We start from the raw sequence: 53882 nt of genomic DNA on the forward strand, positions 1-53882 counted from the left end.
GTCGCTGCTTGTCGGCGGGCAGGTTGCGGCGCGGCCCAAGCCTGTGGCGATTCTGGCCAAAGCCGACACCAGCCTTGCTGCGCGGGATGCCGACAAGGCCGAGTGCCGCCGCATCGTCGACAAGGCCCCCGGTCGCGACATGCCGGCGGTAGAACGTACCAATGTCGGTGCGCCGATGGACGGTTCGGGCGGGGCACCGGCCGTGGCAGGCGCGGCCATCGTCATGCTGATCTTCGATATGATCGAGAACGGGCGCGCGGCGGATCGCGGCGAGAGCCTGTGCATGCAGAATCGGGGCTATGCGCCGCTGCAACTCACGCCCGAGGAAGCCACGGCCTATCGTGCGCTGGCTCCCGAAAAGCGTAGCGCTTGGGAAAGCACGTTCCTCTCGCAGGATCTGACGCAGCGCATTGCGGCTGCCACGGCACGGAAAGTTCCGCCGCTGCCGGACTATGCCGACGAACCGGGGACGATCGGCGGACTGCGCTTTCTGGTCGACGGGTTCACCGCCGCCGACAAGCCGGTCGGGGCAGGCGACGCGGTGCTGACGGGCAAGGTCGAGCGCTCGCGCACGGCGGTGCTGGCCAATGATTTCAAGAGCGAAGGTGGACCGATCACCATCGCCGGGAAAGCGGGCGCGGTGTTCCATCAGGTGGACTATCGGCCGCAGCGCGATCCCGCACTGCGTGAACCGGGCGCAACATGGTGCGGTCCGGTCGAACAGGTCTCGAGTGCCAGTGCCGCGCCGAGCGTATACTGCCTGACCACGCGGCAGTCAGGCTACGAAGCCTATCGGCCGACCGGCTTCGGCTGGCTCGCGGGTCCGCCCGGTGACGGCTTTGCGCTGCCCATGATTACCGGCGCGATTGCGCTGGAAGAGCGCGATGCGGACGACCTCGGCCCGCTCGACTTTGCCATCGTGGTCGACAAGGTCACCGCATCGGCAGTGGAGCTGACCGGCGTGGTCACGCGCAAGGGGCAGCGGGTGAAGATCTGGAACCGGCGGCTGAAGGCGGGCGACGACAAGACCGTGGCCGTGCCGCTGTGGCAGAGGAAGCTGGTGCTGGGCATCAGCCCGACGTTCAAGATCAGCGCCAAGCTTGAGGATTCCGCCGAGGGCAAGAGCCTGCGCGACGCTTGGTAGGCCCGCGCAGGCTGCCCGTTCTTACCAGGCCTGATCGGGATCGTAGTGGCAATAAGCAGCGGGCGCTGCCGGTGCTTCGCCGCCTTCGAAGTGGGTGAAGTGCCAGATGCGGTAGCCGCCACCGCCCCACATGCTCTTGCCCGGGCTGCCGACGAGATCGACCGCGTACCATGCCACGCGGTCGGGCTGTTCGGCCCAGGTTGCTTTCCAGATCCCGCGTGCCGAAGTGCCGTCGCCAGCGACGACGAAGGCGGTGCGTTCAAGCTTCGGCTTGGGTCCTTCAAGGCGTGCGGAGACTTGCGTCAGTGGGACCTTGGTTCCGTCCGGGCCTTTCCAGCTGGCATCCTCGCGCTTGAGGGCGAAGACCTTGCCTAGCGCGGACGGCTTGGAGGTGGGGCCGAGCTGGAGATAGGCGGCCATTGCCTCCTCGCTGCTCGACAGGGCCCAGGCCTGCGTCTTGTCGGAAGCAGGCGTGCCTTGACGGCAGGCTGCCTCCTGCGCCGCTGCGGCCTGCTGCGCGGCCATCTGCCCGACGACTTGCCCGATCCATGCCTGACCGAAGGCCGGCGCGGAACTTGCGGCAAGGAGCGCCGCGCACGCTGCCAGACCTGACTTCTGTTTGAACATGTTGCCCCACTTCCCCTGCGAATGGCTGGCAGGGTGCATGAGCGTTACGCCGTGATCAAGAGGACGCGGCGCGCAAAATGTCAGAGTGCGTGCCATGTCCCCGGCGCGATGCCGTCGAGCGTCCAGTCGCCGATCTGCCAGCGGACGAGGCGCAGGGTGGGGTGGCCGACGGCGGCGGTCATGCGGCGGACCTGGCGGTTGCGGCCTTCGCGGATGGTGAGGCGCAACCAGCTGTCGGGAATGGATTTTCTGACGCGGATCGGTGGATCGCGGGGCCACAGTTGCGGGTCGTCGATGCGCTCTGCGCTGGCGGGCAAAGTGGGACCGTCCTTGAGGGTGACGCCCCTGCGCAACGCCGCCAACGCGGCCTCGTCGGGCTCGCCATCCACTTGAACGAGATAGGTTTTTGGCAGCTTGTGGCGCGGGTCGGCGATGCGGGACTGGAGGCGGCCATCGTCGGTGAGGAGGAGCAGGCCCTCGCTGTCGTGATCGAGCCGGCCGGCGGGGTAGATGCCTGGAAAGTCGATGTAATCTGCCAGAGTCGGGCGCGGCGGGCCGGTGCGTTCGGGGCTGAACTGGCAGAGCACGCCGAAGGGCTTGTTGAACGCGATAAGGGCCATTGGCGGGGCTTAGGCGCTTGATTCCTGTGCGGCAATCGCGCGTTTCCAACTCTCGCGGGCAGAGAGCGAACTCCAGCGGGCGCGGAGCGAACTCGGTACGAACTCTTCGAGGCCGACCGACAGCGCGAGCATGATCGCGTAGCCGACCGAGATATCGGCCATGGTGAAGCGCCCCGCAGCGACGAATTCTTCCCCCATCATGCCTTCCGCATTGCGCAGTCTCGAGCCAAACCACTCAGCGTAATCGCGAGCGATTTCCGGGCGGCGGTCCTCCGGCTTGGCGAAGACCTGATAGCGCAGGTGGATGGTCTGCGGGAACGTGAGCGTCGCCTCGCCCATGACGAGGAAGTTGAGGTAGGCAGCGTAGCCCTCTTCGTGCGGCGCGACGGCGAGGGGCGTGGGGCCGTACCTGGTGGCGAGGTAGTGCGGGATCGCGACGCTTTCGGTCATCCGCACGTCGCCATCAATCAGGACCGGAATCGTGCCCAAGGGGTTGATGTCGTGCATGCCCTCGTGCCGGTGACGCGGGGGGAAGGGGAGGGTGTGCAGCTTGTAGGGCAGGCCCATTTCCTCGAGCGCCCAGAGCGCGCGGAAGGAGCGGGCGTTCTTGCAGTGATAGAGCGTGAGCATGGCGCGAGGATTGCTGGCTTGCGCCCGCAGCACAAGGGCAAGTTTTCGACACATTGCCGCAAAGCGCCGGTCTTGGTGGCAGTCCATATGGCCAGCGGGTCGTTACTTGCACCAAGGAGAATAAGGATGCGGTTGGAGCGCGCAATGCTGGCCTTGGGCCTAGGACTTTGCCTTTCGCATCCGGTGCTTGCGCAGACGGCTCCCGCAGCGAATGCTCCCGCTCGGCCCGCCGGACCGCCGCCTGCGCCGCAGGGGTGGACGATGACCGTGGGCGTGGCGCCGGTGTTCGGAATGGCCTGGGCCGGATCGAAGGATACTGCGCTGTCGATCTTCCCGGGCCTGCGGGTAAACTACAAGGACACGCTGTTCCTGTCGGTGCAGGATGGCCTCGGCTGGAACGCGGTCAACCGCGATGGCTGGAAGGCGGGGCCGATCGTGCGTTCACGCTTCGGGCGGAACGAGGATGATGGCGGCTCGCCCTTCCTCGTTGCGGGCGGGAGCGACGCGCTGCGCGGCATGGGCGACATCGGCATTGCCGGGGAGGGCGGCGGCTTTGTCGAGAAGCGGCTGGGCGCAAAGCGGCAATGGCGCCTGCGGGCCGAAGTGCGGCAAGGCTTCGGGGCGCACGAGGGCGTCGTCGGCGACGTGCTGGCGCAGTATTCCGGGCGTTCGGGCAGGCTGATGTATGCGGTTGGACCGCGCGCGACCTTTGCCAGCGGGGATTTCATGCGGACCTATTATGGCGTCGATGCGGGGCAGTCGGCGCGGACCGGGCTCGCGGTTTCGCGGCCCGATGGCGGACTCGCGTCCTATGGCCTGGGCGCGAACCTGATCCGGCCGCTGGACCGGAAGCGCGCCGTGGCCGTGTTTGCCGGCGTGGACCGGCTGGGCGGCGAGCCTGCCGGGAGTTCGCTGATCCGCGAGCGGGGGCAGCGGACGCAGTTTTCGATCGGTCTGGGGTATTCCTACCGGTTCGGGCTTTGATTCTTTCGGGCTTTGCGAGTTTGCCCACCCCCGACCCCTCCCGCCTGCGGGAGGGGGGAAGAAAAGGGCCTTTCCGACCTCGGGCGGCTTCAGTTGATCGAGATCACGCCGTCGACGGCGCGCCATTCCTGCGGGCCGATAAGGTGGTTGTGGGCGATGCGGACCGAGTGGAGGGCGGCTTCGATCTCGCGCCGCCAGTGATCGAGGAAGCCGTGGAGGCGGGGGAAGCGCGGGGCAAGATCGTATTGCTGAAAGGCGAACATCTGCAGCAGGCTGGGGTGATCCGGCAGGTAATAGTGGATCTGGATGGTGGTGAGGCCGTAGCCTTCCATCTGCAGCCGGATGTCCTCGCCAAAGGTACTGGTGGCAGTCACACGTCCCATGCTCTTCCTTCCTTCGGTTCGGAAGGAGCACCGGCCTGAAAGGAGCGCGATGCTCCGACCCATGCAAAGTCGCAAAGACAGTTTCGAGTGTGACGAAATTTCCTGAAAACGCACCGAACGGTCAAGTGGGGCGTTTGGCGTATCCCCCGGTCAGGATGCGGTAATGGGCGCGACCTGTTCGCACTTGGCCTTGGTGTCCGAGGTGCCGCCGCCGCCGCCGAGCATGGTGGCGGCGATGAAGCCGCCGACGACGAGCAGGACGAAGCCGACGGTGACGAGGCCGAGGTACTTGTCGATGAAGCGCTTGATCGGGGCACCGAACAGGCGGAACAGCACGCCGACGATCATGAAGCTGATCGAGCGGCTGACAATGCTGGCCAGGATGAACGGCACCAGCGGCATGGCGATGAAGCCGGCAGTGATCGTCAGCAGCTTGAACGGGATGGGCGTGGCGCCCTTGATCATGATGATTTCGACCCCGTATTCGCGCAGGTAGCAAGCCGCCTTGGGGAAGCTTTCGGTGAGATGCAGCGCGGCGAGCAACTGGGTGCCTACGGTGTCGTACAGGCCGTAGCCGATCGCGTAGCCGAGCAAGCCGCCGAGGACCGAGGCGATGGTGGCCACGGCGGCAAAGCGCACCGCCTTTCTGGGTTCAGCGAGGCACATCAGGCCGAGCAGCGGATGCGGCGGGATCGGGAAGAAGCTTGCCTCCATGAACGCGAAGAGCGCGAGCCACCATTCGGCATGGGGGTGCGCGGCCTTGGCCATGGTCCAATCGTAGAGGCGGCGAAGCATCTGACATCCGTTCGTTGTTGCGACCGTGCGGATAGGGGAGGCGGGGGCGTAGTGCCAGAGCTTCTTGCGGTTTGGTTAGCTTGAAGCCTGCGGATAACCTGATTGGCACTTTTCTATTGACTTCTTCGCGCAATTGAGTACATATCAAGAACATCGCGAGGCCGAATCGTTGCAGTGGCAGCAACGGCGGGGGCGGTGGTGTCAGACAAGCTCAATTCCGAGAGGGATGGACCGCATGGCCAAGCCGACAGTGCAGCCGGGTGCCGAAGAGTCATGCGCGGAAACGCCCTGCGTGGATGTTCCCGAGGTGGAACAGGAACCCGCGCAGCCGAAGAAGACCAGGAAGAGCAACAGGCCGTGGCGGCCGGTGTTCCTTGCCGTGCTGGCCGAAACGTCGAACGTGACGGCGGCGGCGGCGGCGGCGGAAATTCCGGCCTCGCGCGCCTACAAGGACAAGCGCGACGACAGCGAGTTTGCCGCACGGTGGCGCGAGGCGCTGTGCGAGGGATACGACCTGCTGGAGATCGAGGTGCTGTATCGCCTGCGCTTCGGCGAGCCGAAGGACGGGGCGAAGTTCGACAACGCCACGGCGCTCCGGCTGCTTTCGCAGCATCGCGAGACCGTGGCGCGCGAACGGGCGATCCGCGACAATGCCGACGTGGAGACGGTGCGCCAGTCTATCCATGCCAAGCTGCTGCAGATCCGCGAGGAAGTGCATCGGCAGCGGCAAAGTGCGGCCATAGACGTAAGCGTGCATGGCTGAGCTGGCGCTGCTGGACTGGCTGTCCGATGCAAGCCCCGAGCGCATTGCCGCTTTCGTCAACGGACTGGACGAGAAGGAGATTACCGAGTGGCCGTTTGATTGGCAAAGCTGGGCGCGGACCAATCAGCTTGCCCCGGCGAGCGACTGGCGAGTGTGGCTGGTCATGGCCGGGCGCGGCTTCGGCAAGACGCGGCTGGGCGCGGAATGGGTGCGCGGCGTGGCCGAGGCCGATCCTGAAGCGCGGATCGCGCTGGTCGGCTCTTCGCTCCACGAGGCACGCAGCGTGATGGTGGAAGGCGAGAGCGGCCTGCTTTCGATCGGGGCGCCGTGGCGGCGGCCGAGTTATGAAAGCTCGGTCCGGCGGCTTACCTGGCCGAACGGGGCACAGGCCTTCCTATATTCGGCAGGTGAACCTGAAGCCCTGCGCGGACCGCAGCACAGCCATGCCTGGTGCGACGAGATCGCCAAGTGGGACAACATGTCGAACCGGGCGCTTTCGACCTGGGACAACCTGCTGATGGGCCTGCGGCTGGGGAGTGATCCCAGGCTGGTGGCGACGACCACACCGCGACCGGTGCCGCTGGTGGCAAGGATTGTCGGGCGCCAAAGCCTGGACATGGGCGAAGACGTTGTCGTCACGCGGGGCACGACGTTCGACAACGCCGCGAACCTGCCCGCCCGCTTCATCGAGGCGATGCGCAAGACTTTTGGCGGGACCATGCTGGGCAGGCAGGAACTGCTGGGCGAGATGATCGAGGATCTGGCGGGCGCGCTGTGGAGCCGTCGCCTGATCGAAGGGGGCCGCGAGGACGTGGCGCCGCCGTGCACGCGGATCGTGATCGGGGTGGACCCTCCGGCGAGCGCGCATGGCGATGCCTGCGGGATCGTGGTCTGCGGCATCGGGGATGACCGGATCGCCCGGGTGCTGGCTGACTGTTCGGTGGAACAGGCCAGCCCCGAGCGTTGGGCCCGCGCCGTCGTCAATGCCGCGCAGGCCTGGTCGGCTGACCGGGTGGTGGCCGAGGCGAACCAGGGGGGCGAAATGGTGAGCGCGGTGCTGCGTGCGGCACAGGCAAACCTCCCCTTGCGCCTTGTCCATGCCAGCCGGGGCAAGGCGGCGCGGGCCGAGCCGGTGGCGGCGCTCTACGAAGCGGGGCGGGTGCGCCACGCCGGGATGTTCGCAAGGCTGGAGGACGAGTTGTGCGGAATGATGCCGGGCGGCGAATACCAGGGGCCGGGGCGATCTCCCGACCGGGCGGATGCCTGTGTCTGGGCGCTGACCGAGCTGATGCTGGGGCAACAGGCGGAGCCGCGCATCTGGTTTGATTGAGGGCGAATTGTCTTCCGTAACGGGCGGTACACCCACCCCCAACCCCTCCCTCAAGGGAGGGGAGCGAGACTTGCGCTTGCGCAGCAAGCGTTAGTCGTAGCGGGGAGGGTGTGCATCCCTGAAATCGAAAACTTCATCATGAAAGGCAGACTATGTCGTTCTTTCAATCGCTTGCTGCTGCCTTCAAGGGCGAGGCGGTGACGCCGCGCGCGCCGCTCGGGCGCAGTTTCGTCTCGCCGTGGATTGCCGCTGCGGACTGGCGCGGGGATGCTGCTCGCGGGCCGATCAACTATCCCGTGGCCATTCGGGAAGCCTACCTGCGCAATCCCGTGGCGCAGCGCGCGGTGCGGCTGGTGGCCGAAGGGATCGGTGGGGCGCCGGTCAAGGCTTCGCAGCCGGAACTGCTGGCACTGATCGGCGAGACCAGCGCGGGCCAGCCGCTGATCGAGACGCTGGCGGCGCATCTGCTGCTGCACGGCAATGCCTATGTGCAGGTGCTGCGCGACGCCGATGGCGTGCCGGTGGAGCTGTTCGCGCTGCGCCCAGAGCGGGTGACGGTGATTCCCGATGCAGCCGGATGGCCTGCCGCCTTTGCCTACAAGGTCGGCGAGAAGGCGCTGCGGATCGAGGCGGAGGACGACTTTGGCCGGCCCAACCTGATCCATGTGAAATACTTCCATCCTCTGGACGATCACTATGGCGCGGGCTGCCTGGAGGCGGCAGAGGAGGCCGTGGCGATCCACAATGCGGCGGCGGGCTGGAACCGAAGCCTGCTGGAGAACGCGGCGCGGCCATCGGGGGCGCTGGTCTATGATCCGGGCGAGCCGGGGGCGGCGCTCTCTGCCGACCAGTTCGAGCGGATCAAGGGCGAGCTGACGGCGGCCTATTCGGGCATGGGCAATGCCGGACGGCCGATGCTGCTGGAGGGCGGCCTGAAGTGGCAGGCGCTGGCGCTGACGCCGGCGGACATGGACTTTGCCACGCTGAAAGCCGCGGCGGCGCGCGACATCGCGCTGGCCTTCGGGGTGCCGCCGATGCTGCTGGGGATTCCGGGCGACAACACTTACGCCAACTATCGCGAGGCGAACCGGGCGCTGTGGCGGCTGACGCTGCTGCCGCTGGCGGGGAAGGTGCTTTCCGCACTGGCCGAGGGGCTGGCGGGGTCGTTTGCCGGGGCGGCGCTGAGCGTCGATCTCGATGCGGTGCCGGCGCTGGCCGAGGATCGCGAGCGGTTGTGGGCGCAAGTTGCGGGCGCGGACTTCCTTTCGGCTGACGAGAAGCGGGCGCTGCTCGGGATCGGTGAGGTGGCGGCATGACCCGCGAGGACATGCTGGCGCGGCTGGTGGCGCAGGCCGAGGACGAGGGCGGCGATCTCGTCACGCTGCGGGCGATCGTCGAGGAGGCTTCGGACCTTGGCGCGGCACGGGTGCTGAGCCGGATGGGCCTCGCCGATGACAGCGCGCATGTCGACCTGATGGAACTGCGCCAGCTGCTGGGCGCCTGGCGCGATGCCAAGGCGAGCGCGTGGCGGGCGGTGGTGACCTGGGTGGTGCGCGGCCTGCTGGCGCTGCTCCTGCTGGGCATCGCCGTGCGCATGGGCCTGATGGAGCTGGTGCGATGAGCGCGCTGCGGTTTGCGGGCTATGCCGCGATCTTCCGCAAGCGCGACAGCGGCGGGGACACGATCCTGCCGGGCGCATTCAAGGGCTCGCTCGAGCGCAGGCTCGCCGAGGGGCTGAAGCTGCCGTTGCTGTGGCAGCACCGACCGGACCAGCGCATCGGCTGGATCGAGAGCGCGGGCGAGGACGAACGGGGCCTGCGCGTCGTGGCGAAGCTGGATGTGGCCAATTCGGCGGCGGCGCGGGCGCTGAAGGATGGCGCGGTGGACGGGCTTTCGTTCGGCTACCGCGTGCTCAAGGGCCGGGCGCTGCCGGGCGGGCGCGAGCTGCAGGATCTCGACCTGTTCGAGGTCAGCCTGGTGACGCGACCGATGCAGCCGCTGGCGCGGGTCCACTACGTCGAGCCCGAGGCCGTCTGATTTTCCGAAACCGAAGTCCCCGACGGGCCGCGCGTGGCGCGACCTGTTTCATGCAGAAAGGACGTTGAGCCACATGGATAATCTCGAGATCGAAACCAAGGCGGATGCCATCGCTGAATCGTTCGACATCGTCGAGCGCCAGGATGCGCACGATGCCGCCATCGCCGCGCTGCGCAGCGAGGTGGAGGAAGTGAAGGGCCGGATCGAGCGCGCGGGCCGCATGGCGGTGCGTCCGATGCTGGCCGGTGGTGCCGAGGGCGGGCAGGAGCTCAAGGGCTTCATCGATGGCTACGTTCGCCATGGCCGCGAGACCGAACTCAAGGCGCTTTCGGGCACGGTAGCGGCCGATGGCGGCTTTGCCGTGCCGCAGCAGATCGATGAAATGATCGCGCGCCGACTGGTCGAGATCAGCCCGATCCGTTCGGTGGCCAACGTGGTGCAGACCGGCACTTCGGGCTTCCGCCGCCTGATTTCGATCGGCGGTGCGGCTTCGGGCTGGGTGAGCGAGACGGGTGCGCGTCCGGAAACGGCGAGCCCCAAGCTGGCCGAGATCCTGCCGCCGACCGGCGAGCTCTATGCCAACCCCTCGGCCACCCAGGCGATGCTCGACGATGCGGCCTTCGACGTGGAGACCTGGCTCGCGAACGAGATCGCGACCGAGTTCGCGCGCGCTGAAGGTGCGGCGTTCATCAGCGGCACCGGCACGAACCAGCCCAAGGGCTTCCTTGGCGCGACGATGAGCGCGGCAGGGGACAACACCCGCGCGTTCGGTTCGCTTCAGTTTGTGGGTTCGGGCAATGCCTCGGGCTTTGACAGCGCGCCGGAGGCCAAGCTGATCGATCTGGTGTTCCAGATGAAGGCGCCGCTGCGACAGGGCGCGGTGTGGGTGATGAACTCGACCACGCTGGCGGCGATCCGCAAGCTCAAGACCGCGGACGGCGCGTTCCTGTGGCAGCCGGGCCTGGTGCAGGGCCAGCCCGATCGCCTGCTCGGCTATCCGGTGATCGAAGCCGAGGACATGCCGGATGTGGCGGCCAACGCCTTCCCGATCGCGTTCGGCAACTTCAAGGCCGGCTACCTCATCGCCGAGCGTCGCCAGACCACGATCCTGCGCGATCCCTATACCAACAAGCCCTACGTCCAGTTCTATGCCACCCGCCGCGTCGGCGGTCAGGTCATGGACAGCGACGCGATCAAGCTGCTGAAGATCTCGACCTGATCGGCGCTCGGCTGACCTTTCCGGTGGCGTGATCGTCACCGGATGCCTGCGGCGGTCCCTCCCCCCTGCCGCCGCAGGCCCCTTTCCTTCCCAGATGACCGGAGATTGCCATGATGCGGGCAATTGTCGCGCCGCCAGCCGTGGCCTCGGCGGCGCTTAGCGAACTGAAGGCCTGGCTCGGGATTACCCGGACCGCCGACGATGGCGAGCTGGCCTCGCTGATGCGCGCCGCGTTCGATGTGTGCGAGGGCTTTACCGGCACGATGCCGCTGCAATCGGGCTGCGAGGACGTGCTGGAAGCAAGCAGCGACTGGCAGGTGCTTTCGGCCCGGCCGGTCACCGCGATCACCGCGATGGCGGCGCTGGGCACTTCGGGCCTGCGCACGGCACTGGCGGCGAGTGACTACGAGCTCGACATCCGGGCCGATGGCACCGGCCTGGTGCGGCTGCGCCGACCGATCGACCAGACGCGGGTGGTGGTGACCTATGTTGCCGGGCTGGCCAGCGATTGGACGGTGCTGCCCGAGGCGATCCGGCACGGCGTGGTGCGGCTGGCAGCGCACCAGCACCGGGCGCGCGACGACGAGAAGAAGGCGGCGACGCTGCCGCCAGCCGTGGTCGCGGCGCTGTGGCGGCCGTGGCGGCGGATGCGCCTCGCATGATCGAGGCGCGGGCCGATGGTGCCGGGCTGGTGCGGCGGCTGACCGAGAAGGCCGAGGCACTGGCCCGGGCGCGGGCGGCAATGATCGCGCAGGGCAAGAGCGCAGCGCGGTGGCGCAAGGCGGCGCTGCTGTGGCCGCTGTTCGGAAAGGAATAGGCGATGGAAATTCCCTTTCGCGCCGTGCTGATCGACTGGCTGGCGAGCGATGCGGCGCTGGGCGCGGCGCTCAATGCCGTGGTCGAGGAAGCGCCTTCGCGGGTGGCCTTGCCGTGGCTGGCTCTGACGGCGAGCGCCAGCACCAACTGGGGCACCAAGACGCTGGCGGGCCGCGAGATCCGCGTGGCGCTGGAGCTGAACTTTCGCAGCGACGATCCGCTGGGCGGCGCTGCGCTGGTCGCGGCGATCGAGGCCCGGGTGGAGAGCCTGCCCTACGACCAGACCGCGAGCGGTTTCCGCATTGCCAGCCTGGCGATGCTGAAGGCGCGGGCCGAGCAGCGCGGCGAAGCGCTGCGCGTGTTCGTGCTGGAATACCGGGCGCGCGTGATGGCGGCCTGACACCTCACTCTTTCGAAGGAGAACCGACATGGCAGCACAGAAGGGAAGCGCCTTTCTGCTGAAGATCAGCGATGGCGCAGGGACACCGACCTACAACACCGTGGCCGGCCTGCGCACCACGCAGATGTCGATCAATGGCGAGGCGGTAGTGATCACCACCAAGGATTCGGGCGGCTGGCGCGAGCTGCTTTCGGGCGCGGGGACGCGTTCGGTGACGGTGAGTGCGGCGGGCATCTTCCTTGGCAGCGCAGCCGAAGGCCAGGTGCGCGGCAATGCGCTTTCGGGGACCATCGCGGACTACGAGCTTTCGTTCGAGGGCGGCGAGAAGATGCGCGGCAAGTTCCTTGTCCAGCGGCTCGACTACTCGGGCGATTTCAATGGCGAACGCAACTATACGATGACGCTCGAAAGCTCGGGCGTGGTGGCGCAGGTCTGATGACGGATTCAGCCAACCCGCACCGGGGGGAAACGGTGCTCATGCTTGGCGGACAGCCGCTGGTGCTGCGCCCGACGTTCGGGGCGCTGGTGGCGGCGGAGGAGGAGCTTGGGCCCCTGTTTGCGCTGGTCGAGCGGGCGAGCGCCGGGCAGCTGCGACTGGCCGAGATGGTGGCGCTGTTCTGGCATGCCTTGCGCGACCGCAATGGACTTGAGCGCGCGGACTTTGCCGAGGCGGTGGCGCGCGAAGGACTGGCCGCCTGTACGCCGGTGCTGCGAGCGCTGATCGTGCAGGTGCTGAAGGGCGGCGGATGAGTGGCACTTTCGGCATGGCAGCAGCGCGGTTGTCGGGACAGGCCGCGCTGCTGCTTGGCTGGCAGCCCGCGGCGTTCTGGGCGGCGACGCCCGAGGAACTGGCCACGATCCTTGCCGCGATGGGCGCGCCCGAAGGCGACGGCATTGACCGCGGCACAATCGACAGACTGATGGAGCAAGACCGTGACGGATGAACTCGACACGCTGATGATCGACGTGCGCGCCAATACGTCGGGCTTCACGGCTGATGTGGCGCAGATGCGCGGGAGCTTCGATTCGATCCTGGTGGATGGTTTCGGGCGGGCAGGCGACACGCTGGAGCGGGGGCTGCTGGGCGCGATCCGGCGCGGCTCGCTGGGGTTCGAGGACCTGCGGCGCGTGGCGCTGAACGTGGTTGGCGACATCGCTGCGCAGGCGGTGAAGATCGGCATCGGGTCCATCGTGACTGGCGATGCGGGGCAGTCCGGCGGAATTGGCGGGCTGCTTTCGGGACTGGTCTCGTCGATCTTTGGCCTGCCGGGGCGAGCCACAGGCGGTCCGGTGGCACCGGGGCGGGGATACCTTGTCGGCGAGCGCGGTCCCGAACTGTTCGTGCCGACCTCTGCCGGACGAGTGGAGCCTTCGGTCGGTGGTGGCCGTGGCCGCGACGTGAACGTCTCGATCCGCATCGTCAGCCCGCAGGGCAGCAACCAGCCCGAAAGCCTGCGCCGATCGGGCAAGCAGGTGGCGCAGGCGGTGCGCCGTGCGCTCAACGAATTCTGATCAGGCGGGGAACCGGCGATGAGTTACTGGCTGGCCAAGCGCCGCACGGTGCAGCAGACCGACACGATCCAGCGCTTCGATCCGCGCTTCTGGACGGTGAATTTCCCAAGGCCGGCGATGGCCTCGGTGGTGACTACTGCGCCCGATGCGCTGCGGGTCGACGCGGTGTTCCGCAAGGCGGACGACCTGATCGGGCTGATCTGGGAATCCGAGGACAAGTGGGATCACCCGCTGCTGGCCTACGAGACGCGGCGCGATTATTCCCGGCTGACGCTTTCGTTTCGCTGGCGCTCTGCCGGCATTCTGCCGCTCGATGCCGTGAACGGGCCGACGCTGACGATCGAGGGGCGCGATGCCGCCGGCAATGCGCGGGCCTGGTATGTGCGGCTGTGGAACTATGCCAGCGGTACGCCGACCGACGCGCAGATTACGCTCAAGTTTTCAGAGCTGAATGGCGGCTTCCTGCTGCCCTCCGAGGCCGATCCGGTGCATCCGGCGGACATCGACCGGCTGTTCATCTCGCTGGTGGCACCGGGCTATGCCTCGGGCAGTGCGACGCCGTTTGCCACTTCCGCAGCGGGGTGGGCGGAGCTTTCCGGCATCGTTTGCCAAGGGCACAGACCGATGCTGGAACTGGGCGATGTGATGGTGCCGCCGCACGGTCTGGCGATGTGCACCGGCTATGACGATGCCTACAACCTGACGCCTGCGCGATTGCTGCGGCAGATCCGGGGCTTGGGCTATCGCGGGAGCATCAACCACTACATCGGCATGAGCCATTTCTATTCTCTCGTGCCTGATGGCGCCGACGGGTTCGTGGTCGATCCGTGGCAGGGGGCAATGAACCCGGCGGCGCAGAAATGGCACGAGGCATTTTTCGCCGGGGCCAAGGCGATGGGGCAGACCGTGATCGCCTCGCAATCCTACGAAGTGCTGGCGCAGAACTGTCCGGCGGCGTGGCAGCAAAAGGCCTGGGACGGAACTCCGGCGCGGACCGGATGGGTGCCGCCTTCGGCGCTGCTTTCGCCCGCCAATGCGCAGGCGATGGCCTGGGTGCGCAAGGTCGGCGTGGCGCTGGTCGGGCTGCTGCAGGGGGCAGGCCTGCCGGTGCGGCATCAGGTGGGCGAGCCGTGGTGGTGGGTGACGCAGGACCGGCGCATCTGCATCTATGACGACGCGGCCAAGGCGGCGTTTGGCGGCTCTCCGGTGAACATCCCGGATATGGGGGCGAGCCTGAGTGCGGCACAGAAGAGCCTGCTCGATCAGGCCGGAGCCTTGCTGGCGCAATCGACGGCGGACCTTGCCAGTGCCGTAAAGGCGGCGGCCGGGAGTGGGGGTGCGGAGACGCTGCTGCTGGCGTTCCTGCCGACGGTGCTCGATCCGGTGACGCCCGAGGCGCGGCGCGCGAACCTGCCGGTCGGCTGGGCTTCGCCTGCGTTCGATGTGCTGCAACTGGAAGACTATGACTGGGTGACCGCAGGCAAGGATGCCTTGCGAGCAGACGGGCGGGCCGTGGCCGAAGCTCGGCTGGGCTATCCGCGATCGCAGCAGCATTACCTTTCGGGCTTTGTGCTGCTGGCCGACAATGCGCAGGCAGAGTGGGCGCGCATCGATGCGGCGGCGAGCGAGGCGGTTGGTCTCGGGGTGGCCGAGACCTTTATCTGGGCGCTGCCGCAGGTTTCGCGCGACGGCTTTACCCGGCTTCCCGAGACGAGCGGAGACGAGACCATGCAATCATTCGACGATGTCCTGTTCCCGCTGGCGCTGGGGCGGGATGCTTCGGTGACGCCGGAGTTTTCGACCAACGTCACGATAACGGCGTCCGGCTTCGAGCGGCGCAACAGCTTGTGGTCGGACGCGCGGCTGCGGTTCGATGTGGGGCCGGGGGTGCGCTCCGAGGCGGAACTGGGCGAGCTGATCGCGTTCTTCCGGGCGCGGCGCGGGCAGGCGCGCGGGTTCCGGCTGCGCGATCCTTCGGACTTCAGCTCCAACGGCATGAGCGGGGTGCCGACGCCGATGGACCAGGTGCTGGGAACGGGCGATGGCGCCGCTTCGCGCTTTGCGCTGGTGAAGTATTACGGCGACGGCGTGGACGCGCAGAAGCGGCGGATCACGCGGCCTCGCGCGGAATCGCTGCGGGTCAGCGTGAACGGTGCCGAGACGGGGAGCTTCACGCTCGACGAGAAGGGCGTGCTGGTGTTCGCCACCGCCCCTGCCAACGGTGCGGTGGTGCGGGCAGGGTTCCTGTTCGACGTGCCGGTGCGCTTTGCCGAGGACCGTCTCGACATCTCGGGTGCGGAATTCGCCGCCGGTGAAGCGCCGAGCGTGCCGCTGGTCGAACTGCGAGAAGACGCATGAGCCGGACCTGGTTCAGCCAGCCGCTCGAGACCGTGGCGGTGTGGTGGCGGATCGAGCGGCGCGACGGGGTGACGCTGGGCTTTACCAGTCATGACCGCGATCTGGTGTTTGGCGGGCTGCATCACCGCACGGCGCCGGGGATGATACCCTCGGCAGTGCGGCGGACGGCGACACTTGAGGCGGACTCGGCAGAGGTTTCTGGCGCTCTCGCGCATGACGCCATCGGCGAGGCTGACCTTGCCAGGGGCCGCTTCGATGGTGCGCGTGTGGCGATGGGGCTGGTCGATTGGGAGAGCCTTGAATCCGAGGCGCTGTTTACCGGCACGATCGGTTCGGTCGGGCGCGAGGGGGAGCAGTTTTCGGCGGAGCTGGAATCGCTGAAGCAGCTGCTGGCGCGCGACGTGGTGCCGCGCACTTCCCCGACCTGTCGCGCCGAGTTCTGCGGCGAGGGCTGCACGCTTTCGGGCGCGCGCTTCACGCATGAGGCGACGCTGGCGGATGTTGGCGCAGGTCGCCAGTGGGTGAAGGCAGCAGGCATGGTCGCAGCGGATTTTGCCTTTGGGTGGATCAGGCCGGTCGATGGCGATGATGCCGGAGCGGTGCTGCGGGTGCGCGCGGTCGAGGGTGACTGGCTGGTGCTCGAGCGGCCGCTGGCTGCGGACGCTGTGGCAGGCATGCCCGTGGTCCTGCGCGAGGGGTGCGATCACACGATCGGCACCTGTTCCGCCCGGTTCGGCAACGCGGTGAACTTTCAGGGCGAGCCCTATCTTCCCGGCAATGACCTGCTCACTCGCTACCCGGCCGCGCAAGGATGAGGGCGGCGCTTGCAGAGGCTGCGCTGGGGCTGGTCGGCGTGCCGTTCCGGCTGCACGGGCGCGATCCGGCTACCGGCCTCGATTGCGTCGGACTGGTGGCCGAGGCGCTGCGGCGGGTGGGCGGCAAGCCCGATGCGCCCGAAGGCTATTCGCTGCGATCGGTCAGTGTGACGCGGTTCCTGCGCTGTGCGGCAGCAAGCGGGCTGACCGCCTGCGAGGACGAAGGCGACATCGTGCTCTGCCGGACCGGGCCCATGCAATCGCATCTGGCGGTGCGGGTGCCGGGCGGGTTCGTTCACGCCCATGCCTCGCTGGGACGGGTGACGTTCCTGCCCGCACCGCTTCCATGGCCGATCAGCCAGCAGTGGCGACTGACAGACGAAAAGGATTGATCCGATGGCAACCCTGCTACTTACGGCTGTCGGCTCGGCGTTCGGGCCGCTTGGCAGTGCGCTCGGTGCGCTGATCGGGCAGCAGATCGATGGCGCGATTTTCGGCAAGCGCAAGGTCGAGGGGCCGCGGCTAAAGGAGCTTTCGGTCCAGACCTCGAGCTATGGCTCTGCCCTGCCGATGCACTTCGGGACGATCCGCGCCTCGGGAAGCGTGATCTGGGCGACCGAGCTGGTCGAACACAAGCAGAAGAACGGCGGGGGCAAGGGGCGACCTTCGGTGACCAGCTACAGCTACACCGCCTCGTTTGCCGTCGCCGTCGCGAGCCGGCCGATTGCGGGGATTGGCCGGATCTGGGCTGATGGCAACTTGCTGCGCGGGTCAGCTGGCGATCTGAAGGTGGGTGGGACCGTGCGGGTGCACGGCGGATACGGCGATCAGGCTGCCGATCCCCTTCTGGTCCAGGCGGAAGGGGTGGCGCTGAACCCTGCCTATCGCAACCTCGCTTATGTGGTGTTCGAGGATCTCGAACTGGGCGATTTCGGCAATCGCCTGCCCTCGCTGACCTTCGAGATCCTGGCGGACGCGGATGCGGTGAGCGCAGCCGACGTTGTGGGGCACATGCTTCCCCTGGCGGAAGCATCGGGCATCAGTTCGCTTGGCCTTTCGGGGTATACCGTCGAGCAGGGCGGGGCTGCTGACGTGGTCTCGACCCTTGGCGAGATCGCGCCCATTGCCAGCACGGTGATCGACGAGCAGCTTGTCTTTCATCTTGCCGAAGAAGTTGCGGACAGCCCGCTACAGTTGCCGTCGCCTTGTGCCGGTGGTGAATCTGCCGAGGATGCGCGGGCGAGCGGCTGGTCGCGGCGGCGCGAAGCGCTGCCCGTGTCCCAGCAGTGCGCAGTGCGCTATTATGATATCGGCCGCGACTATCAGCCGGGGCTGCAGCGAAGCATTGGCCGCAGCGCGCCGGGCGACGTCGCGACGATAGAACTGCCGACCGCCATGACGGCATCCGAAGCGAGCGCCGTTGCGGATCGTGCGGCGCGGCGCAGGACGCTTGCGCGCGAGACCCTGCGCTATCGCATCACCGAAATCGACGACAGGTTCGCTCCGGGAGCCGTTGTGACGACGCCGGTCACCCAGGGGCTCTGGCGGATCGAGCAGTGGGAGTGGCAGGCCGACGGCGTGATGCTTGATCTTGCGGCGGTCGCCCCGCTTGCGCCCTTGGAAACGGGAGCAGCCGATCCGGGGCGCGCCAATCCCGCTCCTGATCTTCAGGCGCAGCCGACAACGCTTGCGGCGTTCGAACTGCCATGGGATGGCAAAGGCGATCCTGCCACGGTGACCATGCGCGTGGCGGCATCTGCGCCGACCGCTGGCTGGACGGGGGCTGCCCTGTTCACGCAGTCTAACGATGGAAGCCTTGAGGCGATCGGTTCGACCGGTCGGCGCCGAGCGGTGATGGGGCGGTGCCTTGCAGCCCTGCCGATCGGCTCGCCTTTGCTGTTCGATTCAAGATCCAGTGTGGATGTTGCACTTGTGTCGCACGATTCCACACTGGCCAACGCGACGTGGTCGCAATTGATGCAGGGCAGCAATCTTGCGCTGGTGGGGTCGGAACTCGTGCAGTTCGCCCGCGCTCAGCAGATTTCCGACGGGACCTGGCGGTTGAATGGGTTGTTGCGCGGGCGAGGGGGCACCGAGGCGGCGATCGTGGGCCATGCGGCGGACGAGCCGTTCGTGCTGATCGATGACAGTCTTGTAGCGATAGATCCTGCCGCTGTCGGCGAGGGCGATCTGATCGCGGCGCTCGGGCATGGGGATGCGGCGGCGGTGGCCAGTTCGCTGACCAATCGGGGGCTCGGTCAACGACCGCTTTGCCCTGTCCATGGCCGTGCAAGCGCTTTGGCAGACGGGACCTGGCGGATTGAATGGGTGCGGCGAGCCCGTGGCGGTTGGGCCTGGACTGACGAGGTGGAGCTTTCGCTGAACGAGCCTCAGGAGCTCTGGCAGGTAACCTACGGCACCTCGTTGGCACCGGCAGTCCTGTGGAACACCACGCAGGCCCGCCTCGACTTAGCACCCGACCAGATTGCGGCGCTCGGCACTGTCACTGCCGACCATCGCTTCAGCGTTCGCCAGGTTGGCCGCGTCGCGCTCTCCCTGCCACTCACCATCGCGCCACCGCAATGATCCGTTCAGATCGAAAGGCAAACCAATGACCGATCCAGTAAGCTATTCGACCACGACTGCCCGCTTGGGTATGCCGATGCTGTTCGCGGGGCAATCCCAGAAGGAGGTCACGGTCAACGAGGCGCTCAGCCTCCTCGACATTCTGGTGTCGGGCAACGTGCAAGGTGTCAGGAACGATGCTCCGGCCACGCCCGCCAATGGTCAGGCATGGATCGTCGGGACGAGTCCTGTGGGGCCATTTGCAGGCCACGCCAACGCAGTGGCCGTGTGGACGGAAGGTGGCTGGCGCTTTGCCAACGCTGTTCCGGGCATGCGGCTCTACGACATCCAGAAGCATGCATTTCAACTGTTTGACAACGCCTGGACGGTCACGTCCCCTCCGGCAGCGCCGACCGGTGGGTCGGTTGTCGATACTGAAGCACGCGCCGCGATCGCAGCATTGATCCTTGCATTGAAAGCAACCGGCGCCTTTTCAACCAGTTGATCGGAACCAAATCCCCCTTGCCGCATTTCACCGGCACATGAGGGCGCAATCACCGCGTATTTGCATTGCACAATGGACTCAATCCGTTGTTTTCATGCAACACTCGGTGTGTTTGTCCGCTTGCATGACCACTTTGGAACCGGTAGACAAGCTGCACGACGTGGCATGATGTCGCTAAAAGGGGAAACGATAATGCGGAAACTGGTCCTTGGCCTTGCCTTGGCCTCGAGTGCCTTGGCATCTCCGGCGTTTGCACGGGATGACTCGTGGTACGTCGAAGCCGATGCCGGCGCGATGAAGATCGAAGATTCTGAAGCTCTGAACGGTCAGGTCGTCCTGAACAACCACACAGGTTACGACTTCGGCGGTATCGTCGGTTACGATTTCGGCGGCTTCCGCCTTGAAAGCGAAGTCGGCTATCGTCGTGCCTACAACGACGCTGTCGATTTCGGCGCGCAGACCTTCACCAACCCGCAGGGTCACGCCGATGCCCTGAGCTTCATGGTCAATGGCCTGCTTGACTTCGGTCCGGACGACGGCCTTCAGGGCTTCGTTGGTGGCGGCGTCGGCGTTGCCCGTGCCAAGTACTTCATCAATGCTGGCAGCGACGGCGCTGGAAACCCTGCTGTCGCGATCAACGATTCCGACACTGGTTTCGCGTGGCAGGCTCTGGCCGGCATTCGTGCGCCGATCAGCGACCACATCGACGTTGGTCTGAAGTATCGCTTCTTCAACGCCGACAAGGTCGATCTGGTTGCTGCTGACGGTACTGCGGCGCGCACCCGCTTCCGTTCGCACTCGATCCTCGGCACGCTGAGCTACAACTTCGGTGGCGCGGCTCCGGTGGAAGAGGCTGCTCCGCCGCCGCCGCCGCCGCCCCCGCCGCCCCCGCCGCCTCCGCCGCCCCCGCCGCCGGCTCCGGTCTGCAACAAGGGTCCGTACATCGTGTTCTTCGACTGGGATAAGTCGGACATCACGCCGGAAGCAGCAACGATCCTCGACAACGCGGTCACGGCCTATGGCAACTGCGCCAGCGTTCCGATCATGCTGGCAGGTTATGCCGACCGCTCGGGTACGGTGAAGTACAACCAGGCTCTGTCGGAGCGCCGCAACGTGTCGGTCCGTTCGTACCTGACCTCGCACGGAATTCCGGATGGCTCGATCACCAGCCAGGCCTTCGGCGAAAGCAACAACCGCGTGCCGACCGCCGATGGCGTTCGCGAACTCCAGAACCGTCGCGTGGAAATCACCTACGGTCCGGGTTCGGGCATGTAATCTTCGGCTTTGCCGGAAAAAGAACGAGGGGCCGGAGAAATCCGGCCCCTTTTTCGTTATGGTCGCAGCGCTAACGCCGAACGGAGACCGTGACGATGCTGAACAAGGCGGCAATTCTGCCAGTGGCCTGCTCCCTCATGCTGGGAGCCTGCGCGACGATGGGCAAAACGGACAAGACCCCGACGATTGCGCAGGCAACGCTCGCCGATGCCGCGGGGGCACCGGTTGGCAACGCGCGGATCGAGCAATCCGGAACTGCGCTATCGCTGGTGGCTGAAGTGCGCGGGATGTCACCGGGGCAGCATGGCATCCACCTTCACACGACGGGCAAGTGCGAAGCGCCTGGTTTCACCTCGGCGGGTGGCCATCTTAATCCCACCGCGCATCAGCATGGTTCGATGAACCCGGCCGGACCGCATCTTGGAGATCTGCCCAATATCATGGTCGCAGCCGATGGCATGGGCGAGGTGCGGGCACCCCTCACAGGCGGAGCAGCCGATCTGCTCGCCAACCTGCTTGATGCCGACGGCACGGCCGTTGTCGTGCACGCCGGTCCGGATGACTACAAGACCGACCCCAGCGGCAACAGCGGTGGGCGGATCGCCTGCGGTGTCCTCAGCCGGGCAGGCTAGATCCCTTCGCCCGCAGCCTTGGCGCGCTGATCGATGCTCGCCAAGGCTGCCGGGACGGTCCGTATCGCGACAACAAGCAGGACAAATCCGACAGGCGCCGCGACAAGCGTGGACAGCACACCCAAGGCCAGGTCGTCGCCATTGGTGGCAGAGACATAGCCGGCCATGAACGGACCCAGAGCGAGACCGACCAGCGTGGTGGCGAGGAAGAAGGTCGCCGTCGCAGTGCCGCGCATGCGTGGCAGGACCAGCGCCTGACTTGTTGCTGCTGCTCCACCAAGAGCGCTGCTGGACATTGTTTGCGCGATGAACAGCATCGCCACGAAGGTGGTGAAGCTGTCGGCATTGAAGGCCGCGACCAATGGCAGAATGGGCGCAATCAGACCGAACAGCGTTACGAAAACCCGGCCGGAAGGTGAGCGGCGATAAAGGGCGTCAGCTATGCGTCCGCCGAGAATGACGCCGAGAAAGCCTGCGAGCGCGCCGGGCGCTCCGATGAACCAGCCCAGTTCCGACTTGGCGATATCGAACGTCCGCTCGGCATAGGGCGCGGCCCAGTAGGAGGTGGCATAGGAAGTGAAGGCGACCATGCCGTACCCTAGCGTGGTGCACAGGAATGCCGGGGTGCCCCAGATCAGCCGGAAGGTCGGCAGATCGCGCGCGCGCAGGGCGCTGGCCCAGCTGTAGACAGCGTAGATGCCCACGCCGATGAAGATCCATTGTTGCCGCGTGGCATTTCCGAGCATCGCTGTAAGGCCGTAGATGCACGCGGCGATCAGCGCTGCAACGGCCAGGTTGGCGGCGAGCGCAACAGGTCCGCGACGCAAGGCACCGATCAGCGTGAGCGGGGGGATGACCGTGACGAGTTCGGCAAGAAAGCCTTTGAACGGGCGCTCGAGGCTGGGTGTCGGCAGACCATCGATTGCGCCCCTCACAGGCTCTCGCAGTGTCGCCACAAGCAGTGCGAGGGCGACGCCGGGAAGGCCCACCGCCATGAAGGCCGCCTGCCAGCCGACAAGGCCCAGCGGGCCGCCGTCCGGGTATGCGGCGTTCCATCGCTCCACGATCAGGCCGCCGACGAGAAGCGACAGGCCGCCGCCGAGGAACAGGCCCGACGAATAGATCGCCAGGGCTGTCGCGCGCAGGCGCTGCGGGAAATAGTCGGAGATCAGCGAGTAAGCCGCAGGGCTGGCAGTCGCTTCACCGACACCGACGCCGATCCGCGCAGCCGTCAATTGTCCTCCGGTGCGCGAAAGGCCGGAGACTGCGGTCATGACCGACCACAGTGCCAGCCCGGCGCTCATCAGTCTCACGCGGTGCCAGCTGTCCGCCAGTCGGCCCAACGGAATGCCGAACAGCGAATAGAACACCGCAAACGCTGTGCCGTAAAGGAAGCCGAGGTCCGCGTCGGTAAGCGAAAGATCCTTCTTGATGTCGTTGGCGAGGATCGAAAGGATCTGCCGGTCGACGAAATTCAGGATGTAGACCAACACCAGGATGCCGAGCACGTACCAGCTGTACGCGGTGGCTTCCTGCTCTGGCTTCGGGGCATAATTGCCGTCAATCTTCGCCGTACCGGGTTCCGTCATTCAGGCCTGCCTCTTCAAACCCTGCGCGCCGCAGACGACAGCTGTCGCACACACCGCAGGCTCTCCCATCGGGTAAGGGATCGTAGCAGGACCAGCTCTGGCCTGCGTCGAGCCCCAGTCGCGCTGCTTCCTGCGCGATCTGTGATTTCTTGAGATGCTGGAGCGGGGCATGGACCGTCACTGTCCCGCCCTCGCTGCCGATCTTGGTGGCGATGCGCGCAAGATCCTCGAATCCTTGAACGAATTCCGGTCGGCAATCGGGATAGCCCGAATAGTCCAGCGCGTTCACACCGATGAAGAGATCCTTCGATCCGGCTGCTTCCGCCCATGCCAAGGCGAGCGAAAGAAACACCAGGTTGCGAGCCGGAACGTAGGTGACCGGGATGTCGTCGCCCACGCCATCCTTGGGCACGTCGATGTCTGCCGTGAGCGCCGAGCCGCCGAACTGGCGCAAGTCCAGCGGCAGGATCACGTGGCGCTCCACACCAACGCGCTCGGCAATCACCCGCGCCGCATCAAGTTCCACGCGGTGCCGCTGGTTGTAGTCGATCGTCAGGGCGAGGACGCGGAAACCCTGTTCCTTGGCCAGCCCGGCGCAGACCATCGAATCGAGGCCTCCCGACAAGAGAACGACGGCAAGGGGAGCTTGAGCGACTTCGACGTTTGGGGACATTGCCAATGGGCTACCCGCGCAGCCCGCCCGATGCAATGGTCTCGCAAGTAACTTTATGCTTCCCGCTTCAGCGCGGGCAAGGACCCAGCCGTCGCGCCTCTGCTATGAAGTTGAATGGCAGTCCCTTGTCGATTCCCTGCGTTTCCAGCTGGGCAAGACGCGGGTTCTCGAAACGGACCCGCGTGTGGCCATAGCCACCTGCCGGGCAAGTGTACTGCACGGTGACCATGGTGGGCGCGTCCTCGATGACGAAACGCCTGCAGGCCTCACCGCGGTGGCGCACCTGGATGAGCTTGCGCCCGTTGTCGACGCAGACCTGGACCGTATCCGCCTCATCGCGGGCCCGCACTTCCCACAGGCCCGGTTCCAGGCGATCGAGCATGGCCAGTGCAGGGCCTTGAGCGACGCCCGAGGTCGCCAGGAATGCCCCGCCGGCCAGCGCCGACAGCCCGATTGCGCGAACGAGGCCGCGCGCGGAGATCAGACGTGAAGACATGAAGCCCTACTCGCACCCGTGAGCGCAGGCGTCTGTGCCTTTGCTCACCTAAGGCTGGATCATATCACCGTGTTGCGCGAGACGGAACGGTCCATATGCGCGACAAGGTGTGAAAAACCCTGTCATGTTTCACGGTGAGGTCGACCGTCAGTCTATGTCGATGGCGAACTCTCGCGAACAGAAGGAGCAATCGACGACGATCAATCCATCATCGTTTTCCATCTCTGCCCGTTCTGCAGCCGCGAAACGGGAAAGGATGTCGCGGTAGTGCTCGATGGTGCAGCGGCAGCCACGGGTGAGGCCGGTGCCGGTTTCGGTCCGGATTTCCGGCTCCTCGTGGAACAGCCGCCAGACCACGCTTTCGAGGTCGAGCGATGGATCGACCAGTTCGGCTTCGCTGACCGAGCCGCCAAGGACAGCGACATGCTCCCATTCCGGATGGTCGAGCTGAACGTGCAGCCGCTCCCGGCCTTCTTCCCCTTCAGGCAAGTGCTGCAGCAGCAGTCCGCCAGCCACGCAGGCCCCAGGCGTATTGCTGACACCGATGCGGATCAGCGTGGGGATCTGCTCCGACTGGAAGAAGTAGCTCTGGCACGCTTCCGCCAGAGATTCCCCTTCGAGCGGGACGACGCCCTGATAGCGCTGGCCGGTAGCGGCAAGGTCGAAGGTGATTGCGAGGTATCCCTCACCGAACAGCGAGAACAATGACGGCACAGGGCCCAGCTCGTCGAGCCGCGCGCGATCGTGCCGCACATAGCCGCGCAGTTCGCCATTGCGGTAATCGCAGACCAGCAGGTCGACGATTCCGTCCTGCGTCTGGGCCTGCAGGGTCAACTGGCTGTCCTCGCCCTTGAGCAGCGAGCCGAGCAGTGCGGTGATCGTCAGCGCTTCGGCCAGCAGGTGCCGGATCGGCGCGGGATAGGCGTGGGCCGAAAGGATCGTGTCGAGAACCGGGCCCAGCCGGACCGCCCGGCCGCGCGCGTTCTTGTGCGGCAGGGTAAAGTGCATCACCGTGTCGAAACCGGTGGACGGCTGGACCTGTTCACTCACTGCAATTCAAACCCTTCAGATCTGGCCAAAGGCCCAGCGCAGCACGGACTTCTGCGCATGGATGCGATTTTCGGCCTCGTCCCACACGACCGAGCGCGGCCCGTCGATTACCGAATCCGTGACCTCCTCGTTGCGATGTGCAGGCAGGCAGTGGAGGAACAGCGCATCAGGCTTCGCGTGGGCCATCAAGGCGTCATTGACCTGATAGGGTTCCATCGCTGCCAGCTTGGCCTCGGCATAGGACTGACCCATCGAAATCCAGGTGTCAGTCACGACGACGTCGGCACCGCGCACGGCCTCGATCGGATCGCGCACGACACGGATTCCGCCGCCAGCCAGCTTCGCCGCCTCGATCATCGCCGCATCGGATTCGTACCCTTCGGGCACGCCGATGCGCACGTTGAACTTCATCAGGCCCGCCGCCTCGACAATCGAATTGAGCACGTTGTTGCCATCGCCCAGCCAGGCAACCTCAAGGCCGGGCAGGGCCTTGCCATGCTCGATCACGGTCAGCAGGTCCGCCATGATCTGGCAGGGATGCGACAGGTCGGTGAGGCCGTTGATCACCGGAACGCTGGCATAGCGGGCCAGCTCCTCGACCTTGGCGTGATCGTCGGTGCGAAGCATGATGGCATCGGCCATGCGGCTGAGCACCCGTGCGGTGTCGGCGATCGTCTCGCCCCGGCCGAGCTGTGTGGTCCCCGCATCGAGGATCAGCGCCGACCCGCCGAGCTGGCGCATGGCGATGTCGAACGACACGCGGGTGCGGGTCGAGTTCTTCTCGAACACCATCGCCAGCACGCGCCCCGCAAGCGGCGCATCCGCGTCCGGCTGGCCCTTGGGCAGACCAGCACGCGCCGCCTTCCGGTCAATCGCATCGTTGAGCATGGCGGCGATGGCATGGCCACCAGCATCGGTCAGGTTGAGAAAGTGCCTCTGGCTCATGTAACAGGCGCCTCCGGCGCATAGCTTGCTGCAGCGGCCGAGAGCCGGTCCATGAATTCGTCGATGTGGCTGTCGTCGATCACCAGCGGCGGGATCACACGGACGGTGTTGTCGCCCGCCGAGACTGTCAACAGCTGGTGATTGTCGCGCATGTGGGCCACGAAGGGACGCGGCTCGACCTTCATCATCAGGCCGAGCATCAGGCCACGCCCGCGCACGCCGATGAACAGGTCGGGGTAGTTGCCGATGAACTGCTCGATGCGGCCGCGCAGCCGCTCGCCCTTGGCGCGCACTTCGCTCAGGAATTCCTCGTTTGCCACGACATCAAGCACGGCTTCGCCTGCCGCCATCGCCAGCGGGTTGCCGCCATAGGTGCTGCCGTGCGTGCCGGCGACCATGCCGCGCGCCGCCTTTTCGGTGGCAAGGCAGGCGCCCATCGGGAATCCGCCGCCGATGCCCTTGGCGGTTGCCATCACGTCGGGCGTGATGCCGTACTGTTCGTAGGCATAGAGCGTGCCGGTGCGCGCGACGCCGCACTGCACTTCGTCGAAGATCAGCACGAGGTCATGCTCGTCACACAGCGCGCGCAGGCCCTTGAGGAATTCGTCGGAGGCATCGCGGATGCCGCCTTCGCCCTGGATCGGTTCGACCAGGAAACCCGCGGTGTTCGGGCCCATGGCCGCCTTGGCGCCCTCAAGGTCGTCGAAGTCGACGTACTTGAAGCCTTCGAGCAGCGGCAGGAAGCCCTTGTGCATCTTTTCCTGGTTGGAGGCGCTGATCGTGGCCATCGTGCGGCCGTGGAAGGCGTTCTTGAAGGTGATCAGTTCGTACTTGTGGTCATTGCCCACGGCCGAGTGATAGGCGCGCGCGGTCTTGATCGCGCACTCCACCGCTTCCGCTCCCGAGTTCGTGAAGAACACGGTATCGGCGAAGGTCAGGTCGACCAGACGCTGCGCCAGATGCTCGCCCTGCGGGCTGCCGTAGAGGTTCGACACGTGCATCAGCGTTGCGGCCTGCTTCTGGATCGCGCCGATCAGGTGTTCGTTCGAATGGCCGAGCAGGTTCACCGCGATGCCGCTGGCGAAATCGAGGTAGCGAGTGCCGTCCTCGGAGATCAGGTGGCAATGCTCGCCTCGCACCGGACGCACGCCGCACCGGGGGTACACGGGCATCAGCGGGGTGATCGACATAGAGCTCTCCTGTCAGTTTCGAAAGTTACGGGATAGCGCAATAATCCTGCGCAGGCCAAAATGAAAAAGGGGAATCGACAAACGACAAATGGCGGCCCTGCCGGACCGCCATCTGTGCGCGTATGTAGTGCAGGCTGCCGGTCAGATTACCGGAAGCGATGCAATCGGGATCAACCCTGAATCGGCACCAGGTTGACCGCCGAGTGCTTGCCTCGTCGATCGACCTCGAGGTCGAACTCCAGCTTGTCGCCTTCGTTCAGCTCGCGCAGGCCCGAGCGTTCGACGGCACTGATGTGCACGAACGCGTCCGGCTGGCCATCGTCACGCGTGATGAAGCCGAAGCCCTTCATCGCGTTGAAGAACTTGACCGTGCCGGTTGCCTTCTCGCCGGTCAGCTCGCGCTGCGGAGCAGCGGGCTTCGAAGCGACGGGGATGATATCGCCGACGACCTGAAGGTCTGCCGCCGAGATCTTGCCACCGCGATCGACGAGGTTGAATTCGAGCGTCTGGCCTTCAGCCAGGCCTTCGAGGCCTGCGCGTTCGACAGCGCTGATGTGGACGAACACGTCCTCACCGCCGTCTTCGCGCGAGATGAAGCCGAAGCCCTTCTGGCCGTTGAAGAACTTGACGACACCCTTGCCGGTGCCGACGACCTGGGCAGGCATGCCGCCGCCGCGGGGGCCGCCGAAGCCGCCACCGCCGCCGCCACGCGGGCCGCCGCCGAAGCCGCCGCGATCGCCACCGCCGAAGCCGCCACGATCACCGCCACCGAAGCCACCGCGATCACCGCCGCCGAAGCCGCCGCGTCCGCCGCCGCCACCGAAGCGATCGCCACCGCCGAAGCCGCCACGGTCACCATAACCGCCGCCGCCAAAGCCGCCGCCACCGCCGTAGGGATCGAAACCGCCTTCGTCGCCGAATCCGTCGCGCTTGTCTCTACCGCGACCGCGCCGCCCTCTGTCAAAACCCATAGAAATCAATAGACCTTCAATCCGCCCCAACCTTCACGGCACCGCAGGCCGGACGCGGGAGCCGGCGGCGCGACGAGGGAATCAGTGCCGGTCTCTAGAGGCCGGACCTTACCTTTGCCGGCAAGACTATAGAGCAAAAACGCAGGACCGCTAACGGAATCGACAACTCGGCCACAATTCGTCCCGAAAACTGTGGCATTTGTGCCGACTTGCGCAACTGCAAGCGCCGTACTTGCCCCGGCCCAAAGCATTCGGCACAAGCATGTCGAGCAGATTATCAGGACACGCCAGATGTTTCGCAAGATCGACGACAAGACGTATGCCAGCCCACAGATTGGCCTCGCCGAAGTGGCCTATGCCAAGGCGCTGGGCATCGGCATGATAATCAACAACCGTCCCGAAGGCGAATCCGACGATCAAGTTCCGGGTGCCGACATCGAGGCGGCAGCCAGGGAAGCAGGGATGGCCTACGTGGCCATTCCCGTCAGCCACGCCGGCTTCTCGATGCCGCAAGTCGAAGCCATGCAATCTGCGCTGGCGCAAGCGGGCGACGCGCCGGTGCTTGCCTATTGCCGCTCGGGCACGCGCTCGACCTTGCTCTGGGCACTGGCGCAGGCGCGTTCGGGTCTGAACCCCGACGAGATCGCCGCCAAGGCTGCAGGCGCCGGGTATGACATCAGCCCGATCCGGGCCACGGTCGACATGCTGGCCGCTCAGGCCGGGTAAGCTGCACCGGGGGGCGGCGTGAACTTCCAGATCGAGGCCGCGCTGGCCACTCCGGGGGTGGCCAAGGTCCTGCAGTTGCTGGGCTCGCTGCTGGCGATCCTGCTGCTGGCATGGCTGGCGGGCCGCATGCGGCTGGGCGGTGATCCTCGCATTCACGGCACCGATGAGGCGCGCGCCCTGGCGGAGGACGCCGTCTGCGGTTTTGACGCGCAGGACGTCGTGGTTGACCGCGCCGGCTACGGCGCACTTGCCCGCGATGTTCGCGGCCGAGTGCTGCTTATCCGCCAGCATGGCAGCCACTTCGCGACCCGCCAGCTCACCAGCCATGCCGGGGTCAGGCTCGATGGGCGCTTTCTGACGATCGCCACGGATGACCGACGCTTCGGCACGGTCACGCTCGACCTTGGCGACCAGGCGCAGGTCTGGGCCGCCAGCCTGCGCCGCCTTGGAGCTTCCGCATGAAGCCGATCGATGTCGTTACCTACGCGGTGCCGTTCTTCGTCATCATGGTGCTGGCCGAGATGATCTGGGCCGCGCGCCGCGCGCCGGAGAAATACGAACCGCGTGATACGCTGACGAGCCTTGCGCTCGGCTTGGGAAGCACAGTGGCGGGCGCACTTACCGCAGGCGTTGTGTTCGCCGCCGCGATGTGGCTCTACGATCATCGCTTCTTCACCGTGCCGAACCTGTGGTGGGCCTGGATCGCCTGCTTCGTGCTCGACGATTTCAACTATTACTGGGCGCACCGCACCGGCCACCGCGTCCGCTGGTTCTGGGCCAGCCACGTAAACCACCATTCAAGCCAGCACTACAACCTGTCGACGGCGCTGCGGCAGACCTGGACCGGATTCTTCGCGCTTTCGTTCGTGTTCCGCATCTGGCCAGCGTTGCTCGGCTTCCATCCGGCGATGCTGGTGACGGTCGGCGGCGCCAACCTGATCTGCCAGTTCTGGATCCACACCGAAGCGGTCGGGCGCATGCCGCGCTGGTTCGAGGCGGTATTCAACACGCCCTCGCACCATCGCGTCCACCACGCCACGAACCCGCTCTACCTCGATCGCAACTATGCCGGAGCATTGATCGTCTGGGACCGCCTGTTCGGCACGTTCCAGCGTGAACGGGACGATCTTCCGATCCGCTATGGCATCGTCAAGCAATTGGGCAGCTTCCACCTGCTCCACGCCGCCTTCCACGAATGGCGCGGCATGCTCGGCGATTTCTGGCGAGCGCCGTTCCGGCACAAGTTCTCGTATCTTGTGCGCGAGCCCGGCTGGAGCCACGATGGCAGCCGCGAAGGGTCCGATGCTATCCGTGCGCGGTGGATGGAGCGCAACAGCGCCGACTAGCGCTTTTTCGTTTCGGCCTTCTTGGGTTCGGGCTTCGCCGCACCAAGCTTCTCCGCCTCGGCGATCGCGGCCTCGGCAATCGGTTCCATCACTGCATAGCCCTTGGCATTGGGATGGATGCCATCGGGTGCCAGCTCCGGATTGATACCGCCCTCGGCGTTGACCAGCGCCGAGTGATAATCCGCGAAGACTGCCCCGCGCGCCTTGGCATAGTCCTTCAGCCAGGCATTGAGCGCGACAACCTGCCTCGCCGGCGACAGCGCAGGCTTCCACGGGAACTTCGCCGCCGGCAGGATGCTGCCGATCACCACCGCGATACCATTGGCCTTGGCGAGATCGACCATTGCCGCAACGTGATTGGTGTACATCTCCGGGCTGTTTGGCCCGGTGTTTCCGGCAAGGTCGTTGGTGCCGATCATGATGTGCACGACCTTGGGGCGGAGGCGCACCACGTCCTGATAGAAGCGCACAAGGATCTGCGGGCTGGTCTGCCCGCTGATCCCGCGACCCACTGCGCCTGCCACGAACAGCGAAGGTGCAAGGCCTACCCAGTTCTCGGTGATCGAATCCCCGATGAACACGACGCGCGGCGCCTGCGCGATCTGCTTGTCGGCATCGGCATAGCGACACTCCCATGCCCAGTCGTACTGGCGCACATAGGGGTGGCCGAAGAACAGCCCGCGCGTGTCGGCGGGGCAGGGCTTCTCGATCATGCCGTCGCCTGGCGGCGTAACCAACGGGGCTGCCGGGGCAGGGCGGTTCTGCGCCCATGCCGGAAACGCCGCCAGAGCCAGAACCGCTCCCAGAGCCCGACGCATCAGATGATCCCCACGGCCTTTCCGGCGCGCTCGAACATGCCGATGATCGTCTGCACCTGATCCGCCGAATGCTCGGCGCAGAGCGAGCAGCGCAGCAGCGTCATGCCCGCAGGCGTTGCCGGCGGACGGGCGAGGTTCACGTAGAGTCCTTCGTGCAGGAGCGCTTCCCACATTGCCGCACCACGTTCGAGATCGGGCATGATCACTGCGATGATCGCACTCTGCGGCTCGCTGGTGCCAAGCTGGAAGCCCTTGTCGCGCAGGCCCTTGTGCAGGGTCTTGGAGTTCTCCCACAAGTGCGCGCGCTTGTTCCCGGCATGCATCAGCTTGCGGATTGACGTTGCCGCTGTGTGCACCACGCTCGGCGGAAGCGAGGCGGTGAATACGTAGGGACGGCACACCAGCCGCATGATCTCGAACTTCGGATGGTTCGAAACGCAGAAGCCGCCGACCGTGCCGACCGACTTCGAGAACGTGCCGATCACGAAGTCGACGTCCTCAAGGCAGCCCTGGTCCTCGGCCACGCCGCGCCCGTTCGGCCCGATGAAGCCCATCGAGTGTGCCTCGTCGACCAGCACCATCGCGCCGTTTTCCTTGGCGATGCGGATCATTTCCTTGAGCGGCGCGATGTCGCCCAGCATCGAGTAGACGCCCTCGAGCACCACCAGCTTGCCCGCGCCTTCCGGCACGCGCTTCAGGCGCTTTTCCATGGCCTCGATGTCGTTGTGCTTGAACGGCACCACTTCGGCATCGCCCATCTTGCAGCCGTCCCAGATCGAGGCATGGCTGTCGATGTCGAGGATGATGTAGTCACCTTTGCCGGCAATCGTGCTGATGATGCCGAGATTGGCCTGGTAGCCGGTGGAGAACACCATGGCATGATCCATGCCATAGAACTCCTTGAGCGCTTCCTCGCAGGCCTTGTGCCCGGCGTAGGTGCCGTTCAGCACGCGGCTTCCGGTGGTGCCCGAGCCGAAATCATCGAGCGCCTGCTTGCCCGCCGCGATCACGTCGGGGTCGAAGGTCATGCCCATGTAGTTGTAGGTGCCGAGCAGGATCGTCTCGCGCCCGTTGCACACGGCGACGGTCGGACTGATCACCCGCTCCATCACCAGGTTGAACGGGTCTTCCACCCCGCCCGCCAGCAGCGCGCGGCGCTGTTCGATCAGTGGGTCGAACTTTGAGAAAAGGTCGGTCATCTAACTTCTCGTGTCCTGAATTCCACCTTCGTCCGCTCATCCTGAGCCTGTCGAAGGATGCTGGCACTGCGTCCGGTGCTTAGACAAGCTCAGCATGAGCGGGGCGGGGGTACGTCGTCAGCCCTGAAGCTTCGTCACCGCATCGATCAGCTGGCCGTAGGTCTCGATCTCGGCCTGCTGGTTCATGCTGATGATGATGTCGAAGTCGTCCTCGATGGCCGCGACGAAGTCCATCACCGTCAGGCTGTCCCATTCGAGATCGCCGGCAAAGGTGGTCGCTTCGGTGATGGCGATGCCCTTCTTGTTGAAGGGTTCGATCAGTTCGGCGATCTTTTCGGCGGTTGCGGCGCGATCCATCAATTCTTCTCCAAGGAGCAGGAGAGGCCCCCTGCCAGACGATTAAGGCCGAAAAGCGGCCATTGGCCACGCTTGTCAAGCGCGCTGCCTCTGTGTCATCCCCGGAAATACGGATAACCGCACAGAACGGCCCAAAGAACTGGGAGGGGGAATGATGGCACAAGTCGAGACACAGGCCGAGCAACCGCTGGCTGCACCGTCGATGCCGTCACCGTCCGGCTACTCCAATCACGCCATTCACCTGGTTCGCACCTCGCAGCAGATCAACCTGACGTTGAGCCAGATGGCCGACGCCAAGGCTTCGATCCTGATGGGCGCGACATTCCTCGTCTTCACGATCGCCGTCGGGCAGGCCAAGAGCGGAACGCTGCCATGGTCGCTGGGCGTGCTCGCGCTGTTCGCATTCATCTCGGCGATGTGCGCTGTGTTTGCAGTGCTCCCGTCAGTCAGCAATCCCAGGTCGGCAAAGCTCAACGACGGCAAGCCCAACAAGCTGTTCTTCGGCTATTTCACGCACATGGACGAGGGCGAATGGACCGATTCCATCCTGTCCGAACTGCGCGCCGATGAAACCGTGTTCCGCACCATGCTGCACGACATCTACCAGAACGGGCAGGTCCTGCAGCGCAAGAAGTACAAGTACCTCGCCTACGCCTACAAAAGCTTCATGGCGGGGCTGTGCCTGACGGTGCTGACCTTCATCATCGAACACGCCCATAGCGTTGCAGCTGCGATGTAAATCTCAGACCAGCGCGTTAACCGCCACCATGAATGGCCCGATCGACACCGGCTTTGCGAGATAGCCCTCGGCGCCCGCTGCCCTGATCGTCTCCTCGTCACCCTTGCCGGCATAGGCCGTTACGGCAAGGATCGGGATTGCCTTCAGTTCCTCGTCCGCCTTGATCGCCTCGATCAGGTCGATGCCGGAAACGTTGGGCAGCTGGATGTCCATGATCACCAGATGCGGCATGAACAGCCGCGTTTTGTCGATCGCCTCGCGCCCGTCGGCGACCGGTTCCACCTCGAAGCCCTTGGCGCGCAGCAGATCGCAGAACAGCTTGCGGTTGAGGTCGTTGTCCTCGACAACCAGAATTCTTTTTGCCACTGACACGCCTGTCTTACGAAAGCTTACCGCGCCACCCTTATTGCCCGCGAAAGGCCCTGACAATCATCCGAGAGCCTTCCTCCCCCGTCGATCCGGCCGCCCTTGCGCTGCAGGCTCTCGGCTGGGTCCTGTCCGATGGAGACCGCGCGGAACGGTTCCTCGGCCTAACCGGTCTCACGCCCGACGAACTGCGCGCTGGCCTCGGCGATCCGGCCATGCTGGGTGCCGTCCTCGATTTTCTCGCCAACCATGAGGCAGACCTTGTCAACGCAGCCTTCGCGCTCGACATCTCGCCCGAAACCCTGATTGCCGCCCGGAAGGAATTGTCATGAGCCGCCCCTTGATCGTCAGCGATTGCGACGAGGTGCTGCTGCACATGGTCGCTCCGTTCCGTGACTGGCTGGGCGAAAGCCAAGGCGTCACCTTCAAGATGGACAGCGCCGATTTCTCCAAGGCAATGCGCTACGCCAAGGATGGCGAGCTGGTGCCACCGCAGGAAATCTGGAACCTGCTCAACAAGTTCTTCGATACCGAGATGTATCGCCAGCAGGCCATTGCCGGGGCTGTCGCCGGGATCAACGCTGTCGGGCAGGATGCCGACGTGGTGATCCTCACCAACCTCAACGATCACCGCCGCGACATGCGCGCGCGCCAGCTGGCCGATGTCGGCATCAACGCCCGCGTCTTTACCAACCAGGGGCCGAAGGGGCCGGCGCTCAAGGCGATCCTCGATGAGTACAACCCCTCGCGCGCCTTGTTCATCGACGACCTGCCGCAGCACCACGATTCGGTTTCGCAACTGACGCCCGAGGTGATCCGCCTGCACCTGTGCGGCGAACCGCTGCTCAGCCCTCATATCGACTGCGCCCACAAGGCCGGCCACGCCCACGCCCGAATCGACGATTGGGAAGCGGCCCTGCCGTGGATTCTGGAACAAATACATGGAGAAGACGCGTGACCGATTCTGTTGAAGCAAAGCTGGCCGCCCTCGGGCACACGCTGCCGCAGGCCGCTGCGCCTGTTGCAGCCTACGTGCCCACGGTCGAGGCGAACGGGTTGCTCCACGTCTCGGGCCAGCTGCCTTTCATCGCTGGCAAGCTCGTCACCGGCCGCCTCGGCGAGAACGTGAGCCTCGAGGATGGCGCTGCCGCCGCGCAGGCCTGCGGCCTGATGATTCTGGCGCAGGTCAAGGCGGCGCTCGGCTCGCTCGATCGCGTGGAGCGCGTGGTAAAGCTCGGCGCCTTCATCAGCTCGACCGGAGACTTCACCGATCAGCCCAAGGTCGCCAACGGCGCGTCGGAACTGATGGTTGCCGCGTTCGGCGATGCCGGCAAGCACGCCCGCAGCGCGGTCGGCGTTCCGGTCCTGCCCCTGGGCGCTGCGGTGGAAGTCGATGCTGTCATTGCTGTTCGCCCTGCTTGACCGCTGGCTCGTTCCCGCGCCTGATCAGGCGCGGGTCGGCTGGCTGCGCGGCGTAAGCTACGCGCACCGGGGCCTGCACGGGTCGGGTATTCCCGAAAACTCGCCCAGCGCCTTTGCCCTCGCGATCGAACGCGGCATGGGCATCGAGTGCGACGTGCAGCGCACGGCTGACGGACAGGCGGTCGTCTTCCACGATTGGGACCTCGACCGTCTGACCGCCGAGACTGGCGCGGTGATCGAACGCCGCGCAGAAGCTCTCGCCAAGATCCAGCTCACTGGCAGCACCGATTGCATACCCACCTTACCCAGCTTCCTCGATCAGGTGGCCGGTCGCGCACCCCTGCTTATCGAACTCAAGTCCAGGCGCGAAATCCGCGTCGCCCCATTGTGCCTCGCCGTGCGCCGCGCGCTCGAGGGTTATCGCGGCCCGATTGCGGTGATGAGCTTCGACCCCCGCGTCAGCCGCTGGTTTGGCCGCCATTCGCCCCACATCGTCCACGGCCTTGTCGTGACCGAGGAAGGCAAGCGCACCCTGCTCGCTTCGCTCAAGCTGCACCTCGCTTTCTGGCAGGCTCGCCCGCAGTTCCTCGCGTGGGACGTGCGCGATCTGCCGAGCAAGTTTGCCGCCGCCCAGCGCAAGCGCGGCTTTCCCATCCTGACATGGACCGTCCGCTCCGCCGAACTCGCGGCCCGCGCTGCCGACTGTGCCGATGGACCTATTGCCGAGGGCGCGGGCGTCGAGGCATGACCCTCGCGTGACCTACACCGCGCGCATTCACAAGTCCGTCTCGGAAATCGCTGCCGAAGACTGGGATCGACTGGCGGGGCAGGGCAATCCCTTCGTATCCCACGCTTTCCTCAAGCTGCTCGAGGATTCGGGCTCGGTCGGCGGCCGTTCCGGCTGGTCGCCGCTGCCCATCGTGATCGAAGGTGAGGGCGGTCGTCCTGCCGCTGCGCTCCCGGCCTATCTCAAGAGCCACAGCCAGGGCGAGTACGTTTTCGACCATTCGTGGGCGGACGCCTGGCAGAGGGCAGGGGGCAGTTACTATCCCAAGCTGCAGATCAGCGCCCCGTTCACCCCTGCGACTGGCCCGCGCCTGCTCTTGGGCGACCGTCCCGACCTTGCGCTGCCGCTCCTGCGCGCAGCCGAACAGCTCTGCGACAGCAACGGCCTGTCCTCGGCCCACGCGACGTTCATCGAGCCTGCCCAGCTACCCATGTTCGAGCAGGCCGGCTGGCTCCCGCGCTCGGACATCCAGTTCCATTGGGAAAATCGCGGATATGAAAGCTTCGCCGATTTCCTCGGTGCGTTGAGTTCCGAAAAGCGCAAGAACCTGCGCAAGGAGCGCGCCCGCGCGCAGGACGGCGTCGAAATCCGGCAGCTGACGGGCGATGCCATCCGCCCCGAACACTGGGACGCCTTCTGGGTGTTCTATCAGGACACGGGCGCGCGCAAATGGGGCCGGCCCTATTTGACCCGCGCCGCCTTCGACCTGATCGGCGAGCGCATGGCCGACAAGGTCCTCCTCGTCCTCGCCTTCGATGGCGACGAACCGGTGGCAGGTGCGCTCAACTTCATCGGCAGCGATGCGCTTTATGGTCGCTACTGGGGCGCGGTGGTGGAGAAGCCCTTCCTCCACTTCGAACTGTGCTACTATCAGGCAATCGACGCCGCCATCGCGCTCGGTCTGTCACGCGTGGAAGCAGGCGCCCAGGGCGGCCACAAGCTGGCGCGGGGTTACGAACCCGTCCAGACTTTGTCGGCCCACTACATCGCCGACCCAAACTTCCGCAGCGCCGTCGCCGATTTCCTCGAACGCGAACGCGCAGGCATCGCGCAGGACCAGATGTATCTCGGAGAGCGGACCCCATTCAGAAAGGGGTGAGACTTGTCTAGGTGACAGGATACGCGTAAAGAATATTGCAGATTATGTTGACATGAGGTTCTGGAAGATGGGCAAATCGCTAAACCTCAATGTCCGGGTGAGTGGCGTGCTCGGAGAGTTCGTTTCAGGGAACGTTGGCGAAGACGGCTCATACGAGAACGTCAGCGAGTACGTCCGTGACCTCATCAGACGCGACATGGAGCGAGTGGAACAGGAGGATTTTGCCCGACTCAAGGCAGAACTTCAGCGCGCCTTTGCAACGCCCGATTCAGAGTTTCTTTCACTCACGGCAGACGACATCATCCAACGAAATCGTCGCGCCAGGTGACAGTCTTCCGGCTCGAACCCGGTGCTGCGGTCCGGCTTGACGAGATTTATCTCTACACGCGCGATGTGTGGGGAGATGAGCAGGCGGAGCGATACATTCGCAGTCTGTTCGACACTTTCGACGCAATTGCCGCTCGCAAAGTCGTCTGGAGGCGCATCCCGGCGGAATTCGGTGTAGACGGTTGGTTCATTCGCCATGAGCGGCATTACATTTACTGGAAGTCAGCGGAAGACGGCGCTGTAGGCATCGTTGCTATCCTGCACGAGAGGATGCACCGTATCGCCCGCCTCAAGGTTGAGACGAAATAGCCGCTGCAAACAGCGAAAGTTCAAGCCGCCGCGCGACCGCTCCGCAACCATTCACGCGCCCGGCGCTGAGCCTCGGCGATTTCGCGTGCGGTCATCTCATCGGCCACGTCTGCCCGGCATTGTGCCGCCTCGTCGTGTCCGCCGACGGCTGCTAGGTTGAACCACTTGTGCGCCTCGATCAGATCGCATTCCACGCCGTGGCTGCCGGTCGAATAGGCAACACCCAGATCGAACAGCGCGCTGGCGTCACCAGCAGCCGCAGCGGCGAGGCAGGATGCCACCAGCATGTCGGCAATATCGTGCGATTCGCTGGCCGGAGCCTCATGCGTCGCCACCAGTTTCACCCAAGCCTGTCCCATAACCTTTTACCCCCGCAAGGAAGGCCGAACCCCCGGCTTTCCGATGAAGGCAAAGGTCAACGATCTTGGTCAACAAATGGTTAACGACGGTGCAAATGTGATTCCCGTTGAAACAGTTCCGGAAAACCCTGTGCGAACGCTCACGCTTCAGTCGTCATTAATGCATCATATCCGCCTAAGTGCTTGTGCGTGTCACAGGCCAATCCTATAGGCGCGCCAGCAATGGAGCTTGCACGCCTGCAAAGGAAAAGAATGCGAGCCGGGAGGGGCGGATAGCTTGTTATGCGGAGGGCCGAATGGCTGGGGTCTTGAGTGACGAGATTGACGTTCTGGCAAAAGCGCGTCGTGCGATGCCGAGCGATTATGTTCCCAATGACGACGAACCCTACATGAATGAAGCCCAGCAGGACTGGTTTCGCCGCCTGCTGATGGAATGGAAGAAGTCGATCCTCTCCGCCGCAGCTGGCACCTTGACCGCGCTGCAGGACGGACCGATCCGCGAACCCGACCTCAACGACCGCGCCTCGAGCGAGACCGACTGGGGCATCGAACTGCGCACCCGCGATCGCCAGCGCAAGCTCATCGCCAAGATCGATTCCGCGATGCGCCGGATTGATGAAGGCGAATATGGTTACTGCGAAGTGACCGGCGAGCCCATCGGCCTTGGCCGCCTGATCGCCCGTCCGATCGCGACGATGACCGTCGAAGCACAGGAAGCACATGAACGCAGGGAAAAAATTTCTCGCGACATGTGATTGCAAGGTCCCGGACATGGCATGTTCGGGACCATGACAACCAAGTTAACAAAGTTCCGAAGTAACACCTTGTTTACCCTCAAGGTTTAGGAAACTTCCACGAATTCTCGCTAGTTCGTTGCGTGCAGGCGCAAGGTGCCGTGCAAGCGTGGGTTTTCTCGAGGAATGGCAGGACCTTTGGTGACAAGCATCGACCATCGGCAACTGGGGCGCGACAGCCTGTTCCTGATGGCCGAGGTACGCCTTTCGGGGACCGAGGCGGAGCACCGCGTCAAGGTGCGCAACCTCTCTGCTGGCGGCATGATGGCCGAGGGGGCGATGAAGGTCCTGCGTGGTACGCCGGTCGAAGTGAATCTGCGCAACATCGGCTGGGTAGACGGGGTCGTCGCCTGGATCCAGGACAACCGCTTCGGCATCGCCTTCATCGAGGAAATCGATCCCAAGCTGGCCCGTGCGCCTGTGGGAACCGGTCCATCGACTCCCCGCTTCGTCAAGCCGCCGATTGCACAGGCGGTCGGGCCGCTCCGCAAGATCTGAGCTTCTGGACGCTGGCGGCCTGCTGGCCTAGGTTGCCGGCATGATCCCGCGTTACACCGTCGCTGCTGCCCTGGCACTCGTGCTTTCGGCCTGTGGCCAGTCGCGCGACGGGACGCTGGAAATCGCCGTCATGGGCGATGCGGCGGCGTTGAAGGAGAGCGGCCAGCGCCTCTCGCCACCCGCGCAACTGTTGCGCTCCGCCACGCACGAAGGGCTTGTCGGCTTCGATGAACAGGGCCGCGTAGTCCCTGCACTTGCCGACCGCTGGATCGTTACCGACAACGGCCAGAGCTACATCTTCCGCCTGCGCGATGGCACCTGGCCCGATGGCAAGCGCATCACGGCCGATGGCGCCGCACTGGCTCTGCGCAAGACGATTGCCGGCCTCAAGGGGCGGGCACTCGGGCTGGATCTTGCCGCGATCGACGAAGTCCGGGTGATGGCCGACCGGGTAATAGAGATCGATCTGTCCTCGCCGGTGCCGGAACTGCTGACCCTGCTTGCCCAGCCGGAACTCGCCCTGACATGGCGTGGCAAGGGCACCGGCCCGATGGCGCGGGGCGAGGATGAAGACGGGGCACAGATCTATACGCTGATTCCGCCTGAACAGCGCGGCTTGCCCAAGCAACCCGATTTTGCCCGCCGCGCCCGCAAGCTGGCGGTGACCCTTGCATCGCCGGACAAGGCGGTCGCCCTATTCAACGATGGCTACGCCGATGTCCTGCTCGGCGGGCGGATCGATACGATTCCGCTTGCAGGTTCTATCGGCCTGACGCGCGGCAACGTGCAGCTGGATCCGGTTATCGGCCTGTTCGGCCTGATGGTGGACAGTACGCAAGGGTTCCTCGGCGCGGCGGCCAATCGCGAGGCCCTGGCCATGGCCATTGACCGGGATGCGGTGCTTGGCCGCTTCAACATCGGCGGCTGGCAGCCGACCACACGAGTCGTGTCTCCCGATGTCGAGGACGATCTCGGTACCATCGGCGAACGCTGGCAGGGCATGAGCAGCGAGGAACGGCAGGCGCAGGCAGCGGCGCGGGTTGCGGTGTGGAAGTCCGGTGGCAGATCGGTCCCCACGCTCAATATAGCCATGCCGGGCGGGCCAGGCTCCTCTCTCGTTTTCCAGCAGCTGCAGACCGATTTCGCCCGCATCGGCTTGTCGATCCGCCGCGTCGGTGAGCGGGACCGGGCCGATCTTCGCCTGATCGATGTCGCCGCACGCTATGGCCGCGCGACGTGGTTCCTCAACCAGCTGTCATGCACCGTGCAGAAATCCGTGTGCAGCCCGGTCGGGGACGAGCGTGTGGCAGAAGCGCGCAAGTCCGCCGATCCCGCCGCGCGCGCAGCCTTGCTGGCCGAGGCCGAGGCCGAGATCACGGCGGCCAACGGGTTCATTCCCATTGCCCGTCCCTTGCGCTGGTCGATGGTGCGCAGCGGCACTCCCGGCTTTGCCGCCAGCCCATGGGGTTGGCATCCCTTGCCGCCGATGGCCTGGCTCCCCAGATAGGGAGCATGGACCACACCGTTTCTGCCACCCGTCCCCAGCGCATGCGCCCGGAAATGCCGGGCATCGGCAACGATCCCGCCTCGGTGCGCCAGCGCGTAGAGATGCTGGAGCGCGTGCTGGAGCGCAGCTTCACCATCCCCGGCATCCGCCGCGATTTGGGCCTCGATGCGATTGCCGGTCTTGTGCCGGTATTGGGCGATCTCCTGACCGCTGCGATGGGTGCCTACATCGTGTGGGAGGCGCGCAATCTTGGCCTGCCGAAGTGGAAGCTGTGGCGGATGGGCGCCAATGTCGCCTTCGATACGGCCCTTGGTGCGGTGCCCATCGTCGGCGACGCCTTCGACCTGTTCTTCCGCTCGAACTCCCGCAATCTCAAGATCTTGCGCAAACATCTCGACAAGCATCACCCGGAAGCGCGCGTAATCGAGGGGTAAGGCGAGGTCCGCAATTTCGGCGATTCTTGACGCGAATTTGAAACAATCGCCAAATGCTGGCGTTCATCGCCGGTTAGGTCGATAGCGCGCAGGCAATGGCAATGATGTTCAATCTGCAGGAACGAACGGCGGCAATCGGGCAGGCGACTGCGCGTTTTTCGCTGCTGCGCGAGGAGATTGCGCGGCGCGGGAGCCTGGCATTCCAGCCGCGCCCGCCCGAGGCGCGCGGGCCGAAGTGGCAGGCGCTTCTCGGCGAACTGCGAACGCCGCTTGAGCATTGGCAGGCTTCGCGGCAGGCGCAGGTTTCACAAGAGCCTGCCGCACAATCGCGGCCCGTCATGCTGTTGCCCGGCTTTGGCACTCACCCTGTGCGGATGAAACCGCTGCGCCTTGCGCTCGAAGCGGCCGGACACCGCGTCAGCGATTGGGGCCTCGGCTTCAACTTCGGCCCGACCGAGGACCGCTTCGAACGCCTGTGCGAGCGTGTCGTCACCATGGCACGCAAGGAAGGCGAGCCGCTGGTTCTGGTCGGCTGGAGCCTCGGCGGCGTCTTCGCGCGCGAGGTGGCCAAGCGCCATCCCGAAGCGGTGCGGCTGGTCGTGACCATGGGAACGCCCTTCTCCGGAGACCGCCGCGCCAACAACGCCTGGCGTGCTTATCAGCTGATCGCAGGCCATTCGGTGGACGAACCGCCGATCGGGCAGGACATGTCGGCCAAGCCGCCGGTGCCGACCGTGGCGCTGTGGAGTGCGCGCGACGGGATCGTCGCCCCCCGCTCTGCCTGCGGGCGCAAGGGGGAGAGAGACCTTGCGATTCCAATGCGTTGCACGCACCTGGGTTTCGCCGCGCACCCGGATGTGGCGGCGATGCTGAAGCGGTTGGTGTCGCTCTACTAAGCTACCTCAACCTCCACCGCGATGCCACTCAGCGCCGCGTTGCCTGACAGCGGGTCGACTTCGTTGAGGGTAATGTCGTTGACGCTGACCCCGGGTTTGCCGAGTGCGTTGGCCATGGCGACGCCGGGGAGGGCGTGGCCCCAGCCGTGGGGGATGGAGACGGTGCCGGGCATCATGTCCTCGGTGACTTCGGCGGAAAGGCTTATTTCTCCTGCGCTTGAGCGGACCTTTACCGTCGCGCCATCAGCGATGCCGCGCTGTTCGGCATCGGCAGGGTGCATCATCACCGTGCAGCGATCCGGCCCCTTGATCAGGCGGCGGCTGTTGGCGAGCCACGAATTGTTGGTGCGCAAATGGCGCCTGCCGATCAGTTTCAGGCCCTCCGAAACCTCGCTGACCGGAATTTCCAACTCTCCGAGGCAGAGCATGAACTCTGGTATGGCGCAGGCCACACTCTTCGAGGCAGAGCGTAGGCGGGCGGGCAACTGTTCGGTGGGCGGCGGACCCAGATCGATGCCCGAGGGAGCATCCTCCACTTGTTGGAGAGTGAGGCCGTAGGGCCCCGTCCGGAGAAGTCCGTCAAGCGCCTCGCGCGGGGCGGGGGCCTGGACCGGTTCGCCGCTGATCGCGCTGGCAAGGCCGCGCAGGATTTCCCAGTCGTGAAGGGTGCCTTCGGTCTGCGGCAAGGTCGGCGGCGAATAGACCGCGATGGTGCGCGCAGCCATGGGCAGGAGAAACAGACCGTAGTGATCGCGCTCCAGTGGTCCGCTGGGGGGCAGGATGTAGTGGGCGTGGGCGCTGGTGGTGTTGCGGTAAATGTCGATGGAGACCATCAGCTCCAGTGAATCCAGCGCCTTGGCCAGACGCGAGCCGTTGGGGGTGGACAGGACCGGGTTGCCGGCGACGACGAACAGCGCCTTGATCTGGCCCTCGCCGGGGGTTTCGATCTCCTCGGCCATGGCGGCGGCGGGAAATTCGCCGAGGACCGAACGGTGGCCCGAGACCCGGGAGGTGTACTTGCCGATCGAGCCGGGTGGCAGGACGCTGACGGTATCGACGGCGGGCCGTCCGAAGACCCAGCCGCCTTCGCGATCGAGTTGGCCGGATGCGATGTTTATCAAGGAGATAAGCCATGCGTTGAGCGTGCCGTGCGCTTGCGTGGCCGTCCCCATGCGGCCGTAGAGCGCAGCGGGGCCAGCGGCAAATCGGTCCGCCAGACGCTCGATTTCGGCAAGGGGGATGCCGCAGGCGGCGGCGCAGGCTTCGCTCCCGAAGCGCTCCAGCAGGGCGCCGACTTCATCGAGGCCGGTGACGAAATCCTGCACCGGGCGGTGGGGCTTGCGCGCCATCAAGGCCTTGAGCAGTGCGACGAGGAACCAGACGTCGGTGGCCGGGCGGATGAACAGGTGGCGGTCGGCGATCTTGGCGGTTTCAGTGCGGCGCGGGTCGATGACGACGAGTTCGCCGCCGCGCGCGCGCAGGTCCTTCATGCGGGCGCGAAAATCGGGGACAGTCCAGAGCGAGCCGTTCGATGCCATGGGATTGCCGCCGAGTATGACGAGTGTCTGCGTGCGGTCGGCGTCGGGAATCGGGAACATGCTGGCGTGGCCCCACAGTCGCAGATTCGCGACCTGATGCGGCATCTGGTCGACTGTGCTGGCGGAAAACTTGTTCCGGGTGCGCAGCGCCTTTTCGAGAAAGCCGATGTTGAGGGCGTTGCCATAGGAGTGTGCGTTGGGGTTGCCGACATAGACGGCGGTGCTGTCAGGATCGCGGGCGAGGATCGCGCGGGTCTTTTCGCCGATCTCGGCAAAGGCTTGTTCGAAGCTGATCTCGTGCCAGTCCGAGCCGATGCGCTTGAGGGGTTTGCGCAGGCGGTCAGGGTCCTCCTGCAGGTCCTGGAGCGCCGTGCCCTTCGGGCAAATGTGCCCGCGTGACAAAGGGTTGTCGGGATCACCCTTGATCGAGACGATCCTGTCGCCCTCGACTTCGACCAGCACGCCGCAGTTGGCTTCGCAGATGTGGCAGGTGCGATGGTGAATTGTCGGCATCGCTGCTCTCCCGGAGTATTTTAGTTGAGCGATTAAATCTCACTCCATAGCTCGGGAAGCAAGGGAGAACTTGCAGGCTGCATCACGGCATCAGTTGGCCGCGTTGCGCAACCGGTCGGCGCAACTGGAGTTCGTTCTTGCACAGCGCTGCCAGATCTGGCGCGCAGCCGCCCGGTTCTGCGGTACGCCCTCGCCGTTCCAGTACATGACCCCGAGGCTGTCGAGGCAATAGGGGCCGACTTCGCCCTTCATTTCGCCGCAACGGCGGAACAACGACATCGCCCTGGTGAAGTCCTGGGTGACGCCATCGCCCTCGGAATAGGCGAAGGCGAGTTTGTAGGTGGCAAAAGGGTGGTTGCGCTGTGACGCGCGGCTCAACCACAGCAGGCGCTGTTCCGGGTTCCGGGCAATGCGGGTCCATCTGATCTTGCCGTCGAAGGCTTCGGCCAGCGTGTACATCGCTTCGACATCGCCCGCGTCGGCAAGGTTCAGCTTTTCCTTGTACCATTGCTCGGCCCGGATCCGTTCGGCTGCCGCCTGCTCCTCGTTCCTCTGGCGTTCGGCCGCGCTGGCCAGATCGCGCGTGTCGAAATCCTCCTTGCGGGTCAGTTGCGCCTCGATCTTGAGGCGGTAGCGGGTCCCTCGCTCGGGATCGATGGTCAAGGTGCCGCCAAAGCCTCCGGTGCCGCAGGTGCCATCCAGCACAAGGGTTTCGGTGCTGTCGGCAAGGACGCAATGCCCGGCAGAGACATTGCCGGAAATGGCCCAGCTTTGTGTCCGGGTCCCTCGCAGGGTAACCGTCCCGCGCGCGCTCTGGCCTGTCACGTCTAGCGAGAGAGTCATGTCTCCACTGACCTGGGTGGTTCGCGATCCCTCGCGCAGGGCGTTGCGGAGCAGGCTTTGCAGGGAAAGCGAGACGTTGTTCTGCCGCGTCACCGGCTGGGCAGTGCCATTAAACCGACCGGCATACTGCAGCCGACCACGGAAAGCGTTGCCACTGGCTCCGATTTCCCGCGCCTGTTCGCGCAGGACACCATCGGCGCCGCGACAAAGCACGGTCTCGACGGACTGGTTGCCCTTGAACTTGCGCACAGTCTGGCACTGGTTCGATGACGAAGAAGGCTGCGCCCGAAGATCCGATGCGTTCCCGGCAGTAATGGCCAGAAGGCTGATCGGAATGAAATTAATAGCCCTTTTCAAAAGCATACATCTTCTTGCCCTATTGCCCAGGAAAGAGCTTCAAATGCCAAGGGCAACATGGCACCTTACTTTAATCGAATCAAATGCACGTATTATTACGATTCTGTAACTCGGGGGGAAAGATATGTTCCGGCGCTGGATATTGTCGCTCGTCTTGTGCTGCTTCGTAGTCGTGGGAGTTGGTGGTGTTTCGGCGCCGGTCAGCGCTCAGTCAAAGCGCTGTGACGCCAAGACCGGCAAAGTTGTCGGCGCGGTAGTGGGCGGCATACTGGGCGGACTGCTTGGCCGCAGCATCGACAGCAAAGGCGATCGCACGCCGGGGACGCTGATTGGTGGCTTGGCCGGCGCATTCATCGGCAGCAAGATCGGTGCCTCGCTGGACAAGTGCGAGCAACAGAAGGTTGCCGATGCCACGAAGTCGGCACTTGAAGGTTCGCCGACGAAGCAGACCTCGGGGACCTGGGTGAGCGAGACGCGCGAGGGCGTGAGCGGCACGGTGACGGCAGAACCGGCCAAGATGACGTCCGATGGCAAGCAGTGCCGTGCGGTCACGCGCGTAAACTACGTCAACGGCGAGGAAATCCACGATACGCCGACCTATTGCCGCGTTCCGCCAAGCACCGCCTGGGAAATGGCCTGAGGATTGGCTTGATGCGAGGCAAATGGTTGGGGGCGCTGCTTGCCGGGCTGGCCCTGTTGCCGACGCAGGCCACGGCGCAGAACGTGTTCTGCGGACCTGACGCTGGATCGGTGCCGCAGGCCAAGGAATACTACAGCAAGACCACTCTTTTCGTCCCGCTGTCGCGCGAGGGCAGGAAGATTCTTCTGATTGCGGGGGCGGTGAACGCCGATGCCGGTCCAAGGCTTGCCTCCGCCCTTTCGGCAAATCCCGAGGTCGAGGAAGTCTGGCTCAACTCGCCGGGTGGTGCGGTCGTCGGCGGGCTCGCCATGGGCCGCGAGTTGCGCAGGCGGGGACTTCTGGTGCGCGTGCCTTCGCGGTTCCTCTGCGAAAGCTCGTGTACGCTTGCCTTTCTCGGCGGAGCGATCCGCCAAGTCGATCCGGACGGACATTACGGCATCCACATGTTTTCGCGCTTCTTCGACCTGAACGATGCCTTCGCCGAGTTCGGCGATCTCGTCACCAAGTTCAGCAAGCTCGAGAAGGCAAAAGGGCGCAAGGTGGCGGTGGAGCAGATCCAGGCCGACCTCATGGCCAACGAACAGTCAACCGCGATGCTCGCTGGGCAACTCGCGCGCTACCTTGTTGAAATGTCTGCCTCGCTGGAGTTTCTGACGGGCATGTTCGGACAGCAGCAGACTGGCATCTGCTATCTGACGCGCGATGGCCTGCGGCGATACAACGTGGTCAACTCCGAGTGAATGCTTGTCCGAAGCGGCGGTGCGGGATGAGCGCGATGCGCACCACGGCATGAGCATTGTCCAGCAAATAGTCGGCCGGAGCGGCGCTGAAACTTTATTTCGCAGGTGCAGCATCGACGCTTGGCAAAGCGGATTCGTTGTGCAAGCTTGGGTACAGACGGGATGTGCCTATGAAAACAACATCGCCCTCGTCGTATGACGAGATGCTCAATTCCGATGGCTCGGTGCGGTCAGCCTACGCTGGATATTGCCAGTGGTATGACGAACAAGCGCCTGACTTGCTGAGGCGCAAGGGCAGCGAAGCCGAAGCCTTCTTCCGCCGCACCGGCATTACCTTCAACGTTTACGGAAACGAGGACGCCGAAGAGCGCCTCATTCCTTTCGACATGGTGCCGCGGATCATTACCGCGCAGCAATGGCGCAAGCTCTCCCGAGGGATCGAGCAGCGGGTGCGGGCGCTCAATGCCTTTCTGCACGACCTTTACCATCGGCAGGAAATCGTCCGTTCGGGCAGACTTCCGGCGCGACTGCTGAAGGGCAACGTTGCGTTCCTGCCCGAGATGGTCGGCTTCACGCCGCCGGGCGGGGTCTATACCCACATCGTCGGCATCGACCTTGTCCGCACCGGCGAGGACGACTTCATGGTGCTGGAAGACAACGCCCGCACCCCGTCCGGGGTCTCCTACATGCTGGAGAACCGCGAGACGATGATGGCGATGTTCCCCGAACTGTTCACCCGCGTGCGGGTGCGCGAGGTTTCGGACTATCCCCGCCGCCTTGCCCGCAGCCTTGCCGCCTGCGCGCCGCCGGCTTGCGATGGGAAGAAACCGGTCGTCGCGGTGCTGACACCGGGAATCTACAATTCGGCCTATTTCGAGCACGCTTTCCTCGCCGACCAGATGGGCGCAGAGCTTGTCGAAGGCAGCGACCTGCGGGTGGAGAACGGGCGCATCGCGATGCGTACCACGCGCGGCTATACACCGATCGACGTGCTCTATCGCCGGGTGGACGACGAATACCTCGATCCACTGACGTTCAATCCCAATTCGGTGCTGGGCGTTTCGGGCATCATGGACGTCTATCGCGCGGGCGGGATCACCATTGCCAACGCGCCGGGGACTGGGATCTGCGACGACAAGGCGATCTATTCGTTCATGCCCGAGATCGTCGAGTTCTACACCGGCGAGAAGCCGATTCTGCAGAACGTGCCGACCTGGCGCTGTGCCGAGCCGGAATCGCTGAAGTACGTGCTCGACAATCTGGCCGAGCTGGTGGTCAAGGAAGTCCACGGTTCGGGCGGCTACGGCATGCTGATCGGGCCGACCTCTTCGCGCAAGGAACTGGCGGCGTTCGAGGCCAAGCTGCGCGCCAAGCCCGAGAACTACATCGCGCAGCCGACGCTTTCGCTCTCGACGGTGCCGATCCTCACCAAGGCGGGCTTGGCGCCGCGTCACGTGGACTTGCGGCCCTTCGTGCTGGTCAGCCCCAACGGGATCGACATCACGCCGGGCGGATTGACGCGGGTGGCGCTGAAGAAGGGGTCGCTTGTGGTCAACTCGTCGCAGGGCGGCGGGACCAAGGACAGCTGGGTACTGGACGACTGATATGTTGGGACGGTCTGCAAACGGCATTTTCTGGCTGTTCCGCTACCTCGAACGGGCGGAGAATATCTCGCGCCTGATCGAGGCCGGGTTCCGCATGGCGCTGACCCGCGATGCTGCCGACGCCTCGGACGAGTGGCGCTCGCTGATCGTGACGCTGGGGCTGCGTCCGGGCTATGAGGCGCGCTACGGGCTGGAGTACACCGGCGCGCATGTGTTCAACTACATTCTGCGCGACAAGGACAACCCCGGCAGCGTGCTGGCGATGACCGAGATGGCGCGCACCAACGCACGCATGGTGCGCGGCGGCATCACCCGCGAGGTTTGGGAATCGGTCAACGACGGCTGGATGAAGCTGAAGGAGGCGCTGGCGCGGCCTGTCACTGAAACGCGGCTGGGCGACGTGCTTGACCTGGTGCGGCGGCAGTCGACGCAAGTGCGCGGCGCCATGGAAGGCACCATGCTGCGCAACGAGATCTACAATTTCGCACGGCTGGGCAGCTTCATCGAGCGGGCGGACAACACCGCGCGCATCCTTGACGTGAAGTACTACGTGTTGCTGCCGTCGATCTCCTATGTCGGGTCAAGCCTCGACAACGTGCAGTGGGAGAACGTGCTGCGCTCGGTCGCGGGCGAGCGTGCCTATCGCTGGCTCAATGCGGGCCGGATGGACCCGCGCGGGATTGCCGAGTTCCTGATCCTCGACGGGCGTTTCCCGCGCAGTCTGGCGTTCTGCTATTCAAAGCTGCGGTCGAACCTCGCCAGTCTGGCGCGCGAGTACGGCGGGGAGATGCACAGCCACGAGATCCTGCGCGATGCCGATTGCCAGTTCCATCAGGCGACGATCGATGCGATCTTCGAGCAGGGCCTGCACGAATTCATCGGCACGTTCATCCGCAACAACACCACGCTGGCGCTGCAGATCCAGCGCGATTACCGCTTCATCGACTAGGACTCCATGCGTCTCGCCATCGATCATACCACGCATTACGTGTTCTCGGGCCCGGTGAGCCATGGTCTGCAGCGCCTGCGGCTCAAGCCCAAGACATCGGCGGGGCAGCGCGTGCTCGAATGGAACATGCACTTCGAGGGCGCGCAGCTGCAGTGCGAGTACGACGATGCGCATTGCAATCACGTGGCACTGATCTCGTTCGATCCGGGCGTGCAGGAAGTGACGATCCGCTGCGAGGGGCTGGTCGCAACCAACGACGAAGCCGGGATCATGGGCAAGCATTCGGGCTTCGTGCCGATGTGGCAGTTTCTTGAGCCGACCGACCTGACCAAGGCGGGGGCGCGGACGCGGTCGCTGCTGGCCGCGCTGCCGCAGGATGGCAACACGCTGGCCACGCTGCACGGGCTGTCGGCACTGATCCGCGAGCGCGTGGAATATGCCACCGGCCATACCGATGCGGCAACCACTGCTGAAGGCGTGCTGGGTGCGGGACGCGGCGTCTGTCAGGACCATGCGCACGTGTTCATCGCTGCGGCGCGGTCGCTGGGCATACCGGCGCGCTATGTCAGCGGCTACCTGATGATGGACGATCGCGTCGATCAGGATGCGGGCCATGCCTGGGCGGAGGCGCATGTAGAAGGGCTGGGCTGGGTCGGCTTCGACATTTCCAACGGCATCAGCCCGGATGCCCGCTATGTCCGCGTGGCGACAGGTCGCGACTATCAGGATGCCGCCCCCATCACCGGTATACGTTATGGCGCTCGTGACGAAACCATGCATGTGAAGCTTGCCGTGGAACAGCAGCGTGTGGAACAATAGGCCGCGGGCTGACTGAGATTACGATCGGGGCTGGGTTATGACGTATTGCGTGGGGATGGTGCTCGACAAGGGCCTCGTGATGATGAGCGACACCCGCACCAATTCGGGCGTCGACAACATATCGGTGTTCCGCAAGATGCATCACTGGTCGGTGCCGGGCGAGCGGCAGATCACGATCATGACCGCAGGCAATCTTGCCACGACCCAGGCGGTGATCTCGCAACTGGAAGAGCGCAACAAGGCGCCGAGCGACCGGCGTCCGTCGATCCTCGAGGCGCCGACGATGTTCCAGGTGGCGACGCAGGTCGGCACGCTGCTGCGCAACGTGATCGAGGGACGGCAGGACGGCGGCATGCAGTCCGAAGGTCCGCGCTTTACCGCTTCGATGATCGTTGCCGGGCAGATCCGCGACATGGAACCGCGCCTGTTCATGATCTACCCGGAAGGGAACTTCATCGAGGCGAGCTTCGACACACCGTTCTTCCAGATCGGCGAGACCAAGTATGGCCGCCCGATCCTGCTGCGCGGCTATGACCGGACGATGAGCTTCGAGGATGCTGTGAAGCTGCTGATGGTCTCGTTCGATTCCACCGTCGCGGCGAACCTGTCGGTCGGGCTGCCGTTCGACCTGCTGGTGATGGAGCGTGACCGCTTCGAGCCGTTGCACCAGCGCCGCATCCTGGCGAGCGATCCCTACTTCAAGTCGATCTCGTCAAGCTGGAGCGAGGCGCTGCGGCAGGCGTTCCACTCGCTGCCGGACTACTCCTTCGGCGAAGGCGAGGGCTGAGCGATTCGCGCAGGCCGATTCGAGTTTCCGGTTTCGGGTTAACCGGGACCTTGCAATGTGCTTACAAGCAGTAGGCAGCCGAGGCAAAAGCCCCGAAGAATTTGGTGATGCGCATCACATTGCGTGGTTAACGTCGTCCTAAATGGTCCGTTCCGGAAGCGATCATCCTAAGGAAAATCCTTTACGTCGGGCCGATGTTCTTCAGTTCTGGTTCATTACGAAGCTAACCCGCGTGGCCATGCCGCAAAATCAGGCGCTTAATGCGCCGCATGGTTGATCGTGTCACACTCCACATCCTCGATGAGGACTCCGCCCGCCGGGCACAGCTGGCTCGTCTCGCCTTTGCCGCGGGCCACCATGCCGAGATCTATGCCAATGCCGAGGAGCTGCTGGCGCATGCGCCATCCAGCGGCCTTGTGCTGGCACAGGACCATCCCGTGGGCGAGGGTATTCCCCGCCTGATCGGACAGATGATGCAGGCGGGCCACTGGCTGCCGGTCATCGCCATCTCCGATCCGCCGCAGACCGCCGCCGTGGTCCGCGCGATCAAGGCAGGCGCCCTCGATTACCTCGCGCTGCCGACGCAGATCGGTCCGCTGAACGAAGCTGTCGCCAGGGCAAGCCGCGAGGCGGACTCCTATCGGGCGCAGCGGGCGCGTGCGGCCGAAGCACGGCAAAGGATCGCACGGCTCTCGCTGCGCGAACGCGAAGTGCTCGACCGCCTGGCCGAGGGGCAGAGCAACAAGGCAATCGCGCGTGAACTGGATATCAGTCCGCGCACAGTGGAAATCCACCGCATGAAGATGATGGGCAAGCTCGGCGCACGCCACGCTGCCGAAGCGGTGCGATTGCGAATCGAGGCGACCGGGCTGGACGACGTGGCCGCTTGAGGCAGCCTCCCACGATTGACCGAACGCGAAGGGCGGGGGGCATCCTCCGCCCTTTGCTCTTGCGCGGCGGTCAGCGACAGAATGCCTTGAGACCGCCAGGTTCGAGGTGGAGGTGATCGCGGTGGGCGGTGTTGTAGTCCGGCGTGAGGACCGTGCCGAAGCGCTTGCAGGCGCTGTCGCGGATGGTGCGCAGGAAGGCGCGGACCTGCGGCGATGGCGAGTTCCAGTCGCCCGCGATGCTGATGCGGCGACCGTCGGCAAGGCGGAAGGCGGCGATGTCGATCGCGTTGGCGGTGGCGTGGGCCGACAAGCGGCTGGTGCCGGCGACGTTGCGGCAGGAATAGCTGCCCATCGTCTCGATCCGCTGCAACGGGCTGCCGAGGATCTGGCGGGCGGCCCGGTCCACGCCGAAACGAGCCCACCCTTGCAGCGCCGTGGCTGCCGGGCAGGAGAGGGGGCCGAGGTTGGTGATGTTGAGCAGGCCATCATCGGCCCGGAGGGATTCAAGCCGGACTGTGCCGAGCGTGGAGCATCCTGCACCGTAGTACTGGTCGGCCAGTGGGGTGAAGCGGGCTTGCGCCGCACCAAGGTTGGCGAGGCAGGCGCGGGTCTGGGGCGACTGGCTGAGCGATGCGCCGGTACTGCCGCGAGAAGGCTTGCGCTCCGGCAGTTCGGGCGAACCGATGCACCCGGCGAGCGAAGCGGTCAGCGATAGGGCGATGAGAACGCGCCGGACCATGGTGGGATGATACCGGCATTCGCAAGCCTTGGACAGCACGCATAGGCACGGCCTGTCGAACCGGGGATTCGCGCTGGGGGGAATGGTGGGCGCTGACGGGCTCGAACCGCCGACCCTCTCGGTGTAAACGAGATGCTCTACCAACTGAGCTAAGCGCCCCTCTTGCGAGGTGGGGCGCTATTGCGCGGAATTGCGGTGGAGGTCAATGGGCGAGATGTGAGGCGGTGGCGGACCTGATCCGCCACCGCCCGGTTCTGCATGCCAGGTCAGAACCTTGCGCGAAGTCCTGCGTAGATCGCGCGGCGTTCGACGGGGTAGTAGATTGCCGAGGAGCCGTTGGCGGCGATGACGGCGGCGATGTCTCCGACCGCCTTCTTGCCGGTCAGGTTGCGCATGTCGGCGAAGAGGTCGAGGTCCTTGGTGACCGAGGCTCCGGCGCTGAGGCCGAGCAGGGCATAGCCAGGTGCGCGCACGGTGTTGCGGTAATCGGCGAAGGCGCCTTGCGGGACCCATTCGAGGCTGGGCGCGAGGTGCAGGGCATCGGTGCCGAGGCGCAATTCGCTGCGCAGGACGTGGCGCGGGATGACGGGCAGGCGGTTGTTGGCGAACTGCACGTCGGCGCGGAAGCGGAAGTCCGAGTATTGCCAGATCTGGCGCAGGCGCAGCCACTCCGCCGGTTGCCATGACAGCGCGGCTTCGATGCCCTGATGGCGCGTTTTCCCGGCGTTGAAGGTGGCGGCGGGAATGCCGACGTTGGCGTCGGGGGTGTATTGCAGCATCTCTCCGGTGAGATCGGCGCGATAGGCCGAGAGGTCCCATTCGAGTCTGCCGAGCTTGCCGCGCGTGCCGACTTCCGCCGTCCATGCGCGCTGTGGGCGGACTGGGACGAAGGCGGCCTGCTGGGCGAGTTCGACGAACGTGGGGAATTCGGCAGAGCGGCTGTAGTTGGCGTATACCTGCACGTCCGGTGCGGGACGCCAGAGCAGGCCGAAGCGAGGCGAGAAGGCATCGAAACTGGCGCGGCCGGTGACGCCTGATGGCAGTTCGCGATCCTGCTGGCGCGTGCCGTTGGCATAGATGCCGCCTACGATCAGGGTGAGGGTTTCGGCGGGTGAGACACGGACTTCGCCATAGAGGTTCGAGGTGCGGGCGCGTT

At 65.1% G+C, this 53882-nt stretch carries 66 protein-coding genes and 1 tRNA gene (2 of these 67 cut by a window edge); 45 read left to right on the forward strand and 22 right to left on the reverse strand.

Annotated features, from left to right (window positions below; translation table 11 throughout):
- Positions 1-1144, forward strand: partial view of a hypothetical protein gene (locus tag I2488_RS05285; RefSeq protein ID WP_196274769.1) — the 3' portion only. It extends 41 nt beyond the left edge of the window; 1144 of the gene's 1185 nt are visible here — the last part of the coding sequence; its start codon lies beyond the left edge, outside the window; it ends in the stop codon at positions 1142-1144.
- Between the two features lie 21 nt (positions 1145-1165).
- Here I2488_RS05285 and I2488_RS05290 read toward each other — a convergent pair whose 3' ends face one another.
- The 3 genes from I2488_RS05290 to I2488_RS05300 form a co-directional block, all read right to left on the reverse strand.
- Positions 1166-1771 (reverse strand): hypothetical protein, encoded by a 606-nt coding sequence (locus I2488_RS05290; RefSeq protein WP_196274770.1) that lies wholly within the window; start codon positions 1769-1771, stop codon positions 1166-1168.
- 80 nt (positions 1772-1851) lie between these two features.
- Positions 1852-2391 (reverse strand): pseudouridine synthase, encoded by a 540-nt coding sequence (locus I2488_RS05295; RefSeq protein ID WP_196274771.1) that lies wholly within the window; start codon positions 2389-2391, stop codon positions 1852-1854.
- A gap of 9 nt (positions 2392-2400) precedes the next feature.
- Positions 2401-3021 carry a glutathione S-transferase family protein gene (locus I2488_RS05300; RefSeq protein ID WP_196274772.1) on the reverse strand — a complete coding sequence of 207 codons (621 nt, stop codon included), beginning with the start codon at positions 3019-3021 and terminating at the stop codon, positions 2401-2403.
- A gap of 261 nt (positions 3022-3282) precedes the next feature.
- On the opposite strand from I2488_RS05300, the gene I2488_RS05305 reads away from it, so the two are divergent.
- The gene (locus tag I2488_RS05305; protein ID WP_246465510.1) at positions 3283-4005 is read left to right on the forward strand and encodes a MipA/OmpV family protein; all 723 of its coding nucleotides are present in this window, start codon (positions 3283-3285) and stop codon (positions 4003-4005) included.
- 89 nt (positions 4006-4094) lie between these two features.
- Here the strand turns inward: I2488_RS05305 and I2488_RS05310 are convergent, their stop codons facing one another.
- Together I2488_RS05310 and I2488_RS05315 are read right to left on the reverse strand one after the other, a co-directional pair.
- Positions 4095-4388 carry an usg protein gene (locus tag I2488_RS05310; protein ID WP_196274774.1) on the reverse strand — a complete coding sequence of 98 codons (294 nt, stop codon included), beginning with the start codon at positions 4386-4388 and terminating at the stop codon, positions 4095-4097.
- Between the two features lie 150 nt (positions 4389-4538).
- The gene (locus I2488_RS05315; RefSeq protein WP_196274775.1) at positions 4539-5183 is read right to left on the reverse strand and encodes a YqaA family protein; all 645 of its coding nucleotides are present in this window, start codon (positions 5181-5183) and stop codon (positions 4539-4541) included.
- Positions 5184-5418: 235 nt separating this feature from the next.
- Here I2488_RS05315 and I2488_RS05320 point away from each other — a divergent pair, with 235 nt between their 5' ends.
- The 20 genes from I2488_RS05320 to I2488_RS05415 all read left to right on the forward strand — a co-directional run bounded on the left by I2488_RS05320 (position 5419) and on the right by I2488_RS05415 (position 21410).
- Positions 5419-5946 (forward strand): hypothetical protein, encoded by a 528-nt coding sequence (locus tag I2488_RS05320; RefSeq protein ID WP_196274776.1) that lies wholly within the window; start codon positions 5419-5421, stop codon positions 5944-5946.
- Positions 5939-7276, forward strand: coding sequence for a DNA-packaging protein (locus tag I2488_RS05325; RefSeq protein WP_196274777.1), 1338 nt, complete (start codon positions 5939-5941; stop codon positions 7274-7276). The genes I2488_RS05320 and I2488_RS05325 overlap by 8 nt, the downstream gene beginning before the upstream one ends.
- A gap of 152 nt (positions 7277-7428) precedes the next feature.
- A complete protein-coding gene (locus I2488_RS05330) occupies positions 7429-8592 on the forward strand; it encodes a phage portal protein (protein WP_196274778.1) in 1164 nt (387 codons plus the stop codon).
- Entirely contained in the window at positions 8589-8897 is a 309-nt protein-coding gene (locus I2488_RS05335; RefSeq protein ID WP_196274779.1) for a DUF6127 family protein, read from the forward strand. The genes I2488_RS05330 and I2488_RS05335 overlap by 4 nt, the downstream gene beginning before the upstream one ends.
- Positions 8894-9313, forward strand: a complete 420-nt coding sequence (locus I2488_RS05340; protein ID WP_196274780.1) for an HK97 family phage prohead protease — start codon at positions 8894-8896, stop codon at positions 9311-9313. The genes I2488_RS05335 and I2488_RS05340 overlap by 4 nt, the downstream gene beginning before the upstream one ends.
- Before the next feature lie 73 nt (positions 9314-9386).
- Positions 9387-10532, forward strand: coding sequence for a phage major capsid protein (locus I2488_RS05345; RefSeq protein WP_196274781.1), 1146 nt, complete (start codon positions 9387-9389; stop codon positions 10530-10532).
- Between the two features lie 110 nt (positions 10533-10642).
- Positions 10643-11194: a head-tail connector protein gene (locus I2488_RS05350; protein ID WP_196274782.1), complete on the forward strand. Its 552-nt coding sequence runs from the start codon at positions 10643-10645 to the stop codon at positions 11192-11194.
- Entirely contained in the window at positions 11191-11349 is a 159-nt protein-coding gene (locus tag I2488_RS05355) for a hypothetical protein (protein WP_196274783.1), read from the forward strand. The genes I2488_RS05350 and I2488_RS05355 overlap by 4 nt, the downstream gene beginning before the upstream one ends.
- A gap of 3 nt (positions 11350-11352) precedes the next feature.
- Positions 11353-11748 carry a DUF3168 domain-containing protein gene (locus I2488_RS05360; protein ID WP_196274784.1) on the forward strand — a complete coding sequence of 132 codons (396 nt, stop codon included), beginning with the start codon at positions 11353-11355 and terminating at the stop codon, positions 11746-11748.
- Between the two features lie 28 nt (positions 11749-11776).
- On the forward strand, positions 11777-12184 hold the full coding sequence (locus I2488_RS05365; RefSeq protein WP_196274785.1) for a phage major tail protein, TP901-1 family: 408 nt from the start codon (positions 11777-11779) through the stop codon (positions 12182-12184).
- Positions 12184-12498 carry a gene transfer agent family protein gene (locus tag I2488_RS05370; RefSeq protein ID WP_196274786.1) on the forward strand — a complete coding sequence of 105 codons (315 nt, stop codon included), beginning with the start codon at positions 12184-12186 and terminating at the stop codon, positions 12496-12498. Before I2488_RS05365 ends, I2488_RS05370 begins: the two co-directional genes overlap by 1 nt.
- Complete coding sequence (locus I2488_RS05375; RefSeq protein ID WP_196274787.1) at positions 12495-12692, forward strand: phage tail assembly chaperone; 198 nt, start codon at positions 12495-12497, stop codon at positions 12690-12692. The genes I2488_RS05370 and I2488_RS05375 overlap by 4 nt, the downstream gene beginning before the upstream one ends.
- Positions 12682-13260 (forward strand): phage tail tape measure family protein, encoded by a 579-nt coding sequence (locus tag I2488_RS05380; protein WP_196274788.1) that lies wholly within the window; start codon positions 12682-12684, stop codon positions 13258-13260. The genes I2488_RS05375 and I2488_RS05380 overlap by 11 nt, the downstream gene beginning before the upstream one ends.
- Before the next feature lie 18 nt (positions 13261-13278).
- A complete protein-coding gene (locus tag I2488_RS05385) occupies positions 13279-15618 on the forward strand; it encodes a DUF2460 domain-containing protein (protein ID WP_196274789.1) in 2340 nt (779 codons plus the stop codon).
- Positions 15615-16433 carry a DUF2163 domain-containing protein gene (locus I2488_RS05390; RefSeq protein WP_196274790.1) on the forward strand — a complete coding sequence of 273 codons (819 nt, stop codon included), beginning with the start codon at positions 15615-15617 and terminating at the stop codon, positions 16431-16433. Before I2488_RS05385 ends, I2488_RS05390 begins: the two co-directional genes overlap by 4 nt.
- Positions 16430-16825, forward strand: coding sequence for a C40 family peptidase (locus I2488_RS05395; protein WP_196274791.1), 396 nt, complete (start codon positions 16430-16432; stop codon positions 16823-16825). The genes I2488_RS05390 and I2488_RS05395 overlap by 4 nt, the downstream gene beginning before the upstream one ends.
- Before the next feature lie 4 nt (positions 16826-16829).
- The gene (locus I2488_RS05400) at positions 16830-19019 is read left to right on the forward strand and encodes a GTA baseplate fiber-binding domain-containing protein (protein ID WP_196274792.1); all 2190 of its coding nucleotides are present in this window, start codon (positions 16830-16832) and stop codon (positions 19017-19019) included.
- 25 nt (positions 19020-19044) lie between these two features.
- On the forward strand, positions 19045-19503 hold the full coding sequence (locus tag I2488_RS05405; protein ID WP_196274793.1) for a DUF2793 domain-containing protein: 459 nt from the start codon (positions 19045-19047) through the stop codon (positions 19501-19503).
- 192 nt (positions 19504-19695) lie between these two features.
- The gene (locus tag I2488_RS05410; protein WP_196274794.1) at positions 19696-20778 is read left to right on the forward strand and encodes an OmpA family protein; all 1083 of its coding nucleotides are present in this window, start codon (positions 19696-19698) and stop codon (positions 20776-20778) included.
- 95 nt (positions 20779-20873) lie between these two features.
- A complete protein-coding gene (locus I2488_RS05415; RefSeq protein WP_196275063.1) occupies positions 20874-21410 on the forward strand; it encodes a superoxide dismutase family protein in 537 nt (178 codons plus the stop codon).
- Here I2488_RS05415 and I2488_RS05420 read toward each other — a convergent pair.
- From I2488_RS05420 to I2488_RS19695, 7 genes are all read right to left on the reverse strand, one after another.
- Positions 21407-22999: a spinster family MFS transporter gene (locus I2488_RS05420; protein WP_196274795.1), complete on the reverse strand. Its 1593-nt coding sequence runs from the start codon at positions 22997-22999 to the stop codon at positions 21407-21409. The two genes, I2488_RS05415 and I2488_RS05420, sit on opposite strands and share 4 nt — an antisense overlap.
- On the reverse strand, positions 22971-23672 hold the full coding sequence (gene queC, locus I2488_RS05425; RefSeq protein WP_196274796.1) for a 7-cyano-7-deazaguanine synthase QueC: 702 nt from the start codon (positions 23670-23672) through the stop codon (positions 22971-22973). Before queC ends, I2488_RS05420 begins: the two co-directional genes overlap by 29 nt.
- Positions 23673-23739: 67 nt before the next feature.
- Entirely contained in the window at positions 23740-24168 is a 429-nt protein-coding gene (locus tag I2488_RS05430; RefSeq protein WP_196274797.1) for a DUF3617 domain-containing protein, read from the reverse strand.
- 147 nt (positions 24169-24315) lie between these two features.
- Entirely contained in the window at positions 24316-25176 is an 861-nt protein-coding gene (gene hslO, locus I2488_RS05435) for an Hsp33 family molecular chaperone HslO (RefSeq protein ID WP_196275064.1), read from the reverse strand.
- Between the two features lie 57 nt (positions 25177-25233).
- Positions 25234-26163: an ornithine carbamoyltransferase gene (argF, locus tag I2488_RS05440; protein ID WP_196274798.1), complete on the reverse strand. Its 930-nt coding sequence runs from the start codon at positions 26161-26163 to the stop codon at positions 25234-25236.
- Entirely contained in the window at positions 26160-27353 is a 1194-nt protein-coding gene (locus I2488_RS05445) for an aspartate aminotransferase family protein (RefSeq protein WP_196274799.1), read from the reverse strand. The genes argF and I2488_RS05445 overlap by 4 nt, the downstream gene beginning before the upstream one ends.
- A gap of 170 nt (positions 27354-27523) precedes the next feature.
- Positions 27524-28324, reverse strand: a complete 801-nt coding sequence (locus tag I2488_RS19695; protein WP_196274800.1) for a cold-shock protein — start codon at positions 28322-28324, stop codon at positions 27524-27526.
- A gap of 291 nt (positions 28325-28615) precedes the next feature.
- Between I2488_RS19695 and I2488_RS05455 the strand changes: the two genes are divergently transcribed.
- From I2488_RS05455 to I2488_RS05465, 3 genes are read left to right on the forward strand one after another with little or no spacing between them, the layout of a single operon-like run.
- On the forward strand, positions 28616-29050 hold the full coding sequence (locus tag I2488_RS05455) for a protein tyrosine phosphatase family protein (protein ID WP_196274801.1): 435 nt from the start codon (positions 28616-28618) through the stop codon (positions 29048-29050).
- Positions 29051-29068: 18 nt separating this feature from the next.
- On the forward strand, positions 29069-29512 hold the full coding sequence (locus I2488_RS05460; RefSeq protein WP_343070990.1) for a hypothetical protein: 444 nt from the start codon (positions 29069-29071) through the stop codon (positions 29510-29512).
- Complete coding sequence (locus I2488_RS05465) at positions 29509-30396, forward strand: sterol desaturase family protein (RefSeq protein ID WP_196274802.1); 888 nt, start codon at positions 29509-29511, stop codon at positions 30394-30396. Before I2488_RS05460 ends, I2488_RS05465 begins: the two co-directional genes overlap by 4 nt.
- Here the strand turns inward: I2488_RS05465 and I2488_RS05470 are convergent.
- From I2488_RS05470 to I2488_RS05480, 3 genes are all read right to left on the reverse strand, one after another.
- Positions 30393-31214: an SGNH/GDSL hydrolase family protein gene (locus I2488_RS05470; protein ID WP_196274803.1), complete on the reverse strand. Its 822-nt coding sequence runs from the start codon at positions 31212-31214 to the stop codon at positions 30393-30395. The genes I2488_RS05465 and I2488_RS05470 overlap by 4 nt on opposite strands.
- The gene (gene spt / locus I2488_RS05475) at positions 31214-32413 is read right to left on the reverse strand and encodes a serine palmitoyltransferase (RefSeq protein ID WP_196274804.1); all 1200 of its coding nucleotides are present in this window, start codon (positions 32411-32413) and stop codon (positions 31214-31216) included. The genes I2488_RS05470 and spt overlap by 1 nt, the downstream gene beginning before the upstream one ends.
- 117 nt (positions 32414-32530) lie before the next feature.
- The gene (locus I2488_RS05480; RefSeq protein ID WP_039332481.1) at positions 32531-32770 is read right to left on the reverse strand and encodes an acyl carrier protein; all 240 of its coding nucleotides are present in this window, start codon (positions 32768-32770) and stop codon (positions 32531-32533) included.
- 154 nt (positions 32771-32924) lie between these two features.
- Here I2488_RS05480 and I2488_RS05485 point away from each other — a divergent pair, with 154 nt between their 5' ends.
- Complete coding sequence (locus I2488_RS05485; RefSeq protein ID WP_196274805.1) at positions 32925-33509, forward strand: Pycsar system effector family protein; 585 nt, start codon at positions 32925-32927, stop codon at positions 33507-33509.
- A gap of 3 nt (positions 33510-33512) precedes the next feature.
- On the opposite strand, the gene I2488_RS05490 is transcribed toward I2488_RS05485, so the two are convergent.
- Entirely contained in the window at positions 33513-33875 is a 363-nt protein-coding gene (locus tag I2488_RS05490; protein WP_196274806.1) for a response regulator, read from the reverse strand.
- On the opposite strand from I2488_RS05490, the gene I2488_RS05495 reads away from it, so the two are divergent.
- From I2488_RS05495 to I2488_RS05525, 7 genes are read left to right on the forward strand one after another with little or no spacing between them, the layout of a single operon-like run.
- Positions 33869-34207, forward strand: coding sequence for a DUF3572 domain-containing protein (locus I2488_RS05495; protein WP_425492360.1), 339 nt, complete (start codon positions 33869-33871; stop codon positions 34205-34207). The two genes, I2488_RS05490 and I2488_RS05495, sit on opposite strands and share 7 nt — an antisense overlap.
- Positions 34204-34833: an HAD family hydrolase gene (locus I2488_RS05500; RefSeq protein WP_196274807.1), complete on the forward strand. Its 630-nt coding sequence runs from the start codon at positions 34204-34206 to the stop codon at positions 34831-34833. The genes I2488_RS05495 and I2488_RS05500 overlap by 4 nt, the downstream gene beginning before the upstream one ends.
- On the forward strand, positions 34830-35297 hold the full coding sequence (locus tag I2488_RS05505; protein ID WP_196274808.1) for an Atu1372/SO_1960 family protein: 468 nt from the start codon (positions 34830-34832) through the stop codon (positions 35295-35297). Before I2488_RS05500 ends, I2488_RS05505 begins: the two co-directional genes overlap by 4 nt.
- Positions 35269-36045 (forward strand): glycerophosphodiester phosphodiesterase family protein, encoded by a 777-nt coding sequence (locus tag I2488_RS05510; RefSeq protein ID WP_196274809.1) that lies wholly within the window; start codon positions 35269-35271, stop codon positions 36043-36045. Before I2488_RS05505 ends, I2488_RS05510 begins: the two co-directional genes overlap by 29 nt.
- Before the next feature lie 7 nt (positions 36046-36052).
- The gene (locus I2488_RS05515) at positions 36053-37183 is read left to right on the forward strand and encodes a GNAT family N-acetyltransferase (protein ID WP_343070991.1); all 1131 of its coding nucleotides are present in this window, start codon (positions 36053-36055) and stop codon (positions 37181-37183) included.
- Between the two features lie 52 nt (positions 37184-37235).
- Positions 37236-37511, forward strand: a complete 276-nt coding sequence (locus I2488_RS05520; RefSeq protein WP_246465511.1) for a ribbon-helix-helix domain-containing protein — start codon at positions 37236-37238, stop codon at positions 37509-37511.
- Complete coding sequence (locus tag I2488_RS05525; RefSeq protein ID WP_196274811.1) at positions 37508-37819, forward strand: type II toxin-antitoxin system RelE/ParE family toxin; 312 nt, start codon at positions 37508-37510, stop codon at positions 37817-37819. Before I2488_RS05520 ends, I2488_RS05525 begins: the two co-directional genes overlap by 4 nt.
- Positions 37820-37839: 20 nt before the next feature.
- On the opposite strand, the gene I2488_RS05530 is transcribed toward I2488_RS05525, so the two are convergent.
- On the reverse strand, positions 37840-38178 hold the full coding sequence (locus tag I2488_RS05530; protein ID WP_196274812.1) for a hypothetical protein: 339 nt from the start codon (positions 38176-38178) through the stop codon (positions 37840-37842).
- A gap of 296 nt (positions 38179-38474) precedes the next feature.
- Between I2488_RS05530 and dksA the strand changes: the two genes are divergently transcribed.
- The 5 genes from dksA (at position 38475) to I2488_RS05555 (ending at position 42307) form a co-directional block, all read left to right on the forward strand.
- Positions 38475-38933, forward strand: a complete 459-nt coding sequence (dksA, locus tag I2488_RS05535; RefSeq protein WP_039332497.1) for an RNA polymerase-binding protein DksA — start codon at positions 38475-38477, stop codon at positions 38931-38933.
- A gap of 165 nt (positions 38934-39098) precedes the next feature.
- On the forward strand, positions 39099-39470 hold the full coding sequence (locus I2488_RS05540) for a PilZ domain-containing protein (protein WP_214652229.1): 372 nt from the start codon (positions 39099-39101) through the stop codon (positions 39468-39470).
- Positions 39471-39510: 40 nt separating this feature from the next.
- On the forward strand, positions 39511-40977 hold the full coding sequence (locus I2488_RS05545; protein WP_196274814.1) for an ABC transporter substrate-binding protein: 1467 nt from the start codon (positions 39511-39513) through the stop codon (positions 40975-40977).
- A gap of 5 nt (positions 40978-40982) precedes the next feature.
- Positions 40983-41411: a DUF4112 domain-containing protein gene (locus tag I2488_RS05550; protein WP_246465512.1), complete on the forward strand. Its 429-nt coding sequence runs from the start codon at positions 40983-40985 to the stop codon at positions 41409-41411.
- 104 nt (positions 41412-41515) lie between these two features.
- Positions 41516-42307 carry an esterase/lipase family protein gene (locus I2488_RS05555; protein WP_196274815.1) on the forward strand — a complete coding sequence of 264 codons (792 nt, stop codon included), beginning with the start codon at positions 41516-41518 and terminating at the stop codon, positions 42305-42307.
- Here I2488_RS05555 and I2488_RS05560 read toward each other — a convergent pair.
- Entirely contained in the window at positions 42304-44358 is a 2055-nt protein-coding gene (locus I2488_RS05560; protein ID WP_196274816.1) for a molybdopterin oxidoreductase family protein, read from the reverse strand. The genes I2488_RS05555 and I2488_RS05560 overlap by 4 nt on opposite strands.
- A 90-nt stretch (positions 44359-44448) precedes the next feature.
- Positions 44449-45450, reverse strand: coding sequence for an SEL1-like repeat protein (locus tag I2488_RS19780; protein ID WP_196274817.1), 1002 nt, complete (start codon positions 45448-45450; stop codon positions 44449-44451).
- 280 nt (positions 45451-45730) lie between these two features.
- Here I2488_RS19780 and I2488_RS05570 point away from each other — a divergent pair, with 280 nt between their 5' ends.
- From I2488_RS05570 to I2488_RS05600, 7 genes are all read left to right on the forward strand, one after another.
- Positions 45731-46198, forward strand: a complete 468-nt coding sequence (locus I2488_RS05570; protein ID WP_196274818.1) for a glycine zipper 2TM domain-containing protein — start codon at positions 45731-45733, stop codon at positions 46196-46198.
- A gap of 11 nt (positions 46199-46209) precedes the next feature.
- The gene (locus I2488_RS05575) at positions 46210-46938 is read left to right on the forward strand and encodes a COG3904 family protein (protein WP_196274819.1); all 729 of its coding nucleotides are present in this window, start codon (positions 46210-46212) and stop codon (positions 46936-46938) included.
- A 170-nt stretch (positions 46939-47108) separates the two neighbouring features.
- Positions 47109-48542 (forward strand): circularly permuted type 2 ATP-grasp protein, encoded by a 1434-nt coding sequence (locus tag I2488_RS05580; protein WP_196274820.1) that lies wholly within the window; start codon positions 47109-47111, stop codon positions 48540-48542.
- 1 nt (position 48543) lies between these two features.
- Positions 48544-49491, forward strand: coding sequence for an alpha-E domain-containing protein (locus I2488_RS05585; protein ID WP_196274821.1), 948 nt, complete (start codon positions 48544-48546; stop codon positions 49489-49491).
- A 6-nt stretch (positions 49492-49497) separates the two neighbouring features.
- Positions 49498-50310 carry a transglutaminase family protein gene (locus I2488_RS05590; protein WP_196274822.1) on the forward strand — a complete coding sequence of 271 codons (813 nt, stop codon included), beginning with the start codon at positions 49498-49500 and terminating at the stop codon, positions 50308-50310.
- A 37-nt stretch (positions 50311-50347) separates the two neighbouring features.
- The gene (locus I2488_RS05595) at positions 50348-51097 is read left to right on the forward strand and encodes a proteasome-type protease (protein ID WP_196274823.1); all 750 of its coding nucleotides are present in this window, start codon (positions 50348-50350) and stop codon (positions 51095-51097) included.
- A 269-nt stretch (positions 51098-51366) separates the two neighbouring features.
- Positions 51367-51987, forward strand: coding sequence for a response regulator transcription factor (locus I2488_RS05600; RefSeq protein ID WP_196274824.1), 621 nt, complete (start codon positions 51367-51369; stop codon positions 51985-51987).
- 70 nt (positions 51988-52057) lie between these two features.
- Here the strand turns inward: I2488_RS05600 and I2488_RS05605 are convergent, their stop codons facing one another.
- From I2488_RS05605 to I2488_RS05615, 3 genes are all read right to left on the reverse strand, one after another.
- A complete protein-coding gene (locus I2488_RS05605; RefSeq protein ID WP_196274825.1) occupies positions 52058-52726 on the reverse strand; it encodes an extensin family protein in 669 nt (222 codons plus the stop codon).
- A gap of 83 nt (positions 52727-52809) precedes the next feature.
- Positions 52810-52885, reverse strand: a tRNA-Val gene (locus I2488_RS05610).
- A gap of 107 nt (positions 52886-52992) precedes the next feature.
- Positions 52993-53882: the end of a TonB-dependent receptor family protein gene (locus I2488_RS05615; protein ID WP_196274826.1), read on the reverse strand. 1093 nt of this gene lie beyond the right edge of the window; the window shows 890 of its 1983 coding nt (coding positions 1094-1983); the start codon falls outside the window, past its right edge; it ends in the stop codon at positions 52993-52995.

The sequence above is a fragment of the Novosphingobium jiangmenense genome, assembly GCF_015694345.1.
GTDB lineage: Bacteria > Pseudomonadota > Alphaproteobacteria > Sphingomonadales > Sphingomonadaceae > Novosphingobium > Novosphingobium jiangmenense.

Bases quoted from the DNA above. Each gene is read 5' to 3' on its own strand.
- I2488_RS05290 (WP_196274770.1), bottom strand. From the start codon at position 1,771: ATGTTCAAACAGAAGTCAGGTCTGGCAGCGTGCGCGGCGCTCCTTGCC.
- I2488_RS05295 (WP_196274771.1), bottom strand. From the start codon at position 2,391: ATGGCCCTTATCGCGTTCAACAAGCCCTTCGGCGTGCTCTGCCAGTTC.
- I2488_RS05300 (WP_196274772.1), bottom strand. From the start codon at position 3,021: ATGCTCACGCTCTATCACTGCAAGAACGCCCGCTCCTTCCGCGCGCTC.
- I2488_RS05305 (WP_246465510.1), top strand. From the start codon at position 3,283: ATGACCGTGGGCGTGGCGCCGGTGTTCGGAATGGCCTGGGCCGGATCG.
- I2488_RS05310 (WP_196274774.1), bottom strand. From the start codon at position 4,388: ATGGGACGTGTGACTGCCACCAGTACCTTTGGCGAGGACATCCGGCTG.
- I2488_RS05315 (WP_196274775.1), bottom strand. From the start codon at position 5,183: ATGCTTCGCCGCCTCTACGATTGGACCATGGCCAAGGCCGCGCACCCC.
- I2488_RS05320 (WP_196274776.1), top strand. From the start codon at position 5,419: ATGGCCAAGCCGACAGTGCAGCCGGGTGCCGAAGAGTCATGCGCGGAA.
- I2488_RS05325 (WP_196274777.1), top strand. From the start codon at position 5,939: ATGGCTGAGCTGGCGCTGCTGGACTGGCTGTCCGATGCAAGCCCCGAG.
- I2488_RS05330 (WP_196274778.1), top strand. From the start codon at position 7,429: ATGTCGTTCTTTCAATCGCTTGCTGCTGCCTTCAAGGGCGAGGCGGTG.
- I2488_RS05335 (WP_196274779.1), top strand. From the start codon at position 8,589: ATGACCCGCGAGGACATGCTGGCGCGGCTGGTGGCGCAGGCCGAGGAC.
- I2488_RS05340 (WP_196274780.1), top strand. From the start codon at position 8,894: ATGAGCGCGCTGCGGTTTGCGGGCTATGCCGCGATCTTCCGCAAGCGC.
- I2488_RS05345 (WP_196274781.1), top strand. From the start codon at position 9,387: ATGGATAATCTCGAGATCGAAACCAAGGCGGATGCCATCGCTGAATCG.
- I2488_RS05350 (WP_196274782.1), top strand. From the start codon at position 10,643: ATGATGCGGGCAATTGTCGCGCCGCCAGCCGTGGCCTCGGCGGCGCTT.
- I2488_RS05355 (WP_196274783.1), top strand. From the start codon at position 11,191: ATGATCGAGGCGCGGGCCGATGGTGCCGGGCTGGTGCGGCGGCTGACC.
- I2488_RS05360 (WP_196274784.1), top strand. From the start codon at position 11,353: ATGGAAATTCCCTTTCGCGCCGTGCTGATCGACTGGCTGGCGAGCGAT.
- I2488_RS05365 (WP_196274785.1), top strand. From the start codon at position 11,777: ATGGCAGCACAGAAGGGAAGCGCCTTTCTGCTGAAGATCAGCGATGGC.
- I2488_RS05370 (WP_196274786.1), top strand. From the start codon at position 12,184: ATGACGGATTCAGCCAACCCGCACCGGGGGGAAACGGTGCTCATGCTT.
- I2488_RS05375 (WP_196274787.1), top strand. From the start codon at position 12,495: ATGAGTGGCACTTTCGGCATGGCAGCAGCGCGGTTGTCGGGACAGGCC.
- I2488_RS05385 (WP_196274789.1), top strand. From the start codon at position 13,279: ATGAGTTACTGGCTGGCCAAGCGCCGCACGGTGCAGCAGACCGACACG.
- I2488_RS05390 (WP_196274790.1), top strand. From the start codon at position 15,615: ATGAGCCGGACCTGGTTCAGCCAGCCGCTCGAGACCGTGGCGGTGTGG.
- I2488_RS05395 (WP_196274791.1), top strand. From the start codon at position 16,430: ATGAGGGCGGCGCTTGCAGAGGCTGCGCTGGGGCTGGTCGGCGTGCCG.
- I2488_RS05400 (WP_196274792.1), top strand. From the start codon at position 16,830: ATGGCAACCCTGCTACTTACGGCTGTCGGCTCGGCGTTCGGGCCGCTT.
- I2488_RS05405 (WP_196274793.1), top strand. From the start codon at position 19,045: ATGACCGATCCAGTAAGCTATTCGACCACGACTGCCCGCTTGGGTATG.
- I2488_RS05410 (WP_196274794.1), top strand. From the start codon at position 19,696: ATGCGGAAACTGGTCCTTGGCCTTGCCTTGGCCTCGAGTGCCTTGGCA.
- I2488_RS05415 (WP_196275063.1), top strand. From the start codon at position 20,874: ATGCTGAACAAGGCGGCAATTCTGCCAGTGGCCTGCTCCCTCATGCTG.
- I2488_RS05420 (WP_196274795.1), bottom strand. From the start codon at position 22,999: ATGACGGAACCCGGTACGGCGAAGATTGACGGCAATTATGCCCCGAAG.
- queC (WP_196274796.1), bottom strand. From the start codon at position 23,672: ATGTCCCCAAACGTCGAAGTCGCTCAAGCTCCCCTTGCCGTCGTTCTC.
- I2488_RS05430 (WP_196274797.1), bottom strand. From the start codon at position 24,168: ATGTCTTCACGTCTGATCTCCGCGCGCGGCCTCGTTCGCGCAATCGGG.
- hslO (WP_196275064.1), bottom strand. From the start codon at position 25,176: ATGCACTTTACCCTGCCGCACAAGAACGCGCGCGGCCGGGCGGTCCGG.
- argF (WP_196274798.1), bottom strand. From the start codon at position 26,163: ATGAGCCAGAGGCACTTTCTCAACCTGACCGATGCTGGTGGCCATGCC.
- I2488_RS05445 (WP_196274799.1), bottom strand. From the start codon at position 27,353: ATGTCGATCACCCCGCTGATGCCCGTGTACCCCCGGTGCGGCGTGCGT.
- I2488_RS19695 (WP_196274800.1), bottom strand. From the start codon at position 28,324: ATGGGTTTTGACAGAGGGCGGCGCGGTCGCGGTAGAGACAAGCGCGAC.
- I2488_RS05455 (WP_196274801.1), top strand. From the start codon at position 28,616: ATGTTTCGCAAGATCGACGACAAGACGTATGCCAGCCCACAGATTGGC.
- I2488_RS05465 (WP_196274802.1), top strand. From the start codon at position 29,509: ATGAAGCCGATCGATGTCGTTACCTACGCGGTGCCGTTCTTCGTCATC.
- I2488_RS05470 (WP_196274803.1), bottom strand. From the start codon at position 31,214: ATGCGTCGGGCTCTGGGAGCGGTTCTGGCTCTGGCGGCGTTTCCGGCA.
- spt (WP_196274804.1), bottom strand. From the start codon at position 32,413: ATGACCGACCTTTTCTCAAAGTTCGACCCACTGATCGAACAGCGCCGC.
- I2488_RS05480 (WP_039332481.1), bottom strand. From the start codon at position 32,770: ATGGATCGCGCCGCAACCGCCGAAAAGATCGCCGAACTGATCGAACCC.
- I2488_RS05485 (WP_196274805.1), top strand. From the start codon at position 32,925: ATGGCACAAGTCGAGACACAGGCCGAGCAACCGCTGGCTGCACCGTCG.
- I2488_RS05500 (WP_196274807.1), top strand. From the start codon at position 34,204: ATGAGCCGCCCCTTGATCGTCAGCGATTGCGACGAGGTGCTGCTGCAC.
- I2488_RS05510 (WP_196274809.1), top strand. From the start codon at position 35,269: ATGCTGTCATTGCTGTTCGCCCTGCTTGACCGCTGGCTCGTTCCCGCG.
- I2488_RS05520 (WP_246465511.1), top strand. From the start codon at position 37,236: ATGAGGTTCTGGAAGATGGGCAAATCGCTAAACCTCAATGTCCGGGTG.
- I2488_RS05530 (WP_196274812.1), bottom strand. From the start codon at position 38,178: ATGGGACAGGCTTGGGTGAAACTGGTGGCGACGCATGAGGCTCCGGCC.
- dksA (WP_039332497.1), top strand. From the start codon at position 38,475: ATGGCTGGGGTCTTGAGTGACGAGATTGACGTTCTGGCAAAAGCGCGT.
- I2488_RS05540 (WP_214652229.1), top strand. From the start codon at position 39,099: ATGGCAGGACCTTTGGTGACAAGCATCGACCATCGGCAACTGGGGCGC.
- I2488_RS05545 (WP_196274814.1), top strand. From the start codon at position 39,511: ATGATCCCGCGTTACACCGTCGCTGCTGCCCTGGCACTCGTGCTTTCG.
- I2488_RS05550 (WP_246465512.1), top strand. From the start codon at position 40,983: ATGGACCACACCGTTTCTGCCACCCGTCCCCAGCGCATGCGCCCGGAA.
- I2488_RS05555 (WP_196274815.1), top strand. From the start codon at position 41,516: ATGTTCAATCTGCAGGAACGAACGGCGGCAATCGGGCAGGCGACTGCG.
- I2488_RS05560 (WP_196274816.1), bottom strand. From the start codon at position 44,358: ATGCCGACAATTCACCATCGCACCTGCCACATCTGCGAAGCCAACTGC.
- I2488_RS05575 (WP_196274819.1), top strand. From the start codon at position 46,210: ATGCGAGGCAAATGGTTGGGGGCGCTGCTTGCCGGGCTGGCCCTGTTG.
- I2488_RS05580 (WP_196274820.1), top strand. From the start codon at position 47,109: ATGAAAACAACATCGCCCTCGTCGTATGACGAGATGCTCAATTCCGAT.
- I2488_RS05585 (WP_196274821.1), top strand. From the start codon at position 48,544: ATGTTGGGACGGTCTGCAAACGGCATTTTCTGGCTGTTCCGCTACCTC.
- I2488_RS05590 (WP_196274822.1), top strand. From the start codon at position 49,498: ATGCGTCTCGCCATCGATCATACCACGCATTACGTGTTCTCGGGCCCG.
- I2488_RS05595 (WP_196274823.1), top strand. From the start codon at position 50,348: ATGACGTATTGCGTGGGGATGGTGCTCGACAAGGGCCTCGTGATGATG.
- I2488_RS05600 (WP_196274824.1), top strand. From the start codon at position 51,367: ATGGTTGATCGTGTCACACTCCACATCCTCGATGAGGACTCCGCCCGC.
- I2488_RS05605 (WP_196274825.1), bottom strand. From the start codon at position 52,726: ATGGTCCGGCGCGTTCTCATCGCCCTATCGCTGACCGCTTCGCTCGCC.